The organism is Ruminococcus sp. YE71 (assembly GCF_900119155.1).
GTDB lineage: Bacteria > Bacillota > Clostridia > Oscillospirales > Ruminococcaceae > YE71.
This window is the reverse complement of the sequence record NZ_FPIR01000005.1, coordinates 149,824-206,851: the sequence shown is the minus strand read 5'-3', so window position 1 is coordinate 206,851 and position 57,028 is coordinate 149,824. Positions and strand designations below refer to the sequence as shown.

General features: G+C 54.0%; 53 protein-coding genes and 6 tRNA genes. 18 read left to right on the top strand and 41 right to left on the bottom strand.

Features of this window, described 5'->3' with window-relative positions; translation table 11 throughout:
* Positions 1 to 24: 24 nt before the first annotated feature.
* From BT142_RS06785 to uvrB, 7 genes are all read right to left on the bottom strand, one after another.
* Positions 25 to 996, bottom strand: coding sequence for an RluA family pseudouridine synthase (locus BT142_RS06785; protein ID WP_072417449.1), 972 nt, complete (start codon positions 994 to 996; stop codon positions 25 to 27).
* Positions 997 to 1,032: 36 nt separating this feature from the next.
* Complete coding sequence (locus BT142_RS18650; RefSeq protein ID WP_139182189.1) at positions 1,033 to 1,611, bottom strand: hypothetical protein; 579 nt, start codon at positions 1,609 to 1,611, stop codon at positions 1,033 to 1,035.
* Entirely contained in the window at positions 1,608 to 1,808 is a 201-nt protein-coding gene (locus BT142_RS06775) for a hypothetical protein (protein WP_072417447.1), read from the bottom strand. The genes BT142_RS18650 and BT142_RS06775 overlap by 4 nt, the downstream gene beginning before the upstream one ends.
* On the bottom strand, positions 1,805 to 3,007 hold the full coding sequence (locus BT142_RS06770) for a 2-hydroxyacyl-CoA dehydratase (RefSeq protein WP_175444901.1): 1,203 nt from the start codon (positions 3,005 to 3,007) through the stop codon (positions 1,805 to 1,807). Before BT142_RS06770 ends, BT142_RS06775 begins: the two co-directional genes overlap by 4 nt.
* 210 nt (positions 3,008 to 3,217) lie before the next feature.
* Entirely contained in the window at positions 3,218 to 6,052 is a 2,835-nt protein-coding gene (gene uvrA, locus BT142_RS06765; protein WP_072417445.1) for an excinuclease ABC subunit UvrA, read from the bottom strand.
* A 23-nt stretch (positions 6,053 to 6,075) separates the two neighbouring features.
* The gene (locus BT142_RS06760; protein WP_072417444.1) at positions 6,076 to 6,801 is read right to left on the bottom strand and encodes a hypothetical protein; all 726 of its coding nucleotides are present in this window, start codon (positions 6,799 to 6,801) and stop codon (positions 6,076 to 6,078) included.
* Between the two features lie 4 nt (positions 6,802 to 6,805).
* Positions 6,806 to 8,773 (bottom strand): excinuclease ABC subunit UvrB, encoded by a 1,968-nt coding sequence (uvrB, locus tag BT142_RS06755; RefSeq protein ID WP_072417443.1) that lies wholly within the window; start codon positions 8,771 to 8,773, stop codon positions 6,806 to 6,808.
* A gap of 230 nt (positions 8,774 to 9,003) precedes the next feature.
* On the opposite strand from uvrB, the gene BT142_RS06750 reads away from it, so the two are divergent.
* The gene (locus BT142_RS06750; RefSeq protein ID WP_072417442.1) at positions 9,004 to 10,680 is read left to right on the top strand and encodes a CotH kinase family protein; all 1,677 of its coding nucleotides are present in this window, start codon (positions 9,004 to 9,006) and stop codon (positions 10,678 to 10,680) included.
* Between the two features lie 92 nt (positions 10,681 to 10,772).
* Here the strand turns inward: BT142_RS06750 and BT142_RS06745 are convergent, their stop codons facing one another.
* The 3 genes from BT142_RS06745 to BT142_RS06735 are packed head-to-tail and all read right to left on the bottom strand — an operon-like array spanning position 10,773 to position 14,422.
* Positions 10,773 to 12,431 carry a glycoside hydrolase family 36 protein gene (locus BT142_RS06745; protein WP_084659363.1) on the bottom strand — a complete coding sequence of 553 codons (1,659 nt, stop codon included), beginning with the start codon at positions 12,429 to 12,431 and terminating at the stop codon, positions 10,773 to 10,775.
* Positions 12,428 to 13,804, bottom strand: coding sequence for an MFS transporter (locus tag BT142_RS06740; protein ID WP_072417440.1), 1,377 nt, complete (start codon positions 13,802 to 13,804; stop codon positions 12,428 to 12,430). Before BT142_RS06740 ends, BT142_RS06745 begins: the two co-directional genes overlap by 4 nt.
* 15 nt (positions 13,805 to 13,819) lie before the next feature.
* The gene (locus BT142_RS06735) at positions 13,820 to 14,422 is read right to left on the bottom strand and encodes a TetR/AcrR family transcriptional regulator (protein ID WP_072417439.1); all 603 of its coding nucleotides are present in this window, start codon (positions 14,420 to 14,422) and stop codon (positions 13,820 to 13,822) included.
* A gap of 203 nt (positions 14,423 to 14,625) precedes the next feature.
* Here BT142_RS06735 and BT142_RS06730 point away from each other — a divergent pair, with 203 nt between their 5' ends.
* Complete coding sequence (locus BT142_RS06730) at positions 14,626 to 16,074, top strand: DUF6937 domain-containing protein (RefSeq protein WP_072417438.1); 1,449 nt, start codon at positions 14,626 to 14,628, stop codon at positions 16,072 to 16,074.
* Between the two features lie 47 nt (positions 16,075 to 16,121).
* Here the strand turns inward: BT142_RS06730 and BT142_RS06725 are convergent, their stop codons facing one another.
* From BT142_RS06725 to BT142_RS06665, 14 genes are all read right to left on the bottom strand, one after another.
* Entirely contained in the window at positions 16,122 to 16,409 is a 288-nt protein-coding gene (locus tag BT142_RS06725; protein WP_072417437.1) for a hypothetical protein, read from the bottom strand.
* Entirely contained in the window at positions 16,406 to 16,699 is a 294-nt protein-coding gene (locus tag BT142_RS06720; protein WP_072417436.1) for a hypothetical protein, read from the bottom strand. Before BT142_RS06720 ends, BT142_RS06725 begins: the two co-directional genes overlap by 4 nt.
* Positions 16,700 to 16,715: 16 nt before the next feature.
* Positions 16,716 to 17,156, bottom strand: coding sequence for a hypothetical protein (locus BT142_RS06715; RefSeq protein WP_072417435.1), 441 nt, complete (start codon positions 17,154 to 17,156; stop codon positions 16,716 to 16,718).
* Positions 17,153 to 17,611, bottom strand: a complete 459-nt coding sequence (locus BT142_RS06710; RefSeq protein WP_072417434.1) for a hypothetical protein — start codon at positions 17,609 to 17,611, stop codon at positions 17,153 to 17,155. The genes BT142_RS06715 and BT142_RS06710 overlap by 4 nt, the downstream gene beginning before the upstream one ends.
* 156 nt (positions 17,612 to 17,767) lie before the next feature.
* Positions 17,768 to 18,766 carry an ATP-binding protein gene (locus tag BT142_RS06705; protein WP_072417433.1) on the bottom strand — a complete coding sequence of 333 codons (999 nt, stop codon included), beginning with the start codon at positions 18,764 to 18,766 and terminating at the stop codon, positions 17,768 to 17,770.
* Complete coding sequence (locus BT142_RS06700; RefSeq protein ID WP_072417432.1) at positions 18,763 to 19,803, bottom strand: DnaD domain-containing protein; 1,041 nt, start codon at positions 19,801 to 19,803, stop codon at positions 18,763 to 18,765. The genes BT142_RS06705 and BT142_RS06700 overlap by 4 nt, the downstream gene beginning before the upstream one ends.
* Before the next feature lie 230 nt (positions 19,804 to 20,033).
* A complete protein-coding gene (locus BT142_RS06695; RefSeq protein WP_139182188.1) occupies positions 20,034 to 20,510 on the bottom strand; it encodes a hypothetical protein in 477 nt (158 codons plus the stop codon).
* 122 nt (positions 20,511 to 20,632) lie between these two features.
* Positions 20,633 to 22,111 (bottom strand): glycoside hydrolase family 43 protein, encoded by a 1,479-nt coding sequence (locus BT142_RS06690; RefSeq protein WP_072417430.1) that lies wholly within the window; start codon positions 22,109 to 22,111, stop codon positions 20,633 to 20,635.
* Positions 22,112 to 22,224: 113 nt separating this feature from the next.
* On the bottom strand, positions 22,225 to 22,614 hold the full coding sequence (locus BT142_RS06685; protein WP_072417429.1) for a hypothetical protein: 390 nt from the start codon (positions 22,612 to 22,614) through the stop codon (positions 22,225 to 22,227).
* Positions 22,615 to 22,617: 3 nt separating this feature from the next.
* Positions 22,618 to 23,364, bottom strand: a complete 747-nt coding sequence (locus BT142_RS06680) for a YdcF family protein (RefSeq protein ID WP_072417428.1) — start codon at positions 23,362 to 23,364, stop codon at positions 22,618 to 22,620.
* Positions 23,365 to 24,109: 745 nt separating this feature from the next.
* The gene (glgB, locus tag BT142_RS06675; RefSeq protein WP_072417427.1) at positions 24,110 to 25,921 is read right to left on the bottom strand and encodes a 1,4-alpha-glucan branching protein GlgB; all 1,812 of its coding nucleotides are present in this window, start codon (positions 25,919 to 25,921) and stop codon (positions 24,110 to 24,112) included.
* Between the two features lie 6 nt (positions 25,922 to 25,927).
* Positions 25,928 to 26,365 (bottom strand): MarR family winged helix-turn-helix transcriptional regulator, encoded by a 438-nt coding sequence (locus tag BT142_RS06670; protein WP_072417426.1) that lies wholly within the window; start codon positions 26,363 to 26,365, stop codon positions 25,928 to 25,930.
* Positions 26,366 to 26,480: 115 nt separating this feature from the next.
* Positions 26,481 to 26,630, bottom strand: a complete 150-nt coding sequence (locus BT142_RS19015; protein ID WP_175444899.1) for a hypothetical protein — start codon at positions 26,628 to 26,630, stop codon at positions 26,481 to 26,483.
* Between the two features lie 78 nt (positions 26,631 to 26,708).
* Entirely contained in the window at positions 26,709 to 27,017 is a 309-nt protein-coding gene (locus BT142_RS06665) for a JAB domain-containing protein (protein ID WP_072417425.1), read from the bottom strand.
* Between the two features lie 248 nt (positions 27,018 to 27,265).
* On the opposite strand from BT142_RS06665, the gene BT142_RS06660 reads away from it, so the two are divergent.
* From BT142_RS06660 to BT142_RS06615, 10 genes are all read left to right on the top strand, one after another.
* A complete protein-coding gene (locus tag BT142_RS06660) occupies positions 27,266 to 27,991 on the top strand; it encodes a sporulation initiation factor Spo0A C-terminal domain-containing protein (RefSeq protein WP_072417424.1) in 726 nt (241 codons plus the stop codon).
* Complete coding sequence (locus BT142_RS06655; protein WP_072417423.1) at positions 27,984 to 28,682, top strand: JAB domain-containing protein; 699 nt, start codon at positions 27,984 to 27,986, stop codon at positions 28,680 to 28,682. The genes BT142_RS06660 and BT142_RS06655 overlap by 8 nt, the downstream gene beginning before the upstream one ends.
* A gap of 73 nt (positions 28,683 to 28,755) precedes the next feature.
* Positions 28,756 to 28,828 (top strand) — tRNA-Ala (locus tag BT142_RS06650).
* A gap of 321 nt (positions 28,829 to 29,149) precedes the next feature.
* Positions 29,150 to 29,701: a hypoxanthine phosphoribosyltransferase gene (hpt, locus tag BT142_RS06645; RefSeq protein WP_072417422.1), complete on the top strand. Its 552-nt coding sequence runs from the start codon at positions 29,150 to 29,152 to the stop codon at positions 29,699 to 29,701.
* A 22-nt stretch (positions 29,702 to 29,723) separates the two neighbouring features.
* A complete protein-coding gene (locus tag BT142_RS06640) occupies positions 29,724 to 31,082 on the top strand; it encodes an NCS2 family permease (RefSeq protein ID WP_072417421.1) in 1,359 nt (452 codons plus the stop codon).
* 22 nt (positions 31,083 to 31,104) lie between these two features.
* Entirely contained in the window at positions 31,105 to 31,641 is a 537-nt protein-coding gene (locus BT142_RS06635; RefSeq protein ID WP_072417420.1) for a phosphoribosyltransferase family protein, read from the top strand.
* A 12-nt stretch (positions 31,642 to 31,653) separates the two neighbouring features.
* Positions 31,654 to 33,021 (top strand): uracil-xanthine permease family protein, encoded by a 1,368-nt coding sequence (locus BT142_RS06630; protein WP_072417419.1) that lies wholly within the window; start codon positions 31,654 to 31,656, stop codon positions 33,019 to 33,021.
* A 15-nt stretch (positions 33,022 to 33,036) separates the two neighbouring features.
* Positions 33,037 to 33,666 carry a uracil phosphoribosyltransferase gene (upp, locus tag BT142_RS06625; protein ID WP_072417418.1) on the top strand — a complete coding sequence of 210 codons (630 nt, stop codon included), beginning with the start codon at positions 33,037 to 33,039 and terminating at the stop codon, positions 33,664 to 33,666.
* 3 nt (positions 33,667 to 33,669) lie between these two features.
* Positions 33,670 to 34,275: a pentapeptide repeat-containing protein gene (locus BT142_RS06620; RefSeq protein WP_072417417.1), complete on the top strand. Its 606-nt coding sequence runs from the start codon at positions 33,670 to 33,672 to the stop codon at positions 34,273 to 34,275.
* Positions 34,276 to 34,739: 464 nt separating this feature from the next.
* Positions 34,740 to 36,140 (top strand): MATE family efflux transporter, encoded by a 1,401-nt coding sequence (locus tag BT142_RS06615; protein WP_072417416.1) that lies wholly within the window; start codon positions 34,740 to 34,742, stop codon positions 36,138 to 36,140.
* 317 nt (positions 36,141 to 36,457) lie between these two features.
* On the opposite strand, the gene BT142_RS06610 is transcribed toward BT142_RS06615, so the two are convergent.
* The 8 genes from BT142_RS06610 to BT142_RS06575 form a co-directional block, all read right to left on the bottom strand.
* Positions 36,458 to 37,909: a GGDEF domain-containing protein gene (locus BT142_RS06610; RefSeq protein WP_072417415.1), complete on the bottom strand. Its 1,452-nt coding sequence runs from the start codon at positions 37,907 to 37,909 to the stop codon at positions 36,458 to 36,460.
* 154 nt (positions 37,910 to 38,063) lie between these two features.
* A complete protein-coding gene (locus tag BT142_RS06605) occupies positions 38,064 to 38,939 on the bottom strand; it encodes a hypothetical protein (protein ID WP_072417414.1) in 876 nt (291 codons plus the stop codon).
* A gap of 119 nt (positions 38,940 to 39,058) precedes the next feature.
* Positions 39,059 to 39,646 carry a hypothetical protein gene (locus BT142_RS06600; RefSeq protein ID WP_084659360.1) on the bottom strand — a complete coding sequence of 196 codons (588 nt, stop codon included), beginning with the start codon at positions 39,644 to 39,646 and terminating at the stop codon, positions 39,059 to 39,061.
* 5 nt (positions 39,647 to 39,651) lie between these two features.
* Positions 39,652 to 40,554: a metal ABC transporter permease gene (locus BT142_RS06595; RefSeq protein WP_072417483.1), complete on the bottom strand. Its 903-nt coding sequence runs from the start codon at positions 40,552 to 40,554 to the stop codon at positions 39,652 to 39,654.
* A gap of 4 nt (positions 40,555 to 40,558) precedes the next feature.
* Positions 40,559 to 41,281, bottom strand: a complete 723-nt coding sequence (locus BT142_RS06590; protein WP_072417413.1) for a metal ABC transporter ATP-binding protein — start codon at positions 41,279 to 41,281, stop codon at positions 40,559 to 40,561.
* Positions 41,281 to 42,282 (bottom strand): metal ABC transporter substrate-binding protein, encoded by a 1,002-nt coding sequence (locus BT142_RS06585; RefSeq protein WP_072417412.1) that lies wholly within the window; start codon positions 42,280 to 42,282, stop codon positions 41,281 to 41,283. Before BT142_RS06585 ends, BT142_RS06590 begins: the two co-directional genes overlap by 1 nt.
* Before the next feature lie 13 nt (positions 42,283 to 42,295).
* Complete coding sequence (locus BT142_RS06580) at positions 42,296 to 42,697, bottom strand: Fur family transcriptional regulator (protein ID WP_072417411.1); 402 nt, start codon at positions 42,695 to 42,697, stop codon at positions 42,296 to 42,298.
* Between the two features lie 449 nt (positions 42,698 to 43,146).
* Entirely contained in the window at positions 43,147 to 44,493 is a 1,347-nt protein-coding gene (locus BT142_RS06575) for a citrate/2-methylcitrate synthase (protein ID WP_084659359.1), read from the bottom strand.
* 162 nt (positions 44,494 to 44,655) lie between these two features.
* Here BT142_RS06575 and BT142_RS06570 point away from each other — a divergent pair, with 162 nt between their 5' ends.
* Positions 44,656 to 45,612, top strand: a complete 957-nt coding sequence (locus BT142_RS06570) for a SpoIID/LytB domain-containing protein (protein ID WP_072417410.1) — start codon at positions 44,656 to 44,658, stop codon at positions 45,610 to 45,612.
* Between the two features lie 109 nt (positions 45,613 to 45,721).
* Complete coding sequence (locus tag BT142_RS06565) at positions 45,722 to 46,876, top strand: hypothetical protein (RefSeq protein ID WP_072417409.1); 1,155 nt, start codon at positions 45,722 to 45,724, stop codon at positions 46,874 to 46,876.
* Positions 46,877 to 46,943: 67 nt separating this feature from the next.
* Here the strand turns inward: BT142_RS06565 and BT142_RS06560 are convergent, their stop codons facing one another.
* Genes BT142_RS06560 through BT142_RS06550 form a run of 3 tightly spaced genes read right to left on the bottom strand, consistent with a single transcriptional unit; the run spans position 46,944 to position 48,808 of the window.
* On the bottom strand, positions 46,944 to 47,579 hold the full coding sequence (locus BT142_RS06560; protein ID WP_175444898.1) for an ABC-2 transporter permease: 636 nt from the start codon (positions 47,577 to 47,579) through the stop codon (positions 46,944 to 46,946).
* 2 nt (positions 47,580 to 47,581) lie between these two features.
* Positions 47,582 to 48,424 carry an ABC transporter ATP-binding protein gene (locus tag BT142_RS06555; RefSeq protein WP_072417407.1) on the bottom strand — a complete coding sequence of 281 codons (843 nt, stop codon included), beginning with the start codon at positions 48,422 to 48,424 and terminating at the stop codon, positions 47,582 to 47,584.
* A gap of 15 nt (positions 48,425 to 48,439) precedes the next feature.
* Complete coding sequence (locus BT142_RS06550) at positions 48,440 to 48,808, bottom strand: GntR family transcriptional regulator (RefSeq protein WP_072417406.1); 369 nt, start codon at positions 48,806 to 48,808, stop codon at positions 48,440 to 48,442.
* Positions 48,809 to 49,087: 279 nt separating this feature from the next.
* Here BT142_RS06550 and BT142_RS06545 point away from each other — a divergent pair, with 279 nt between their 5' ends.
* The 4 genes from BT142_RS06545 (at position 49,088) to BT142_RS06530 (ending at position 53,952) form a co-directional block, all read left to right on the top strand.
* Positions 49,088 to 50,380: an adenylosuccinate synthase gene (locus tag BT142_RS06545; RefSeq protein ID WP_072417405.1), complete on the top strand. Its 1,293-nt coding sequence runs from the start codon at positions 49,088 to 49,090 to the stop codon at positions 50,378 to 50,380.
* Positions 50,381 to 50,467: 87 nt separating this feature from the next.
* On the top strand, positions 50,468 to 50,956 hold the full coding sequence (locus BT142_RS06540; RefSeq protein ID WP_072417404.1) for a pyridoxamine 5'-phosphate oxidase family protein: 489 nt from the start codon (positions 50,468 to 50,470) through the stop codon (positions 50,954 to 50,956).
* 18 nt (positions 50,957 to 50,974) lie between these two features.
* The gene (locus BT142_RS06535; protein ID WP_072417403.1) at positions 50,975 to 51,499 is read left to right on the top strand and encodes a nitroreductase; all 525 of its coding nucleotides are present in this window, start codon (positions 50,975 to 50,977) and stop codon (positions 51,497 to 51,499) included.
* 158 nt (positions 51,500 to 51,657) lie between these two features.
* Positions 51,658 to 53,952, top strand: coding sequence for a putative bifunctional diguanylate cyclase/phosphodiesterase (locus tag BT142_RS06530; protein WP_072417402.1), 2,295 nt, complete (start codon positions 51,658 to 51,660; stop codon positions 53,950 to 53,952).
* A gap of 528 nt (positions 53,953 to 54,480) precedes the next feature.
* Here the strand turns inward: BT142_RS06530 and BT142_RS06525 are convergent.
* From BT142_RS06525 to BT142_RS06500, 6 genes are all read right to left on the bottom strand, one after another.
* Complete coding sequence (locus tag BT142_RS06525; RefSeq protein ID WP_072417401.1) at positions 54,481 to 56,355, bottom strand: diguanylate cyclase; 1,875 nt, start codon at positions 56,353 to 56,355, stop codon at positions 54,481 to 54,483.
* A 210-nt stretch (positions 56,356 to 56,565) separates the two neighbouring features.
* Positions 56,566 to 56,636, bottom strand: a tRNA-Cys gene (locus BT142_RS06520).
* Positions 56,637 to 56,645: 9 nt separating this feature from the next.
* Positions 56,646 to 56,718, bottom strand: a tRNA-Gly gene (locus tag BT142_RS06515).
* Between the two features lie 31 nt (positions 56,719 to 56,749).
* A tRNA-Phe gene (locus BT142_RS06510) sits at positions 56,750 to 56,822 on the bottom strand.
* A 54-nt stretch (positions 56,823 to 56,876) separates the two neighbouring features.
* Positions 56,877 to 56,950, bottom strand: a tRNA-Asp gene (locus BT142_RS06505).
* A gap of 3 nt (positions 56,951 to 56,953) precedes the next feature.
* Positions 56,954 to 57,026, bottom strand: a tRNA-Val gene (locus BT142_RS06500).
* Positions 57,027 to 57,028: the final 2 nt, after the last annotated feature.

Below are 57,028 nucleotides of genomic sequence, written 5' to 3'. Positions count from 1 at the left end.
CCTACAAATTTGCTGTGAAATGGCTCACAGACGCTGGTCAGGGAAGAATTTTTTCACGAACCAGACATCTCCGACGGTAAAGTTTTTCCCGTTCAGATACCCCAGCGAACCTGCGTCGGTGGTGAATCCAAAGGTCAGGCTGTGGGAGCACAGCGCCTGTGTCTTAATATTGTATGTGCGGTTGACGCGGTTTATTCCATACTTGCCGTCGCCGAGGAGCGGACAGCCGATGTGTGCCATGTGAGCGCGTATCTGATGGGTGCGACCCGTGATGAGGTCAACTTCCACCAGTGCGAGCCCGTTGTTCCTGTCCTCTGCGAGCACGCGGTATTTTGTCACCATAGTCTTGTAGCCGTCGAGCTTTTTTGCGCTGACGGTCACGGTCTTTGTCCGCTCGTCCTTGAAGCAGTAATCACGCAAAGTGTCCTCTTTTTTGGATGGAATTCCAACGGTGATGCAGAGATATTTTTTGGACAGTTCTCTGTCCTTTATCTTCTGGTTCATGACGCGGAGCGCTTCGGCGGTCTTCGCGCAGATGACGATGCCCTGCGTGTTGCGGTCGATGCGGTTGCAGAGGGCGGGCGTGAAGGAAAGCTCGGCGGCGGGGTCGAATTCGCCCTTGCCGTTGAGATATTTCAGCACGCGGTTTATGAGCGTGTCGGGCGTGCCGCTCTCGTCCTCGTGTACGACCAGTCCCACGGGCTTGTCGAGCAGCAGGATGTTCTCGTCCTCGTACACTATCTCAAGCCTGTCGCCAGCCGCCGCGAAACTCATGGGCGAGTCGGCTTTCGCAAAGAACTCATCGTTTATGTACATGGTGATGACGTCGCCCTCGCAGAGTTTCTGAGCGATGTCCAGCCGTTTTCCGTTGCATTTTATGCTTTTCTTGCGGATGTATTTGTACATCGCGCTTTTCGGGAGTGCGGGGCAGGCTTTTTGCAGGAACTTGTCCGCACGCTGACCCGCGTCGTTTTTACCAACAGTAAATTCTCTCATGCTTTCTCCAGACGGGTAACTACCCTGTTGTTATCTTCAAGGTGATATTCTGCACCGCAGTAGGGGCAGACCTTGACCTTCTCCGCGTCGAAGCTGCCGCCGCATTCGTGACAGCTGACCGCCTTGAACGAAAATGTGAGCTCGGTGGGTCTGCGGATGTTTTTCATCGCGTCCATGCGGAACTTGTCGGACGATTTTGTTATCCTGCCCTCCGAAGAGTGCAGGCAGTCCATGTAAAGGAAGGTCGAGACCGTGCAGATGCCGTTCACGACCGCCGAATTTGTCCGCTCCGCGCAGACCTTTACCCAGCCCCGCGCCGTCAAAGCCGTTCTTTGCGATGTCGATGAGGGTCAGCAGAACTACCCCACGGCACGAAGGCACCATCCCTTTTATCAGCTCAGTCTTTTTCCTGCTGTAGTCACGCATGAAAAAGTAGCTGGTGACCCTCGGGTAGAGGTCGCTCATCAGAAAGCTCGTTCCGCAGTGTACACAGCCGTTTTTCGGAAGCTGCACCATCTCGAAAAGCACCACCTTGTCCCTGTCCGAAAACAGCAGGCTGCCGTCCTTCGAGTACGGCGATGTGCTCTCGTAGCGGTCGTAGACGGTGTAATTCATGAACAGGCTGTCCTGTCGGCCAGCTTCTTTTCGGCAGTTATCCCGAGCGCCGCGAGCCTCTTCATTTGCAGCATCAGATAATGCCGCGTGTCCTGACTCGCGTCATTCGGAAAAGCCCCCGTAGAATAACAGCTGCACAGCTGCCCCGCAAAATTCTGATAAATCCTGCCGAGGGGCAGTTTCTGTTCTTCGCTCATATCCTTTCACTTCCTTTGAAATCGGGCGTGAGCAGCAGTTCCGCACGGTTGTATATGTTCACGTCGGGCAGGGAACTGTCGAAGTCGATGCTTTGCAGACGTATGTTACCGAGCCTGCGCTGTATCGAGCTGTACAGTCCGCGTCCGCAGACGTGGTTCGGCATACACCCGAAGGGCTGCAGGCAGGCACAGCGGCCGACTCCCATCTCGGCGAGTCCGCATATCTCCGCACCGATGAGCCAGCCGTCACCTGTGGGACAGATGCAGGGGATGTGCCGCTCGGCGAGACACTTGAACTCGGGGAACGGCTCGAAACTGCTGAATCCGCGGCTTCGTATCGCACTGACCATCCGCTTTTGCAGCAGCGTAAAATAGCCGCCTGCTATCCTGTAGCCCGTCCGCATGACCGCGCCGAGTTCTGTCTCGGCGGTGAGGTGGCTGTCGATGTAGTACAGGCAGTACCAGGAAAAGCCGTTAATGACCACCTCGGCGCCGCGCCGCTCGTAGAATCCGCGCAGGTCGCGGTTGCCGATGGCGCAGTACTTCATGTACAGCTCCCCCACGAATCCGACCCGTGTGCGTTTTTCACGTCGGCGCTCGATGGCGGCGAAGCTGTCGGCTATCTCGCCAAAGCGGCGGCACATGGTCACGGGGTCGAGCCCCTCGCCGCGGAATATCTCGCGTCTGAAGCGTTTTATCCAGCGGTCATAGAGCGCGTCTGCCGAGCCTTTTTCGACCTCGTAGGGTCTGACCTGACTGCGCAGTATCATGAGGATGTCGCTGTAGAATACCGCCGCCGTGCATTTGAACAGGAACGACGGTGAGAGGCGGAACCGTGCGCCTTCTTCCATATCGAGGAAGTTGAGGGAGAGCACGGGTATGTCAAAGCCTTCATTTTTCAGGGCGCGGCGGATGAGAGGGATGTAGTTTGAGCCGCGGCAGGCGTCCCCTGCCTGAGCGGTAAGGAAGGCGCAGTTTTCGACGTCTATCTTTCCGCTTCGGAGCGCCTTTATCAGCTGACCCGTCATGATAGCGCAGGGAGCGCAGATGTCGTTATGGACGCGTCTGAGCCCTGTGTTAAGAGCGTCGCGGGTGTTGTAGAGTATCAGTACCCTGACGGAGGGCGAAGCGAAGGCGCACTTTAACAGCCCGAAAGTATCATCGAGCATAGCAGGAATAAGAATAGTGAACCGTTTCAAAACAACACCTCCAATAAACACAACAACCGTCCCGTCCATGCCGGGGAATCAAACTTTAGGAGGGGGTCTGGGGGAGACCCTTTTTAAAGGGGACCCCAGCTGCCGGAGGCACGTAGGGAATTCAGCAATATCGCGTAAAGCGCACAAGTAAAGACCAACATAAAAACGGCAAACCCCCAATTTCCCCGAAGGGAAAAATATACCCAAACCTTACTTATTAGTCAGCATCTTTTTCAGATAATGCCCAGTGTAAGACTCAGCACATTCGGCAACTTCCTCGGGCGTACCCGTGCAGATGACAGTACCGCCGCCGCTTCCGCCCTCGGGTCCGAGGTCGATGATGTGGTCGGCAGACTTTATCACGTCGAGATTGTGCTCGATGACAAGCACCGTGTTGCCCGTGTCAGCGAGCTTTTGCAGTACCTCGATGAGCTTGTGTACGTCCGCGGAATGAAGTCCCGTGGTCGGCTCGTCGAGGATGTAGAAGGTGCGTCCCGTAGCACGCTTCGACAGCTCGGTCGCGAGCTTCACGCGCTGTGCCTCGCCGCCCGAAAGGGTCGTCGCAGGCTGACCGATCTTTACGTAGCCCAGACCCACTTCCACAAGCGTGTCCATGCGGCGCTTTATCTTCGGGATGTTCTCGAAGAACTTCGCCCCCTCTTCGACGGTCATTTCGAGCACGTCGTAGATGTTCTTGCCCTTGTAGCGGACTTCAAGGGTCTCGCGGTTGTAGCGCTTGCCGCGGCAGACCTCGCAGGGGACATAAACGTCGGGCAGGAAGTGCATCTCGATCTTGAGGATTCCGTCGCCCTCGCAGGCTTCACAGCGTCCGCCCTTGACGTTGAAGGAGAAACGCCCCGCCCCGTAGCCGTGCGCCTTCGCATCGGACGTGGAGGCGAACAGCTCGCGGATGTCTGCGAATACGCCCGTGTAGGTCGCGGGGTTCGAGCGCGGCGTCCTGCCGATGGGCGACTGGTCGATGTGTATCACCTTGTCGAGATGTTCGATCCCTTCGATGCGGTCGAACTTGCCTGCGCGTGTGCGTGCGCGGTTCAGCTGGGCACTCAGGTGTTTCGAGATTATCTCGTTCACCAGCGAACTTTTTCCCGAACCCGAAACGCCCGTCACACAGGTGAACACCCCGAGCGGTATCTCTACGTCGATGTTCTTCAGGTTGTTCTCGCAAGCCCCGAACACCCGCAGATACTCGCCGTTTCCTTCGCGGCGCTTCTCGGGGACGGGTATCTTCAGCGCACCCGACAGGTAGCGCCCCGTCCACGAACGCTCGCACTTCATTATCTCGTCCACCGTTCCCGTGCAGACTATCTCACCGCCGTGAACGCCTGCTCCGGGGCCTACGTCCACGATGAAGTCCGAAGCGCGCATGGTGTCCTCGTCGTGCTCGACCACGATGAGCGTGTTGCCGAGGTCGCGCAGACGTTTGAGGGTCGCTATCAGCTTGTCATTGTCGCGCTGGTGCAGACCTATCGACGGCTCGTCGAGGATGTAGAGCACGCCCATCAGCGACGAACCTATCTGGGTCGCAAGGCGGATGCGCTGGCTCTCGCCGCCCGACAGCGTTCCGCTCGACCTCGCAAGAGTGAGGTATTCAAGCCCCACACTGTTGAGGAATCCGAGCCTTTCGCGTATCTCCTTGATTATCCTCGCGCCGATGATGCTGTCGCGCTTCGAGAGTTTCAGCCCGTCGAAGAAAGCCAGCGCGTCGGTGACCGAAAGCTCGGTCAGCTCATAGATGTTCAGACCGCCCACCGTGACCGAAAGGCTCTCACGGTTGAGCCTGCGGCCCTTGCAGTCGGGGCAGGGGTGCTCGCTCATGTATGCCTCTATCTCGGACTTGGTGGAGTCGGTGGCGTTCTCTCGGTTGTAGCGGCGTTCGAGGTTGTTGATGACGCCCTCGAACGAGGTGTTGTACAGGTCGCCGAACCAGCCCACGCCCCTCCGGAGCTCCAGCTTCTCCGAGCCCGTTCCGTAAAGGAAGATGTCCAGCTGTTCCTTCGTGAGTTTCTTCACGGGAACGTCCAGCGAGATGCCGTACTTTTCACTGATGGCGTTGAAGTAGCTCATCGCAACGCTGTCCTCACCGAGACTGTTCCAGCCGTTCGCCTTGATAGCGCCCTCACGTATCGAGAGGTTCTTGTCGGGGATGATGATCTCGGGATCGACCTTCTTGAACACGCCGAGACCCGTGCAGGTCGGGCAGGCTCCGAAGGGGTTGTTGAACGAGAACATCCTCGGCTGTAATTCGGGCAGGGAGATGCCGTGTTCGGGGCAGGCGTAGCTGGTGGAGAACACCATCTTCTCGCCCCCCTGCACGTCGATGACCACCATGCCCTCGGTCAGCGAGGTGATGAGCTCTATCGAGTCGGTGAGTCTGCTCTTGATGCCCTCTTTGATGATGAGTCTGTCCACAACTATCTCGATGAGGTGCTTCTTGTTCTTGTCCAGTTTGATGTCGTCGGTGAGCTCATAGTCCTCGCCGTCGATGCGGACGCGCACGAAGCCCTGCTTGCGTGCGTTTTCAAGCTCGCGCTTGTGTTCGCCCTTGCGGCCCTTTACGATAGGCGCGAGGAGCAGTATCTTGGTGCGCTCGGGAAGCTCCATGATGCTGTCAACTATCTGATCGACGCTCTGCTGGTTTATCTCACGTCCGCAGACGGGGCAGTGAGGCACGCCGATGCGTGCGTACAGCAAACGCAGGTAGTCGTATATCTCCGTGACGGTCCCGACGGTCGAGCGCGGGTTTTTCGAGGTGGTCTTCTGGTCGATGGAGATAGCGGGGGAGAGCCCCTCGATGGAGTCAACGTCGGGCTTTTCCATCTGCCCGAGGAACTGCCTTGCGTAGCTCGAAAGCGACTCCATGTATCTTCTCTGACCGTCGGCGAATATCGTGTCGAACGCCAGCGAAGACTTGCCCGACCCCGAAAGTCCCGTCATTACGATGAGCTTGTCACGGGGTATCTCAACGTCCACATTTTTCAGGTTGTGTTCCCTTGCTCCGCGAATGATTATCTTGTTGCTTTGCATTTTCTACTTCCTTTTTTATCATATCAGAAAAAGCCGATAAACGTATAATCCTTTTTGAAATTTTCATCGAGTGTGCTGTAAATCGACTCGGGTGCCATTCGTCCAATCTTGTATCCGTTGTCGATCAGCGCGACGTTTACATCGTCATCGCCGTAAACATATTCCGTGAAATAATAAACCGACGGCGAGCAGTTTATCCTGCGCTCGATCATCTTGTCCATGAACTTTGCGTAATCGCCTTCGATGTCCTTGCTGTCGGTGGTCATTATCATGACAAAGTCTATCTGACCCGATTCGAGATACCCGTCCAGCGAAGTATCTGCGTCAAGGTCGTTGACAAAGCTCTTGTCAATGACCACCTTTATATTCTCATCATCATAGACTTCCTGCGCGAGGGAGCGTATCTCCGACACCGTGTCGTCCTCGTACAGCTTGTTGATATAGTCGCTGCCGAAAGTCTTTCCGTCGGCGCTGTATATCTCGATCACCTTGTCGGGAAGGTCGTCACACTTCACGTTTATATCCAGCTTCTCTGAACGCGAACCGAACACGTTTCCCGACGGTTTGACATGGTCGTCTATGTAGGTGAGATCGATGTCATATCTTTTTTCGATAGCTTTTATGCCTGCCTTGCGGTATCTGCTGCTGTTGTAATAGTCGCCCGTAAGTCTGCACCCCGACAGTATCAGCGCCGCAGGCAGTACGGCAGCGCCCACGAGGAGCGCCATCATTTTCTTTCCGTGCTTCATCCCGTTATTCTCCGTTCCTGAGTTCGTTTATCTTGTCTCTGAGGAAAGCCGCGTGCTCGAATTCGAGCATCTTTGCGGCTTCCTTCATCTGTCTTGTCAGCTTGTCGATAAGCTGCTGAGTCTCCGCCTTTGACAGCTTCGACTTCTGACGAGCGCTGTACTCGACCTCTTCCTTTGTGGAGATCTCGATAACGTCGCGGATGTCCTTGATGATGGTCTCGGGAACGATACCGTGTTCCTCGTTGAACTTCATCTGCAATTCGCGGCGGCGGTTCGTCTCGCGTATAGCGCGTTCCATCGAACCCGTGACCGTGTCAGCGTACATGATGACGTGACCCTCTGCGTTTCTCGCGGCGCGTCCTATCGTCTGTATCAGCGAACTCTCCGAACGCAGGAAGCCTTCCTTGTCCGCGTCGAGTATCGCCACCAGCGAAACTTCGGGTATGTCAAGACCCTCTCTCAGCAGGTTGATGCCTACCAGCACGTCGAACTCGCCGAGTCTCAGATCGCGGATTATCTCCATTCGCTCGATAGTGTCGATGCCGTGGTGCATATAACGCACCTTTATCCCGAAGCCCTTGAGGTAGTTGGTCAGGTCTTCCGCCATCTTCTTTGTCAGGGTGGTGACCAGCACGCGCTGCCCCTTCTCGATGCGTTTGTTTATCTCGCTGAGCAGGTCTTCTATCTGACCTTCGGTGGGACGAACGTCTATCTCGGGGTCGAGAAGTCCCGTCGGGCGTATCAGCTGTTCGACCACCTGCTCGCTCTTTTCCTGCTCGATAGGTCCGGGGGTCGCCGACACGAACACTGCCTGTCCGATATGTTCATAGAACTCATCGAAGGTCAGCGGTCGGTTGTCTCTCGCGCTCGGCAGACGGAAACCGTACTCGATGAGGGTGTCCTTTCGTGCGCGGTCGCCTGCGTACATACCCCTGACCTGGGGCAGGCTGACGTGGCTCTCGTCCACCATCAGCAGGAAATCCTTCGGCAGATGGTCCAGCAGGGTATAGGGCACCGACCCTGCGGGTCTGCGTGCAAGCACTCTCGAATAGTTCTCGATGCCCGAGCAGAAGCCTATCTCCTCCAGCATCTCGATGTCGTAGTTTGTGCGTTCCTTTATGCGCTGAGCCTCGATGAGCATATCTTTGCTCTTGAAGTACTCGACCCGCTCTTCCATCTCGGCGCGGATGTCCTCGATGGCTTCCATCATCTTGTCCCTGCCGACGATGTAGTGAGTGGCAGGGAACACCGCCGCATGGGCAAGCCTTGCGAGCACCTCGCCCGTCACCACGTTTATCTCGCTGATGCGGTCTATCTCGTCCCCGAAGAACTCGACGCGAAGCGCGGTATCGGTGTTGGCGGCAGGGTATATCTCGACAATGTCGCCCCGCACCCTGAACTTGTTTCTCGAAAAGTCGATGTCGTTACGTTCGTACTGGATGCCCACCAGCTTCGCCACCAGCTCCTCACGGCTCAGCTCCATACCGGGGCGGAGCGAGACCACCATCGACTTGTACTCTTCGGGGTCGCCGAGGGAGTAGATACAGCTGACCGAAGCCACGATGATAACGTCGCGGCGTTCAGCGATAGCCGAGGTCGCCGAGTGGCGCATCTTGTCTATCTCGTCGTTTATCGAGCTGTCCTTTTCGATGTAGACGTCCTTGCTCGGGATGTACGCTTCGGGCTGGTAGTAGTCGTAGTAGCTGACGAAGTATTCCACAGCATTGTTGGGGAAGAACTCGCGGAACTCCGAACAGAGCTGTGCCGCGAGTATCTTGTTGTGTGCCAGCACGAGGGTAGGTCGGTTGACACGGGCGATGACGTTCGCCATTGTGAAGGTCTTGCCCGAACCCGTAACGCCCAGCAGAGTCTGTTCCTTCATGCCGCTGTTGATCCCCTCAACGAGCTTGTCGATAGCCTCGGGCTGATCGCCTGCGGGCTTGTAGTCGCTGACCAGCTCAAAATGATCCATATCTGCCCCTCCTTTAAATGAGTATACATACTAATTATACCTCAAAAACCCACTTCAACAAACAGGTCAGATGAGAATAATTTGTGACGCTGATATGAACGATGTGAACATCGCGCAATATCGCCGTTCCGACTGCAATAATAGTGTTGACAACAGCGTGCTCAGGTGGTATAATTGTGTTTGATAATTGCGGAAAAACAACTGCAAAGGAACAACAGAGAGGTGACACTATGAAAATATTTAAGAGAACAGCGGCTTGTCTGCTGGCGTTCTGCCTGCTGACGGGATGCGCTTCGGGACAGCAGAGCACGGCTTCGGAAGGTGCGGATACTGCGGTCTCACAGTCCGAGGGCAAGCCCGAAAAGAAAGACAAGAAGGATAAAAAGGACAAGAAAGACAAAAAAGATAAAAAGGACAAGAAGGATGAGGGCGGTAATACCGTCGTCAAGACTGCCGAGACAAGCGGCACCATGCCCGTTATCGCGGTGCAGACAAAGAGTGACGATGCGAACGCTCTCAACTTCGTGACAAAGCCCGTCGCGAAGCACGTTGCCGAATCCATCGCTTCGTGGACTCCGGGCTATAAGATGCCCCCCGAGCCTTACTACGAGGATTGTCTCGTCACCGTCACCGATACCGACGGTTCGGTACAGCTGGACACCGTTGACGCGAAGGCGAAAGTCCGCGGCAACTGGACGACCTCCTACGACAAGAAGCCCCTCAGGATCAGCTTCGACAAGAAGCAGTCGGTGCTCGGTCTGAACGGCGGCGCGGAGTTCAAGAACTGGGTGCTGCTCGCCGAGTACAAGGACATCTCCATGCTGCGCAACAAGACCGCCTTGCAGATCGCCCGTGAGATACTGGGCGAGGACGGCTACTATTCCTCCGACGCAAAGCTGGTGGAGCTTACCGTCAACGGCGAGTATTTCGGCGTGTACCTGCTTGCCGAGATGCAGCAGATAAAGTCGGGCAGGATAGACATCACCGAAGCCGAGAAGGACTACACGGGCACCGATATCGGCTACTTCCTTGAGTACGACGGCTACTATTACAACGAGGATGACCTCCATCAGTTCTTCGTCAGCTACTGCAAGGACGCGGCTCTGACCCCATACGACGGCAAGGGCGGCAGCGGCAGAACCGCGACTCCGCTCTGCGGCGGCAGGAACAACGTGGGCATCTCCGTCAAGAGCGAGATATACTCAAAGGAACAGCACGACTTCATCGCGTCGTATGTCTCCAACGTCTACAAGATAATGTACGAAGCCGCTTATAACGACAAGGCGTACACCTTCAACAGCGACTATACCGAGATAACCGAGGACAGCTCCCTTACCCCTCAGCAGGCGGTGGAAGCCGTCGTCGATGTGAAGTCTCTCGCCGATTCGTATATCCTCTGTGAGCTTGCCTGCGACGCGGATATCTACTGGTCGAGCTTCTTTATGGATGTGGATTTCGGCGAGGGCGGCAGCAAAAAGCTGACCTTTGAAGCGCCGTGGGATTTCGATTCCGCCCTCGGCAACAAAGACCGCTGTGCCACGGGCGAGGGTTTCTACGCCGCGAACATCGTCAGCGACGTGAACGATCAGTACAAGACCATCAACCCCTGGCTCGCAGTCCTGATGAACGAGGACTGGTACGTGGATACCGTGAAGGAACGCTGGACAAAAGCCTACGACAGCGGCGTTTTCGAGCGTGCGATTCAGTCGGTCGGTGATGATTCGTCAGCGTATGAAAAGGCGTTTGAGATGAACTACGACAAGTGGGACAACATCCGCTTCAACGCCGCCGCGAACGAGTGGTGCAGAGCCTCCGCGGCCTGCAAGACCGAAAAGGAAGCCGCCGACTACTTCAAAAACTGGCTCACCACCCGTGTGGACTTCCTCAACAGCGAATGGCATAACTGACCGATATACAGCAAATGACCCGAATGTTCCTTTACGAGCATTCGGGTCATCTGTTTGGTAGAAGGTATATGAAATCCGTATAGTAGAGTTCTTTAGTAGCGCTTTTTCAGCATTCCCTCGGCGGTCAGGGTCAGTCCCACGGGCTTGCCGCCGAGCCTGATGTCGATGTCAACATCGCCTCCGCACGTATCCACCGAGATGACCTCTGCCTTACGCATGAGTTCGCCCGAGTGGCGTGTGCGTTTCGCTTTTTCGGAGTAGCTGCTCACGTCGTCGGACGTGAACCACACGCTGCCGAAGAGATTGTTCACGACGGTCAGCGCCTGTTTCTGACAGCCTGTGAGTTTCAGACCGTCGTCCCGAAGCAGGAAAACATCGGGGTCGTTCAGGAAGGCTCTGCCGTTGAGCTGTCTGCGGAAAACGCTGTTGAGCATGGAATTTTTGGTGGAGACGCGCTCGCGGTGGGTCATCTGCATAACGGGGTTGTCGTTCCAGTCGAGACCCACGTCGCAGCCGATGCGGCAGTAGTCTGCCCGTCCGAAAGCCGACGCGAGGGGAACTCCGCAGCCGAGTATCAGCTTGTCGCCGACGCACTCCCGCAGGAAATCCATCGCTTCGTTCATGACCTGCCCCCTCGACTTGCCGAGCTGAGGGATGATGCAGACCGCGTACAGGAAATCCAGCTTCACCAGGTCGAAGCCCCACTCGCCCAGCACCGTGCTGAATACGTGTCTGAGATAACGGCGGACTTCCTCGTTGTAGAAGTCGAGGGCGTAGCTTCCAGACCAGTTGCAGCCAGCCCTGACGGGTTCGCCGTCGCTGCCGCGGAGCAGCCAGCCTTTGTGCTCGCGGAATATCTCCGAGTCCTCCTCGCAGACGAAGGGTGCCAGCCACAGACCCGACAGGAGCCCGTTCTCGTGTATCTTTCGGCTCATCTCAGCCATCCCGTCGGGGAACTTCTCGTCGTCAACTGAGAGCCAGTCGCCGACCGCTGTCTGGTAGCCGTCGTCTATCTGGAAAATATCCGTTTCCGCGCCGTCTGCGACTATCGCGTCGAGGTCGTGGGACAGCTTTTCCTGACTGATGTTCTGATAGTGCCTGTACCAGCTTGTGTAGCCGCGCAGGGGCTTTGCGGCAGGGGGTGTGATGCCCATGATGCCGAACCAGCTGTCGAAGACCTCGCTGTCCGTGCCCTGCAAAACGGCGATGTCCACCGCCGTGAACTTTTGAGAGAACACCGCGCCCTCACATTCCCGTGAGAAGCTGACCCGCCTGCCCGAGACCGAAAGCCTTATCAGCGTGAAGCCGATGCTCTCGTCCGCCGAGCCGAACAGCAGATAATCTCCGCCGTCCTTGAGGTAAGCGTAGGTGAAGCCGTGGAATTCGCCCGCCTTGTTCGGGTATCTGACGAACCCGTAGTCGCCGTAGCGGTCGAAGCTGTACTTTTTCACCGCCGCCGCAGGTATGCCGTGAAGTCCGCGCATTTTCTCGTGGGGCTCGAACTCGCGGCTGTCCGTCCAGGACTGATAGCCGTTCATGAAGATGCGCTGTCCGCGCTCGATATTTATATCGGCGCTGACCGTCAGCTCCTCGAAGATCAGCTCTCTGAGCGGCTCGATAACGAGCCTTATCCTGCCCTCGTTGGTGGTGAGCTTAGCTTTGAAACTGTCGCAGGAAAGCTCTCCGCGGAAGCTGTAGGTTATGCCGTTTAGTCTTATCCTTGCGGAATATCCGTCGGGTGTGTTCATCATTCTGCCTCCTTCGTGGAAGTCTCTTTGCTGTTGTTTTCAAGTATCCCGATGATCTTGTTTTCCTTGTAGAGTCCGAGGATGAGTCCGCCGATAAGGCAGAGTACTGCGGCAGCCGCGGCGGTCACTCTGAGACCGAAGCCGTTTTCACCGATGCCCTTTATAGAGGTGAACAGCACCATTGCAAGTGCCTGACCCATCTTCATGGCGAAGGTCCTTGCCGCAAAGAACATACCCTCGCGGCTCTCGCCTGTCTGTATGCCGTCAGCCTGCGCAACGTCCGCGACGATAGCCTGGGGAAGTATGCCGAGCACCGCCATTGGTATCGAAGCGAGCACGGCAATCGCAAGGCCGTTCGCCATCTTGCCCATGCCGAGCTTTCCTGCGAACGCCGTGAACAGGAACACGAAGCTGAAGAATATGAATGCGCCCATAACGAGCTTTTTCTTGCCGAGTTTTTTCGCGAGGATGTTGACGGGGAGATAGAACACAAGGCTCATAGCCGTCATCGTCGCAAAGAGTATGAACACCTTGTCGGATTTCAGTCCGATGAGGGTCACGGTGTAGAAGGAAAGACCCGTCTGGAACATGGTGAGCGCCACCCAGTAGAAGATATCCGAGTAAACGAACTTGCGGAATTCCTTGTTCGAGAAAGTCTTTGCGAGGGATTTGAAAGCGGGGGTCTCGGACGGGGTGGTGTCAACGTAGTCGCTTTCCCTGATGGTGAAAACGGGTACCAGCATACATATCGCCGCTACTGCCGCGAGTATGCCGATGGTCACGCGGAAGGAATTAGCGTAGCCCAGCGAGCTGCGGAAGAAGCCTGCGATATTAGGTACAAGGTAGGATATCGCACTTCCGAAGAAGAAGGTCACCGAGATGTAGGTCGATACGTTGATGCGGTCTTTCGGGTCTTTACCCAGCTCTGGGAGCAGGGCGTTGTAGGGTGTGCAGTAGATGGTCATGAACAGGTAGAAGAGCAGCAGCGTCACGAGGAGTGCAAGGTCGTTCACCTTGGAAGTGCCGCCCACAGGCGACATGAATATCAGCACCGTAACAGCCGCGAAAGGCACGGCGATAGCCCTCATGAAAGGGATGCGTCTGCCGTCCTTGTGGCGGCAGCGGTCGGATTTTGATGCGATGTAGGGGTCGGTCACAGCGTCGAAAAGCCTTCCGATGGCGGTGATTATGCCGATGACCGTCAGTCCCAGCAGCACGCTGCCCTGAGTGATGAAAATCTTCTGACCTGCATCAAGCTCGGTCTTTTCGGGCATATAGAAGAACACGAGCCAGTTTGAAACGATGCCCGACAGCATCGACCAGCCCAGCTGACCCACTGCGAATTGCAGCAGTACCTTGTTGGTTATTTTTTTCATCAGCATACCCTCCTTTTATCTTGCCGAAACGTAGCTTATCGCCATATCTATCATGAGTTCGAGCTCCTTTTCGGAAGTTACGTTCTCGTTTTCAAACACGCTTGGCTGTGAGAATTTCTCGCCCATGAGCATCATCGCGTGGGTCACCGCCAGGTACAGGGTCGGGAAGTCCACATCGTCCCTGACCGTGCCGTCGTTCACGCCCTTCGCGAATGCGCTCTCGAACAGCGGATAGAAGTTCAGCAGGCTTGCCTGATACTCTGTCAGCACGTCGGCAGGCACCTTGTTTTTTATTACGAAGCGGTCGAGGTCGCCCACGAACCGCAGGAAATCCCCGTGGGAAAGGTACAGCACCCGAAAGACCTTCATCAGCTCGTGCAGCTGTTCGATGCCCGTCTTGTCCTCGTAGTAATCGCACTCGAACACGCCGTCGAAAAGCTGTCTTACGTCACGCCAGATAAGGCAGGCAGCCTTCAGCACCATCGCCGATTTCGTCCCGAAATAGCGGTAGAGCGAAGCCACGCCGATATCACATTCATCGGCGACGTCGGTCATTTTTATAGATGCGACCTCTCTTTCGAGCAGCATTTTCGCACAGGCGGCAACTGCTGCGTCCATTCGGTCGTTTTTTACATTTTTTATTAAATTTTGATAATCCACTTGACAAATGCCCCTTTTTGTGATAGACTTAATATCAAGGTGATAGTCAGACTATCACTCTGGTATAAATTATATCACACCCCGTTTATTTTGTCAAGACGTTTTAAAGAAATTTAAAAATTCGGCTCTATTTTTGTTGAAATTGATATGGAGGTATCGGCATGGACAATTCAAAGGTCATTTTCGGAAACAGAGTAAGCCCCCGCGACGCGAAAAAGGCGGAAGAAAAGGCAAAGGGCTTCGTGAAGAAATACGGCGACGACAGGAACGCAGGCTATCATCTGAAAGCAGTCCCCAACGGCACGGTCGGCAGATACCTCGGTATACAGGATCTTGTGCTGTCCGATGAGCCCCTTTCCATCGACACCGAAAACAGCATCATCATCGGCAACATCCGCATGGGCTTCGGTCACTACCGCATCTCGATGGCGATAGCTTCGGCGGCACACTCGATGGGTCTGACCCCGTACTGGTTCGACCTGAACTCCTTCAAAGGCACGACCGCCACTTCTATAATATCCTCTCAGAACGACCTTTATTCACTGGGCTCGCGCATCTCACAGAAGAGCGTTCTGTTCAACAAGCTGGTCTGGGAGCCTGTCAACAGCGAGGGCTTCCGCAAGCTGAGCTACAACTCCGCCGACCAGAAGATGACCGAGCTGATGACGGGTCTGTACGGCGACTTCCCGAAGGACATACCCTTCGCGGCGACCCACGTATGGCCTGCACAGGGCGCGGTACACGCAGGGCTCACCAACGTCGTGAACGTCGTCCCCGACAACTGGCCGATGGCTCTGCACCTTGCCGAGGGTTCGGTACACACGGTGCAGACACAGAGCGCCTACATGGGCTACAAGGTGCTCCGCGGCATGGACAAGAAACGCAGTCTACGTCCCATGCCCGACGAGGCGATAAAGTACACGGGTCACTACATCGACCACGAGCTCGTATCGAACATCGAAGCCGACAACGCCCGCAGGCTCGCAAGGCTTGAGTCGGGCGCTCCGAGACGCTATCTGCTGACCATCGGCGGCGCAGGCGCTCAGCAGGAGATGTTCGCGATGATAATCCGCCAGCTTCTGCCGTCGATCCGCAAGCGCAGGGCGGCGCTCATCGTCAACCTCGGCGACCACCGCGACGCATGGAACGGTATCCGCAAGCTGCTGCCCGACATCAGCTGCATGACCACCGAGCACGCCGACGATTTCTCCGCCACGGCCGCTTTCGCCGAGGAGGCTCTCGACGGTGCGCTCGACGGCATCCATGTTTTCTGCCACAGCGACATTTTCGCGGCGGTGTACTCGACAAACCTGCTGATGCGCGCCTGCGACGTGCTCATCACAAAGCCCAGCGAGCTTGCGTTCTACCCCGTCCCGAAGCTGATGATAAAGCGCGTCGGCGGTCACGAGGCGTGGGGAGCGGTGCGTGCCGCCGAGCTCGGCGACGGCAGTTTCGAGTGCGACACCATGCGCGACATCTCCTCGATGCTGAAGTCTCTCCAGCGCGACCCGACCATGCTCCGCTTCATGTGCGGCAACATCGAAAAGGCTAAGTCGCAGGGCACCTATGACGGCGCTTACAAGGTCGTTGAACTGGCGCTCCGCAGATAATAAAAAAGAGACGACCCCGAAGTGTTTTGACTTCGGGGTCGTTTGCTTTACTTGTTTTTTCTGTTTATGAGTTTGCCGATGCCACAGACTATCAGGTATATCGCCTGATAGATGGGTATGAACAGGAAGCGTTCGGCGGTGAAGATTATGCCGATGGCGATGCCGCTACAGAATGCTTCGATGCCGTAATCCTTCGAGCCGTCGCTCATGGCGGGCATCGCCCAGCCCGAATCCACGCCTGCATGGGAGCAGTAAACGGCGTATCCCAACAGACCGACGTAATACAGCAGCGAAATGAGGAATATAGCTTTCGATACGTTGAACTCTTTTTTCATAATGATCTCTCCTTTTCGGATATTCGTTTTCTGCGGCGGTTTTCCCTGTGATTCTTTACAGCGCTGACCGCCATGTAAACTATGCTTGCGATGCAGAACGGGAACAGGCATAAGATCATCCCTGCCGCCCCGAGCAGAAAGCCTGCAAGTCCGTAGTATGAGTGGAGCGGTGCAAAGGCTATCGAAAAGCCGCACCCTGCCGCCGCACAGTAAAGTCCGTAAAGAAAGGCAGTTATCCACGGCGCACGGGCGGCCATGTCGAATATTTTTTCTCTGTTGATGGTTTTCATAAGCGCTCCTTTCAGTTCATGATGTCAGCACTATCGCCGGTCCTGCCGCCTGTATCATCGCTATGACCGACCACATCAAGACCTTTTTCATATCTGCATGGCTCCCGAAGTCCGTTTCAAGCACCTTTATCCGCAGGAGCATATTCAGCAGGAACATCGTGAGAATGTAGAGGAATTTATACCCGCTGTCCATGCCTTTGACCGTCAGTGCAGATACGGGGGATAAATATGCGTTGTCAGCTATCCCTGCGATAATCAGTGCAGTGCCGCTGAATTTCGTCATCCATATCCTCAAAAAAATGTACGTCAGCATTGTCGGGATGATTATCATCAGGATCACCGAGGCTCCCACACTTGCAAAACCGCCGTGTATCTTCAGGTCGCGGAAAAGCTCGCAGGTGAGTATTGCGAACAGCACAGCCTCGCAGGTCAGTACAAGCGCTTTCTTTACATTCATACTGCCGCACATCCCGATCTTTTTATATGAACGATAAACGCCCATATCAGCCTTACCACTATCGCCGCCGCGAACATCAGCTCGTGAAACAGGGCGACTATGGCAAATTCTATCCCTGCAAGAAAACCGTGCTGTGCGCTCTCGGGGTAGAAGACGTTAAAGATGAGATTCGCTCCGATAAATAAGTTTATCAGTGAGAGCGGCACCGACAGCGTGAAGAACAGCACGCCGAAGCGCAGTCTGTCGTTTCGGTCGGCACTGTCGCCCAGCATCTTGTGTTCGACAAACGGGTAGCCGAGTGCCATCATTATCAATAACGCTATCCAGATGAAAAAGTCCGCATCGCTGTTGAGCGAAAAATCGTAAGCATAGGCAACGAGATATGCCCATGAAGTCAGCGAGCAGACTGCCGAATATGCGAGTGCGGTAAGTGCGGATCTTTTCAGTTCATTCATAATGATCCCTCCCAAAGTGCTTTCGCCGTAAGAGCGGTGCTGTGACCGCCGCTTTCTCTCTTCCTTGCACTAATGATACCACATTTTTCCCCGTAAAACAAGATAACATCCGTCACTTTCGCGGTGACGGATGTCATTGATTTCGTGTGAGATTTGTCACTGATCGGGATTGTTCGCCCCGTTCGGTCTTGCAAACCGCTGACGTGCTATCTGCTGACGGATGTCCCTGCCCATGAACACGATGGGTATGAAGCACCCCATCAGCCGCGAAGCTATTCGCTCATGATAGCGCTGTTCGAGCTGTTTGGTGTCGAGGTTCGTGGAGATGATGGTGGGGCGGCGCAGATTGACGCGGCTGTTGATGATGTTGTAGAGGTAGGTCTCGTAGACCGATTTCTGCTGTTCCGCGCCCAGGTCGTCGATTATCAGCAGTTCTGCATTTATCAGCGAGTCGAGGGTGTCGCCCTCGCTCCTGCCGAACTGTTCGTCCTCGATGCGCCTGAGAAAATCGAACGCCGAGCCGAAAGCCGCCTCGTACCCTCTGTCCGCCAGCGCCTTCGCAACGCATCCCGAGAGGAAGGTCTTTCCGAGCCCCGTTCCGCCCATCATCAGTATCGAGCGCTTGTCCTCGGGGAAATTCAGGCAGTAGTTGCAGAGGAAATCCACCCATCTGCGCATCTTGTTCTGCATATCCGTCCCTTCATAGAACTCGGCGCGGAACTCCGAGAAGTCGTGCAGAGCGATAGCCGAACGGGTGTTCAGCTCCTGCACCGTGAAGTTCTTCATCAGCTCCAGTATGCAGCTGCATCGTTCGCCCTCGATGATGCCCGTGTCCCTGCACTTCGGGCAGGTGTATTGGGGTTCGAGGAAGTTCGGGTCGCCCGTCAGCTGTCCCACCAGCAGTCGGATGTTCTCCTGAGTGCGCAGGTTCTTTTCCTTTATCAGCTCGGCTTTCTTCGCGGCGTCGGGGTCGCGGAAAGCTATCACCCTGATAAGGCTCTGATAGGAATTTGCGACCTGTTCGCGCATCTGCCTGACCTCGGGCAGCTTCTCGAAGATGTATTTCTCGCGCTTTTCCGCCTCTTCGAGAGCGGCGTTCCTGCGCTCCGAGACTATCTCTTCCGCCCTTACGATGGCGTTGTGTGTATATTTCATCGGTTACCCTCCTCAGTGCCGAGCAGTGACGGGTCGAGGGTGAGAGCCATGTCCTCCCAGCCGCTCACGTCATATGAAGTATCGCTGCGGGCGTTGTCGGTACGCTCCTGTTCAAATCTCAGCTCGCTGGCGATGACCGCTTCGACGGACATGAGCTTTTCCTCCTGCCAGCGCTTGAGGATGCCGTTGGTATACCCCAGCTCAAAGCGGTTCTTCTTCTCACGGCAGCGCTGTCCCGCAAGGTCGATGGTCTCGACGTCGAAGCCCCATTCTCTCCACCTCGCGAAGTATTCCAGCTGTTTTTTCGTCAGGCTGCCCTCTATCCCGAGAACGCGTTTGAGCTTCTCGTCGATGCGGTTCGCTTCGGTCTGCCTGATTATCTCGGCCTCGACCGCGCCGTACTCGACTATGCCCCTGCTGTGCCAGTCCTTCGCGACCGACTCGATGTAGGCTATCCTGTCCTTGCCGTGCTCATGCGCAAAGCGTGTCAGTATGAGTATCGACGGCACCGAGAACCCGTAGTACTCGTACAGATTCACGAACCCTGCCGTTTCGGTGGTATTGATAGTCCTGCCGAATATCTTCTGCACCTCTTCGTATAGGGTCGCGAGCTCGGTATTTTCACGGGCTTTCTGCGCTAAGTCTTTCGGCGAATACCTGACCGTTGACTTTGCGGCGGCGGTATTCTTCATCGGGTCGATAGCTTCGGTCAGCACGACGGGCTGTGCCTGCGGAACAGGCTCCGCGGTCTGAACAGGCTGCGGCTCGGCGGTGACCTGCTTTATCGGCTCGCCGTTTTCGGGGGCAGCGGAAATAACTCCATAGGTGCTCCAGAAAATGACCGCGTCCTCGGCTTCGGAAGGGGTCAGACCGCAGCGTGCGGCAAGCTCGTCTGTGTCGGCAATATCTGTGTCGGTACACATCAGCGCTATCAGGACTTTGCAGAACTTCGGGTCTGCGACTTTTATGTAGTTTTCGGCAGCGCACGGAACGGTGAACACCCGCCCGAACGGCATGACCCCTATCTTGTATCTCATGTGCATTCTCTTTCCTTCGTCTGGATTTCACTATGTATTATACCACAAAGCCGAAGCATTTTCAAGCACATAATATTAACTTTCCCGTTTTTCGTGCTTTATCGGGTTTTTCGCAGTATATTCCATTATCACACAGCTCCTAAAAAAATATCTCCGCAGGGAAAAAATCCTGCGGAGTATCAGATCATCAGAGATCACTTTTCGGTCACTTCATATATAAGATCGGGGAATTACTTTTTGCAGATACGGGCGATATAATACGCTGCCGAACCCGAGCCCGAATTACACTTTATGCTTATGCCGTAGCCATCCTTTTCATCTGTCCGTTCCTGATTGTTGTTATCGTCTGTCTTTTTAGCCGCATCTTCAGCCGAACCGCCGACAGAACAATAGCAGTTGTTATCGACATACAGGCTCGAAAGAGGACAATCGAATCCGATATTGAATTCTTTTCCCATGGTGCTGCCCTTGAATGTAAGTACTGCCTGAACGCCGATCAGCGCTTTGTCTCTCTTGCTTCCCGTGCAGAAGCCCGAGGATGCATAGACATGGTTTGAACCATCAGGCTGAGGAACGATAATGCTTTTCGGTATCACTTCCGTATAGCCTGTCAGCTTTCCGTGAGTGAAGCTCGAATCGGTGTAAACAATATTTTCGTCAAGTTCGTTTATAAGCAGTATGCAGCCCATAGCAGGCTTTTCCCCCATAAACAGCTGCGGAAAATGTCATCACGCATCCGTCTGATACGGTCTGCCGTCCTGTCCGCTCCGTTTTCATATAGTTACAGGGCAAAAAAACAAAGCGGCTGCCAGTGCCGCTTTGTGTACGTTTATTTGTACTCTATCGACAGGTCGGTGAACTCGGCGGTGTTGTTGTTCCCGACTGCGAAGAGCCCGAGCATCACGCCAGTAAAGCCGCCGCAGACCTCGCTGGAGAGGAACTTTGTCTGACCGTATCCGAGCCGTTCGGTGCGGCTCTCGTTCTCTGCGAAGAACTCGTATCCGAACTCGTCCGCCCTGACGATTAGCTTCGCGCTCCTGCCGCCGATGCGCACCTTCTTCGTCTCGGAGATGCCGCCGATGTTCAGCCTCAGCTCCGCCTCGCAGTGGTCTGACCACTGTGAGATATACAGGTCGTAGTGCTCGCTCTCGGTGTGGTAGACGGTGATTCCGCCGATGCCGCCGCCGCTTATCCGCACGTTCACCGACATCTCGAACTTAAACTCCTTCTGACGCAGCGCGATGAAGGTCGGCGAGTCGGTGTCGAACAGCGTCACGCCCGTCCCGTGGAGCACGGCGCGGCTGCCGTCAAGCTCGTAGTTCGCGGGGTCGGGCTTTCTGAGGTACGCCCAGTCGATGTTCCGGTCGGTGGAAGCGAAGGTGTATTTTTTCAGGGGTCTCTGAGCGAATTCGCCCCTGATGTCGTATTCCTCGTCGGTGGTGCCGTCAAGACCTGCCGTGAACCAGCCATCGCCGCCGAACCGCACGGGTGTCAGGAACACCTCGCGTCCGAGATGGTGGTAGGGCTGCCACATATGAATCTGCCTGAATCCGAGGGTCAGGATGTGCCACTCGCCGTATCTGTCCTGCACCAGGTCGCCGTGACCGATGCCCTGAATGATGAAGGGCGCTTTGTTTCGGTTGGTGAGGACGGGATTGCGCGGGTCGCCGTCGAAAGGTCCCCACACGTTCTTCGAGCGTGCGCAGGTCACCATGTGTCCGTACTCTGTGCCGCCTTCCGCCGCCATCAGGTAGAACCATTCGCCTATGTGGTACATATGGGGGCTTTCGAGATACCGCCCGCCAGAGCCGTGCCAGATGCACTTGCTCGCCGAGAGTTTTTTGCCCGTGGCGATGTCTATCTCGCACTGCACGACGCCGCTGTCTCCGAAGTCGTCCGAGCCGTTGCTGATGAAGTAGCATTTCCCGTCGCAAAACAGCAGTGACGGGTCGATGCCGCCCTGATCGACGGTGATGGGGTCGCTCCATTCGCCGCGGATGTCGTCGGTGTAGACGTAGAAATTCTCATGAGTGGTGTCGTTGGTCGTGACCATGTAGAACCGCCCCTCGTGGAAGCGTATGGTCGGCGCGAACACACCGCCCGAGCTGTTGATCTTGTCGAGCATGACCTGTTCGGGACGGGTCAGCACATGGCCTGTCTGCGTCCAGTTCACAAGGTCGTCGCTCTCGAACAGCGGCACACCGGGGAAGTACTGGAACGAGCTGCACACGAGGTAGTATTTTCCGTCCGCGAAGCAGACGCTCGGGTCGGGGTAGAATCCCGAAATGACGGGGTTTGAGTATCTCATAGCGGTTCTCCTATATTCATATGATCGTATTATATTCGCACAACATACGGTATTGTGCGGTTTTGCGTCATATCATTATAGCACGTCCGTAAGAAAATGTCAACACAAATATCTCAGTGACCCTCGATATTATCGGGGAAAGGAGCCGAAACTGTCATGCCGACGGTGTAAACGCCGTCCTTTTCGGAGATGCGCAGGGTGGAGTCCTTGAGAAAGCCCTCAAGTGCGCGGTCGAGTTCGTCGTGACCGATCTCCGAAGTGAACTCCACCTCCGAAACGCAGTCAACGTGATTGCCGTTGCCCGTGTTGCCTGTGAAGGAGCGTGCATCGCGTATCTCGGCGTCGGCGACGTTCTCCTCTATGTAGGCTGTAAGGCGTTTGGTCTGCCGTTCGGTGGTGCAGTGGTTTACCGCCATCCCGACTATCTCGAACCCGATGTACAGCATTATCAGCACAAAAGGCGTTATGAATATACCGATCGCGATCTTCGTTAGTTTTCTCATGTTCTACCTCCCGAGCAGGAAAAAGTGTGTGATACCGAGCCATTCGCGCACCCAGTAGGTGGGCAGGAAGCGTTTTTCGGTATCCGCGCTTATGGCGGTGACCGACTCCGCGCCCTCAGCCTTTGCGATAAGTGAAGCGCGGTACTGGTGGTAGCCGTCGGACACGATGGTGATGTCGCGTTCGTCGGTCAGCGCCAGCGAATAGCGCAGGTTTTCGGCAGTCGAAGTGGACTTGTCCTCGGTGATTATGCGGTCGGGGTCAGCGCCCTTTGCCGTGAGATATTTTTTCATGCATTCGGCTTCGGTGATGGCTTCGCCGCTGCCGCGGCCGCCCGAGACTATGACCTGAGCGTCGGGGTATTCCTGCATTATCCCGAAGGCCGCGTCGAGCCGTCTTGCGAGCATCCGCGAGGGTTGTGTGCCCTGCACCTGACAGCCGAGCACGACGATGACTTTGGGGTCTTCGGGGGTGTTGGTCATGGCATTGTACATCAGACCCGAGAGCACTCCTGCGTAGAGAAAACCTGCCGCCGTGAGTGCCATCACTGCCGAGAGCACGGCTTTTCCGACCTTTGTTTTCCAAAGTGCGGCGAAGCCGTCGAAGCAGACAGTGACGAACATCAGCACAATTATGAAGGCTATTGCCGAGATGTTGCCCTCATTGTAGATGGGAGCGGCGGCGTTGAAGATACCGAGGAGAAGGAATTCGGGTATCAGGAGCAATAAGCGAAGATATTTCTTTATTTTCATATGTTTTGTCCTCCGTGTAATATTATAGCACATCACAGCGGACATATCAATCGGGAAAAATCTTTTGGTTTTCTTATTTTTTTCTTAATATGAAAAAATAAGAAAAAACCAAAACACACCCACCCCGTAATCGCGCGTTAGCGAAGTGGGATTCCAAAGGGGGTCTCCCCCTTTGGCGGGGCATGGGGCAGAGCCCCATTAAGATCAAGCCGTGAGCCGCCAAACAAACAGCCGCCACAAAAATTCGAGCGGCTTGTTCTTCCTTTGCGCGAAGTGAGCGGCAGCGAACGAGCATACACATGAGCGTAAACCTCCAAAACCGTCGAAGCGGGCACTCTCTTTCTCATATCTCCCGAAAACGCACACCCGCGGATAAAAAACACTCTCCCGTATATCAGCGTTGACTGCCGATGAGGCATGAGCTTTTGGGGAAGGAGTACGGGTGCTTGGCGAGGGCTTGCCCTCGCTTGGGGTTTGGCTCGAATCGCTTCGCTCTCTCGCCAAAATAAAATCGGCAGATCCTTCGTTCACGTCAGGGTGGATATGGGTTTTCATATCGCGCCTTTTGGGACGTTTTTCGGGATCTGCCGATTTTATGTTTGAATTATTATTTTTGTGTGTTTACGGGGCAGAGCGACCTCTCGGGGGCGGGGACTCTGTCCCCGAGCCCCTGCTGGGGGGACCCTTTGAAAAGGGTCTCCCCCAGACCCCCTCCTAAACTTTTTTATTCCCTGGCGTACACGCTTTATTTGTTTGGGGTCTGATTGGTTACTTCAAACAGCTCTGCCGAGAATTTCGGCAGGGTGAGGTTGAATACCTCGCCGTCAATGTCCTTATGCGTCTCTATCGGTACTATATCTTCATGCTTTACCGTTCCGCTGTACGTCTCTTCATCCGAATGGAGCAGGGGAGTCAGTACCCACGGCTCGGATGCGTTTATCCTTACCGTCTGCTCACTTCCCGAAAAATTGAACGCACATAACACCGTCTGACCCTCCGCACATCTCAGATATACAAAGAAATTCTGGTCGGAATTGTCCGCCATCAGCCATCTGAATGTCCTGCGGTCATACTCGCCGTTATGCAGCGCAGGCAGCGTCCTGTAAAGCTCGCCCAGCTTCTTCATGTAGCGGTCGAAACTCTCGTGGAGCGGATATTTCAGCATGAACCAGTCCTGCTCCTTCGTTTCGTCCCACTCCCTGAACTGTGCGTACTCGCCGCCCATGAAGTTCAGCTTCTTGCCGGGATGGGTGTACATATAGGTGTACATCGCCCTCGCCTGCGGGAATTTGTCCTCGTATTCGCCCCACATCTTCTGCACCACCGTCGCCTTGCCGTGTACGTTCTCGTCGTGGGACAGCTCCAGCAGGTACAGCTCGTTGTAGAAATACGCCATCGAGAAGGTGATGAGGTGATGATTTCCCTTGCGCATGATGGGGGGCGTGCGGAAGTAGTTGAGGGTGTCGTTCATCCAGCCTAAGTCCCACTTGTAGTCGAAGCCGAGACCGCCGTACTCGACGGGTGCGGTTATCTTCGGGAAGGCGGTGGAATCCTCCGCGATGAGCATACAGTCGGGGTGCATATTCTGCAACGCGCCGTTCATCCTCCGCAGAAAATCGACCGAGTTCGGGTTGACGCCGCGTGCGGGGTCGCCCATCCAGTAGATAGCGCGGCTGATAGCATCCATGCGCAGTCCGTCGAAGTGGTACTTTTCGAGCCAGTAGTTCGCACAGGACTGCATGAACACCGCCGAAGCCGCCTTGTTGAACAGGAAATTGCAGGTCCCCCATTCGCTGATAGCCACGTCAGAATCGGGGTATTCGTAGAGGGGCGTGCCGTCGAAATTGCGCAGGGCGTAGTCATCCAGCGCGAAATGCACGGGCACGAAGTCCATTATCGCGCCTATCCCTGCGTTGTGCAGCTTGTCGATGAGCTCCATGAGCTGTGCCGCCGTGCCGTAGCGGCTTGTAGGCGCATAGAAACCCGTGTTCTGATACCCCCACGAAATATCCGCAGGATGCTCGGAGAGCGGCATGAACTCGACATGGGTATACCCGTGCTCTTTCAGGTAGGGTATGAGTATCTCTGCGAGCTCGTCGTAGGTGTACCAGTCGGTCTCGCCCTCGCCTTTTTTCTTCCATGAGCCTGCGTGCATCTCGTAGATGTTCAGCGGCTTGTTGTAATTTTTGTCGCGCTTTGAAAGCCATTCGCCGTCGGTGAACTTGTACTCGTTCAGGTCGCGCACCACCGAAGCCCACTGAGGGCGGAGCTCCATCCCGAAGCCGTAGGGGTCGCTGTGCTGTACCTGTTCGCCGCTGCGCGTGTAAATGACGTACTTGTAGAGGTCGCCGACCTTTGCCCCCTCGACCTCACCCGACCAGAAGCCGTCCTCGCAGAAAAGCTGATGGGGATACCAGTCATTGAAGCTGCCGACCACCGCGACCTTCTGCGCGTTAGGTGCGTAGGTACAGAAATACACACCCTTTTCTGTAGGGTGTGCTCCGAGATATTCATAAGCGTCGAACATACGTCCTTCAAAAAAATAGCTCTTGTCCATTTTACTTTACTCCTTCATATCGGCTTTTCCTGAGGTCTCGGAGAGCTTGCGGATAAGCCTGATGAACTCATCCCTCTCCTCCGTTTCGAGACCCGAGAATATCATATCAAAGAATCCGCATACCTTCGTCCTCTTCGACTCAAGATACTGCCTGCCCTCGTCGGTGATCTCGACGTAGACCTTGCGCTTGTCCTCGGCGGATGTCTCACGGGTGATGTAATTCTTCTTTTCAAGAGTGCGCAGTATCGAGGCGATCCTTGCGGTGCTGACCCCGAGAGTCTTTGCGAGCTCTCCAGGCTGTTTTTTTCTGTCCGGCTCAAAGCTGAGCATCGACAGCAGTCTGCACTCACCCTGCAAATAGTCAGCCGAGCCGTTGACTCTGCTGCTCATATATGTATCCCTTACCGATTCAAGAAAAGCCTCGGTCGTATCTCTGACTTCCATTCTGACCTCCGAATAAACTAATACTGTTAGGTATTATAACACATCTGCCTGAAATTGTCAACATCGCGCAGGCATAAAAAAGGCGCAGACCGAAGTCCGCGCCGATATTGCCGCATCAGATGCCGCACTCTTCGTAATCCTTCCACTTTTCGTAGTGTGCCTTGTCATCGTAGTACTTGTACACGAGGAAAGCGGTGGATGCGATAACGAGCATGAGTGCTCCGAGTAAAGTCCAGAATGATTTCTTCTTGCTGTACGCGCTCATAACGGTAATCTCCTTTCGGCGTCATTTCTTTGTGTAATGATTATACCACATTTTTGAAGAAATGTCAAGTGAAATCCTTCAATCCGCGGCAGGGTACAGGTAGTCCTTCAATGCACCGCAGATGCTGAGGAATGAAGCGGTCTGACTTCCGACGCCCCTGACTCCCATAAGTTCGCCGCTGTCGGCTGCGAGCACTCCGCTGATACTGCCGAATCGGTTTATCAGCTCGTGAGCGGTCTCGTTGGTATTCCCTCTGCGGCTGCAATTGAACAGCAGCACTTCAACGACCTCGTGGTCGGAGAAGGAACCGAGCTGACGGGAGGAACTAATAAACCTCTCACGCATCCTGCGTCTGTGACCTAAGTGTAAATTCTTTATTACTGACATAATAACACCTCTGAATTTAATTTTGTGTAAAGTTAATAAGATTATAAAAGCTAAAATCACACATTGACATAATAAGATAATTTGGTGAATTTGCTGTTAAATTTATATATAAAAGATAATTTTTTAATAATAACAACGAATTGCGCCGAAAGCCATCCATCCTCTTGATTTTTGTGGAAAAAAGTGATATAATATCGCTATATTTTACAGAGGGTAAATGTGTTGTGGAGCAAGAATCAGTTTTTATCATGGTAAGACCCGAGCTTGAAAAGGTGCTGTCCGCCAAGCTCGTTGAAGAAGGGTTATGCCCGTTCGTCTGCACGGGCGCGTACACGGAAGTTTTCAGAGCACTGGTCATGCTCGAACCCGTGATGATAGTCGCCGCGAATCAGCCGTGGCTCGGCAGGCTCACGAAGGACATCAGCCGTCTCGGCATGAGCACCGAGATAGTCATGGTGAGCGATAATGCAGACGCAGGCTCGGCTGCGGGCAAGGTGATGAGCAGTCTCGGCTATATCTTAATGAAGCGCAGACTGCGTTTCACGGAGCTTGACGACTACTGCGGTGAGCTCGCCGCAGCGGCGCTGTCGGAGCTGTGCATCACGCCGAATTACATCGGCTACGGCTATATCAGGGAGATAGTCGTTTCGCTGATGATGTCCGACCTGAACAGTCACGATGCGCTGAGCAAGTCGGTCTATCCGCGTGTTGCAAAGAAGTACTTCGTGTCGGCGGCGTCTGTGGAGAGGAGCATCCGCACTGCGGTCAGAAGCTCGTGGGGACGGGCCGACAGTGAGAACATCTCTAAGTATCTCGGCGCGGCGTTTGCGGGGAGGGAAACACCCCCTACCAACAAGGAATTCCTGTTTGCGGTGGCGAACACCCTTGCAGCCGAGGTCGCGCATTACAAGCGCTCGCTCAGGGAGAAGCTGTTTGTTGACGGTACCTGCGTAAAGGAGGCGTATAATGGATAAGCCCGATAATGGTATAATAAAGGCTCTCGGAGAGCGTTTCGCGGAGAACGGCTCAGTCTTTGATGGTTTCGACGAGCAGGATATCCTTGCAGTGCTGTTCGGCAGTATTATCGGCGGCGACCGTGCCGCGGAGCTTGCGCGTTCCTGTACTGCGCTTTTCGGGAGCGTCGAGGGAACGCTTGGTGCGCTGCCCGAAGAGCTGCTGAGAGCAGGCTTTACCGAGCTTGAAGCCGAGAATCTTATCTTCCTTTCGAGGACGCTCAAACGCGCCGCTCTTGAAAGGTATCCATTACCGATAAACATCTCCGACGGGAAGAAGGTCGAGGGCTTACTCAGAGCGCTCTTCACCTGTGAGCGCCGTGAGGTGCTGTACCTGTTCCCCGTGAAAGGGAAGCTGCTGACCGCCTGCCACAGGATGGCTGAGGGAAGCGAGATAATGGTGCAATTCAATTACGAACGCGCCGTTTCGCTGCTGGAGGGGAGTACGGGCTACATACTCGCTCATAACCACCCGAACAGTTCATGTCAGCCGTCCCGTGCGGACGTCAGCGCCGCGAAATACACCGCGGGAAAGCTGAAACTCCTCGGCTTTGAGCATATCTGTCACTACACAGTCGGAAAGGACGGCGTAGGCATCGTGCTCGGCAAGCCGAATTACATCGAGATACTGATGGACGGCGGCGTGATATAATTGGTTAAAAAATAAAAATATTTGCCGCTGTCTTGACACCGATGATCTGTTATGTTATAATATTATGCGTAATGGGGCATTAGCGCAGTTGGTAGCGCACAACACTGGCAGTGTTGGGGTCAGGGGTTCGAATCCCCTATGCTCCATTTTCGTATTTTTACCCCGCGGTATCATCCGCGGGGTTTTTGTTTTTCTGTCGGAACGTTCACCCGTCAACATTTTATATTATAACACATTTTTTGTTGTAAAGCAATAGCATATTATCACATTTTGGTGACGATATGGTAAATTTGTACAACTGTTAACAAAAATTACGGAAAATCTTTCCTCAAATGGATAGCTTGTAAAAATTCTGAATAAGCCGCGGTGTTATGTTGACATAGCGGTCGAAATATGTTATAATACAGAAAATATTCTATTTATATGTAAATCGCGCTGCGAAAATTCTGTTTAATGAGGTGGAATTTATGTTGATGACAAGCAAAGAAGAGTTCGACAGTCACATCAAAGGAACGCTTATCTCCGAGGAGGAACTGAAGCGTGAGATCCAGAAGGCGGGCGAGATGCTCAGCCGCGAGTATGAGGGTAAACCGCTGCTGCTCGTCAGCGTGCTCAAGGGCGCGTTCATTTTCCTTGCCGATCTCAGCCGCGCCGTTTCGATCCCCTGTGAGATCGACTTCATGTCCGCAAAAAGCTACTTCGAGGGCACAAGCTCCTCGGGCAACGTTGAGATCACCATGGACCTGAAGCACGATATCAGCAAGTACCATGTGGTCATCGTCGAGGACATCATCGATACGGGCAGAACGCTCAAGGAGATCGTGAAGCTGCTCAATGTCAGAGAGCCGCTCTCGCTCAAGCTGCTGACCCTTCTCGACAAGCCCGAAAGACGCGTTGTCGATCTTAAAGCCGACTACTCGCTGTTCACTATCCCCGATAAGTTCGTCATCGGCTACGGACTTGACTGCGGTGAATACTACAGAAATCTTCCCTACATCGCGGAATACGAGATAAAGTGACGGAAAGGCGGTAAAAAAGGATATGGAAAAACTATTCAAGCTTAAAGAACACGGTACGGACGTCCGCACCGAGATAATGGCAGGTATCACCACATTCCTGACGATGGCGTACATACTTGCCGTAAACCCGAACGTGCTCAGCGCTTCGGGCATGGACAGCACTGCTATCCTTCTCGCGACCTGCATCGCATCGTTTATCGGAACTACCTGCATGGCGCTGATGGCGAACCTGCCCTTCGCGCTGTCGGCAGGTATGGGTCTGAACGCTTACTTCTCCTACACTGTCGTGCTCGGCATGGGCTGCACATGGCAGACCGCGCTCCTTGCGGTATTTGTCGAGGGTATCATCTTCATAATCCTCTCGCTCACGAACGTCAGGGAAGCGATATTCAACTGCATCCCGCTCTCGCTGAAAAAGGCGGTATCGGTGGGCATCGGACTTTTCATCGCCTTCATCGGCTTGCAGAACGCAGGTCTTGCAGTGGATTCCGCGACACTCGTTTCGCTGGTCAGCTTCCGTGACAACTTCCACACCTCGGGCATCCGCGCACTTCTCGCGATAATCGGACTGATGCTGATGGCGGTGCTCTACATCAAGAAAGTCCCCGGTTCTATCCTTATAGGTATATTCGGCACATGGGCTCTCGGAATAATCTGCCAGCTCGTCGGTCTCTACCGCGTTGACGCTGAGGCAGGCTACTACTCGCTGCTGCCGTCCTTCAGCATGACCGATTTCTCCAAGCTGGGAGAGACCTTCGGTCAGTGCTTCAACGTTGATTTCAGCAAGCTCCACGTTCTCGATTTCATCGTCATCGTGTTCTCGTTCCTGTTCGTTGACCTGTTCGATACCATCGGTACTCTCATCGGCGTATCCGCAAAGGCTGATATGCTCGACGAAGAGGGCAAGCTCCCCGGCATCAAGCCCGCGCTTCTTGCCGACGCTATCGCGACCTCGGCAGGCGCAGTTCTCGGAACATCCACCACGACTACTTTCGTTGAGTCCGCAGCAGGCGTTGGCGCAGGCGGAAGAACGGGTCTTACCGCTCTTACAACAGGCATCCTGTTCCTGCTCTCAATGCTGCTCGCTCCGCTGTTCATCTCCATCCCTGCCTTTGCTACAGCCCCCGCGCTGATACTCGTAGGCTTCCTGATGTTCAGCACCATCCCCCAGATCAAGTTCTCCGACGACAACTATACCGAAGCTATCCCCGCATACCTTTGTATCATCGCTATGCCGCTGTTCTACAGCATCAGCGAGGGTATCGCTTTCGGCGTTATCTCATATGTAGTTATCAACCTGTTCTGCGGCAAGGCAAAGAAGGTAAATCCGCTGATGTACGTTCTTGCGGTAATGTTCGTGCTCAAATACGTATTCTTATGATAAAAGACAGGAGTAAAAGAAAATGGAAACCTATCAGTTAAACATCGCAGGCCTTGAAAGAGACCTGCGCCTCTGCGAGGTCAACGAACACCTCGATATCGCAGGGTTCATCATGTTCTCGGACGTTGAGCTGACGGTGAAGTGCGCTGAGGCTCTCGCCGAAAGATGCGGCAATTACGACGTTATCCTCACCGCCGAATCGAAGGGCATCCCCATCGCCTATGAACTGTCGAGACAGACGGGCAGAAAGTACATCGTTGCAAGAAAGAGCGTGAAGGTGTATATGCCCGACGTTATCTCGGTCAAGGTCAAGTCGATAACCACCGCTAAGGAGCAGACCCTCTACCTCTCCTCCGACGATGCGGAGCTCATGAGAGATAAGAATGTCCTGCTGCTCGATGACGTTATCAGCACGGGCGAGTCGCTGGCGGCTCTCGAAAAGCTGGCAGAGCAGGCAGGCGGCATCGTTTCGGGCAAGGCGGCAGTGCTCGCCGAGGGAAGCGCAGCCGAGAGACGCGATATTATCTATCTCGAAACGCTGCCCGTTTTCCCGAAGTGATAAGGAGGCTCTATGGAACTGATATATGATGTCGGTGACAAGCCGAAGGGTCTGAGCCTTATCGCCTTTGCGCTACAGCAGATGCTTGCGATACTCGCTGCCACCATCGCCGTGCCTGTCATAATCGGAAACGGACTGACCCCTGCTGCCGCCATGTTCGGCGCAGGTGTGGGTACTATCGTTTATCTGTTGTTCACCCAGCGCAAGAGCCCTGTTTTTCTGGGTTCGTCCTTCGCTTTCATCGGCTCCATGAGCGCGGCTTTTGCAGGCAGCGTATCGATGGCGCAGGGCATGGCAGGCCTCATTCTCGGCGCGATATGCGCGGGTCTCGTGTACGTTCTGCTGGCTGTACTCATCAAGGTAGTGGGCGTTGACTGGATAAACAAGCTGATGCCGCCCGTGGTCATCGGACCTACCGTTGCGATAATCGGTCTGTCCCTCTCCTCCAACGCGATCGGCGACCTGCGTTCCTCCGACGTTGTGGAGCTTCAGGGCACGAACTACGCCGCCATCGTCTGCGGAATCATCACCCTCTTCGTGACGATGATATGCACCGTGTACGGCAAAAAGATGCTCAAGCTGATACCTTTCATCATCGGTATACTCGCAGGCTATGCGGCGGCGGCTGTTATGACCGCCATCGGCAATTCCGCAGGCATCGACGCGCTGAAAATAATCGACTTCTCGGTGTTTGAGAGATATATGTTTGCTGACGGCGTTTCGCTCTCGACCTTTCTGCGTATGCCCGACCTCGTTGTAATAAAGGCGGCAGACGGTCTCGGCGACATCGACAGCAGCTATTTCCTGACCATTCTGGTGGCATATACGCCCGTGGCTTTCGTGGTGTTTGCGGAGCATATCGCCGACCACAAGAACCTCTCCAGCGTTATCGGCCGCGACCTGCTGACCGACCCCGGTCTGTCGCGTACTCTGCTCGGCGACGGCGTCGGCTCGATGTTCGGCGCGGTATTCGGCGGCTGCCCAAACACCACCTACGGCGAGTCGGTGGGCTGCGTGGCTATCACAAGGAACGCTTCGGTCATCACCATCATCACGGCGGCGATAGGATGCATCCTGCTGTCCTTCATCACGCCTTTCGTGGCGTTCATCGACTCGATACCGAGCTGTGTGATGGGCGGCGTGTGCGTTGCACTGTACGGTTTTATCGCCGTATCGGGTCTGAAAATGCTCGGAAAAGTCGATTTTGACAATGACAGAAATCTGTTCACCGCGTCTGTGATACTCATCGCAGGCATCGGCGGACTCAGTCTTAATTTCGGGGCTGTGACCCTGACCGAGATAGCCACCGCGCTTATCCTCGGCATGATCGTGAATCTTTTGCTCTCCGCGAAAAAGGGCGGGAGCGAACCGCAGAAATAAAAGGAGTGGATTAATATGGCAAATGTAGTAATAATGGATCATCCCCTGATAAAACACAAGATCTCGCTGCTGCGCGATGAGAATACGGGTACGAAGGATTTCCGCATCCTCGTTGAGGAGATCGCGATGCTGATGGGTTACGAGGCTCTCCGCGACCTGCCCACCGAGCTCGTCAGCGTGAAAAGCCCCATCACCGAGTCCAAGCAGCCGATGCTTTCGGGCAGAAAGCTGGCGGTCGTGCCGATACTCAGAGCGGGTCTCGGTATGGTGAACGGCATCCTCGCACTCGTTCCCTCGGCTAAGGTCGGACACATCGGTCTTTACCGCGACGAGGTAACTCACGAACCCCACGAGTACTACTGCAAGCTCCCCGAGAATATCGACGAGCGACTCGTTATCCTGCCCGACCCGATGCTCGCCACAGGCGGCTCGGCTATCCAGGCGGTCGATTTCATCAAGGCGAAGGGCTGCCACAACATCAAGTTCATGTGCGTTATCGCCGCTCCCGAGGGTCTTGAAGCGCTGAAAAAGGCTCACCCCGACATCGACATCTACGTCGGAAACCTTGACGAGCGCCTCAATGAGAACGCGTACATCGTGCCGGGTCTCGGCGACGCAGGCGACAGGATCTTCGGTACAAAGTGACCGATGTTTGAGAATGAGATTGCCGAAGCTCGCTCCGAGGACAGCGAGATCCGCGACAGAACATTTGAAGGTCTCACCGTCACCGAAGCCGATTGCAGCGGACTCGACTTTCAGTCGGTGACTTTCGACGGGTGCAGGTTCGTTGAGTGCGGCTTCTCGAAAGCGAGTTTCTACGACTGTAGGTTCGTTCACTGCGACCTCTCGAATTGCAGGCTGACCGACAGCTACTGGAAAGGCTGCACGGTCGAGGGAAGCAAGCTCTACGGCGCAGAACTGACAGGCAGCATCCTGAAACAGACGGAGCTGAGGACGAGCATTCTGGCATACGCGCTGTTCTCCGAGTGCAGCTTTGAGGACACAAAGCTCACCGAATGCGACCTCTCCAACGCCCTATTTTCCCGCGTGAAGCTGAAACGCACCACCTTCGGCAGATGCAGATTCGTCCGAACCGAGCTTTTCGGCACGCCGCTCAAGGGTCTTGACCTCTCCGACTGCGAACTCTCGGGGATACTCGTTTCCGACACCTTCTCCGAACTCCGCGGCGTCTCCGTCTCCTACGACCAGGCGGCAGAGCTGGCAGGTCTCCTCGGAATAAAAATAAAGATCTGAAAAAGAAGAAAGAATAACAATAACGATCACGGCATTTCCAAGATCATTATTACTTATTCTTTCTTCTTTATTATTTTTTATAAGCCGCATAATTTAGAGGTTAGCACCAAATTAGTGAAATAAGTCAGAAAATATCTCATGAAACGGCTACAGCCAAACGCCTCCTTCAACTCAAATTTCCCCCAATATTAAAAGTCTTTGGAATGGGGGCCGCCTTAGCTACGCACGTCCGCCTTAGCTACGCACGTCCGCCTTAGCTACGCACGGCAAGGGGAGAACCTTTCTTCAGAAAGGTTTCCCCCAGAGAAAAAACTTCGGGCAGTACGCCGCATTTTTCGGGGAAAATGTCGATAGGATTCGGCAGATTTCATTATTGACTTATGGGGCGGATTGTTGTATAATATCTTTTATCACCTATCTGCCGTATTCCTATCGGAAAACAGATATAAATGCAGGAGACAAATATGACTCATAAAATAAAGAGCCGTACATCGCTGTTCGGCTCGTGGAATTTCTATAAGGGTGCGCTGTCGCTTGCCGTACCCATCATGCTTCAACAGCTGATACAGAACCTTGTATCGCTTATCGACAACTTCATGGTCTCGGGACTCGGCGACATCTCAATGTCGGGAGTGAACGTGGCTGGTCAGGTGCTTTTCGTGTTCATGGTCTATCTGAACACGATCTGCATGGCAGGCGGCATTTTCATGACCCAGTTTTTCGGGGCGGACGACTCCGAGGGCATGAAGCAGACCTTTCTTTTCAAGCTCATCATGGGGCTGGCGGCATTCGTGCCGTACCTGCTGGTGTGCGTGGTCTTCCCGAGGCAGGTGCTGTCGCTGATGCTCATCGGCAATTCCGACGCGGCGGCGATCCTCGATGAGGGCGTCAAGTACATAAACATCATGTTCTTCATGGGACTGCCGATGACGGTCTCCATGTGCATCGCAAGCTCGCTCCGCGACCTCGGCCGCGTGAAAACTCCGCTGGTCGTCACGATAATCGCGACGCTGACCAACACGGCGTTCAACTGGCTGCTCATCGAAGGCAGGCTCGGCTTCCCGAAAATGGGCGTGCGCGGCGCGGCGACTGCAACGGTAATCGCGAGAATGGTCGAGCTCATCATCTTCACCATCATCTACATCCGCACCAAACCCGCTTTTGCCATCAGCCCCCGAAAGCTGCTGCACCTCGACCGCGGGCTGTTCGCGAAAATACTGCGGAAGGGTTCGCTGGTGCTGTTCTGCGAGATGGTGTGGGTGCTGTCCGAGACTTTCACGACCGCCATCTACAACGGCAGAGGCGGTGCGGACGTCGTCTCGGGAATGGCAGCGGGATTCGCCATCGCGAACCTGTTCTTTATCGCTTTCGGCGGTATCTACTCGGCGACGGGCGTCATCATCGGCAAGACCCTCGGCATGGGCAAGCTCGAAAAAGCGCGTCAGGACAAGACCCGGCTGCTCTCGGGCTCGATGGTGTTCGGCGTGTTCATGATGATGTTCGGATTCGCAACGACGCTGATTATCCCGCTGGTTTTCGGCAAACTCAGCGACAGCGCTATCCACATCTCGCGCCAGCTCGTCATGCTGACGGCGATGTTCATGCCCGTGTGGGTCTACATGAACGCTCAGCAGGCGGTCGCAAGGGCGGGCGGCGACACCGCGATGGGCGCATACGTCGATTCCGCAATAACCATCCTTGTCATGATGCCGATGCTCTTTGCCCTCGGACTCCTCACCAACATCGGCCCCGTGCTGATGTATCTCTTCCTCAAACTCCTCGACGTTGTAAAAGTAGTGATCTTCCACTTCTGGCTAAAAAAAGAACGCTGGCTCAAAAACTTAACCGTGGAGCAGAGCGGGTGAGGTGTTTTTGGGGAAGAACTCTTTGCCAAGAAGATGTTCAAGGGTGATCTACTTGCGGTGGGAGCAAGCACACGCCATACAGAACACGTCTATCTAAGCGGAGAGAGTCAAACGTCCCCTGCACAACTAACTGCCAATATATTAAAAGTCTTTGGAATGGGGGCCGCCTTAGCTACGCACGTCCGCCTTAGCTTCGCACGTCCGCCTTAGCTTCGCACGTCCGCCTTAGCTTCGCACGGCAAGGGGAGAACCTTTCTTCAGAAAGGTTTCCCCCAGTAAAAAAGCACTTTGTCTAAACGTGACAAAGTGCTTTTTTGTTACTTTCTGAGAGCTTTCATTTCTTTTTTACGGTCGTACATATTGCGGTCGGCTCGTTTGAAGACGTCGTGGGTGCAGAGGTCGGAGTCCTTGTCGTAGAGGGCGTAGCCGAAAGCTGCGGAGATCTTTTCCCAGGGTTCGTTGTCGGGGGCGTTCTCGGCTTCGTTGAGCCTGCTGTTGAATTCCTCGGCGAGAGCGTCAATGTTCTCATAATCATTGTTTCGCAGTATCACGGCGAACTCATCGCCGCCGATGCGGAACACGGGGGAATGCACGAACGTCTCGCAGATAATGCGGCTGAGCTGTTTTATCGCCTCGTTTCCGCATTCGTGACCGTAGGTGTCGTTGGTATTTTTCAGGAAGTTCAGGTCTATCATCGCGATACCGAGGTCGGCGGCGCCGTTTTTCAGCTCCTCGTCCACACGCGCTATCTCCTTGTCGTATGCGAGCTTGTTTCGGATGCCCGTCAGAGCGTCCATGTGTGCGAGCTCATGCATATCGTCGGCCTGCTGTCTCGCGCTGGACAGCTGAGCCCTCGTCTGCGAGAGGTTGTCGATATACCTGTCGATGTCCTTCTCCATTTTTATCATCGAATTCAGCAGCACTTCTATCTCGTCGCCCGTGTGTATTTTCAGGTCGCCGAACTCGTGGTGCTGTTTGTTCACCTGTTTCTGACCGTACTGACCTGCGGCTTCGGAGAGCAGGTTGATGGGCTTGACTATCTTCTTCTTCACGTAAAGTATCGCGATGATGCAGATTAAGATGGTCAGCAGAATGAGTATCAGCGACAGCATATACAGGAAGTTCTGCACCTTGCCGAGGATGTCGTTCATGCTCAGGTCTACTGCTGCAAAACAGACGACATCGCCCTCGCTGTTGTGGATAGGCATACATGAAGTCGCGACCCATCCGTACTCTTTCGTGTCGGTGATGAATGCGGGAAAGCCCTGTTCAAGGTCGTTGAGATACTTGTAGCAGGATTTCTCGACGTGGTCGAAGCAGCCGGGTGTGACGATATCCTGATGGGCGGCGTCCACGATGTAGACCGCCTCTTTCTCATCTGGCAGGACGTAGAGGGTATAAACGCAATCGACCTCACTGATGTCCTGTATCGTCCGCAGGGTGTCCCTGATCTCGATGTAATCCTTGTCGCCCATGAGGTAGAGGAACTGATCCTGATATTTTTCAAAGTTCGGGTCGTCGGTATCCTCGTTGCTGATCCTCAGCTCCGAAGCGTTGTAGGCAGCCATGACCTTCTCGGTGATCTTTTCCATTTTGTCGCCGTCCACCATAGCGGCGACGGTACCTGCCATCGAATCGGCCGTGATGATATACTCCTTGTACATAAGTCTGCGGACTACTACACCGCTCACGATTATGCAGGTGATGATAAGCAGCACCGCCACCGATATCACGAGTATAACTATCTTTCTGCCCAGCGACAGCTTCATATCATTTTCACCTCATTCGGTATGATCTCACAACTATGGCTATTATAACATATTTTTAAATAAAATGCAATACTTTTTGTAAAAAAAGTTGTTCCGATAAAAAATACGCGCAAAAAAAGCAAGCTATCCGAAAAATCGGACAGCTTGCGAAAGCTCAGTGTCTTGTTCTTCTTACGAAGAATATTATTGCAGCTACACCCGTGAACAGGTAGCTTGTTCCCATATCCTTATCGTAGACTCTTCTTATCTGATCGGGATTTGGGAAGGTGTCTATTATGTCATTGAAGTGTGTGAATGATGCTTCGATGATGGTAGGGACGTATACGTCCTCAGGTTCCATGTCGTATTGCTGCAATAGTTCCTTGTCGTTCTTGAAATCTTCCTGCGTTTCGATTATCATGTGTCCGTAGAGCAGCCTGATGCCTACGAACACCGACACGATTATGGCGATACCCACAACGAGCGCACCGCCCGAACCGAAACCGCCTGCCAGCAGCTTGTAGCCGAAGAAGCAGGAGACAACGATTGCAAGCGCTCCCCAGCTGGAGATGTAGCCCGTAAGACCGATGCCGTACCATATCGCTGTTCCGATAGCCGCGCCGATTATCGCACCGACGATGCCGAGCCCCATGTTCTCGCCGCTGTTGGATGCGAAGGTCTTTCGTCTGTTGCGGATGGTCTGATAGTCGTTATTCACGCCGCGTGTCGCGTAGTCGTAGTTTGTTGCACGCTCGTAGTCCTCGGCACTGTAGCGCTTAGGCGCAGCGGGGGGCGGAGACGCGCTCTCCATCGGGATGTTCGACTGTTCGCCGCTGTTCATCCCCATCGGCTGAGCCGAACCGAAGTCCGAGTACCCCTGATCGAGTGAGATGGACTCCATCGGTATATCCGACTGCGGACCCTCGTCGTAGTATTCTTCCTGAGCAGCCTGTTCAGCTGCTGCCTCTTCGTAGCTCTCTAATTCGGGCTGAGGCTCGGGCTTTGGCTGTTCGGGCGCCATATTGTTCAGAAATGAACCGTAATCTCTCATTGGATATTCTCCTTATCACAAAATTTACACATTTAATTATAGCATTTATTTGTCTTTTTGTCAACAGTAAATTCGATTTTATGTGTTTTTTGTGAAAAGTGCCTTGTGAGGAGCAGCTGTCAGTCTTCGGCTGGGAGCAGTTTTGCGTTCTTGAGGGTGATGTAGGTGTATCCGCCTTCCTCGTAGGAAGCAAAGTCGCCCCAGACGATTATTTCCGAGTCGATCTCGGGGTAGTCGTCGGGGAATTTGCAGTCTCCCTCAAGCTCGAATTCAAGACCCTGAGCGCAGCAGGCCGTAGCGTCCTTTATCATCACGGCGAAGTAGTCCTTGCCGTTGTCCTCGGCGTGTGCGAACTGTCCTTTAGCGCGTACCTTCTTGTCCTGATACAGGGACGGATTGTACACCATATCGAACACCTGAGCGTAGGTCATCGAAGCGTCGAGTATCGTCAGGTCAACGTCAAAGCCGTCGTTTTCGGCGTGGATGTCGTACATCTCGGCGTAGGACAGTACCGACGAAGTATCATCGTAGATACTGCTGACAGTCTCGCCGCTTTCGGTGGTGTCCGCGCTTTCTGTTTCGGTGGCAGCCGTTTCCTGCGAACTGCTCTCCTGCTGTTCGATCAGCTTATCGACCTTTGAGGTATCTCCGCAGCCCGTGAGCATTACCGCCGCCGCGAGGGATGCCGCTGTTATCTTCATGTTCATACGTATCACTCCCTTTTCAGTATCGCCGAGATTATGCGGAAAATAAAGAACACGACGATGTCCGCAGTCACTATAGTCGAGCCGACGGGGGTGGAGAAGAGTATCGAAAGTATCATCCCGACGCCTGCGCAGATCACCGAAATGACCGCCGAACAGATAATTACCGACAGAAAGCTCTTGAAAAGCCTCATCGCGGACAGTGCGGGGAAAACAATCAGCGCCGAAATGAGCAGCGAGCCCACCAGATTCATCGCCAGCACGATGATGAGGGCGGTGATGACCGCGATGAGCAGGTTGTAGCCGTCGGCTTTCACGCCCGTTGCCTTTGCAAAACTCTCGTCGAAGGTCACCGCGAACAGTTTGTTATAAAACAACACAAACACCCCGATGACAAGCACTGTCATCGCGATGCAGATCACGACTTCTGTATTCGTAAGGGTGAGTATCGACTGTGAACCGAAGAGCGTTCCGCAGACGTCGCCCGAGATGTTCGCCGAGCTTGAAAACATATTCACCAGCATATAACCTACCGCCAGCGACCCCACCGATATCATAGCGACTGCCGCATCGCCCTTGATCTTCGTGTTCTGACCTGTTTTCAGAAGCATTATCGCCGCGGCTAAGGTGATGGGCAGGATGACTATCATGTCGTTCGTTTCGTCCAGCAGTTTCGCGAGCCACATCGGCAGGTCGTTATCGCCGTGTGAAGCGGCTTTGAGCACGGTCGAAGCCACCGTCGCCGCCGACATCGCTCCGAACGCTACGTGCGAAAGTCCGTCGCCGATGAAGGAGAAGCGCTTGAGGACGAGGGTCACTCCCAGCAGGGAAGAGCAGAGCGCGATAAGCATACCCACGATGAAAGCCCTCTGAACAAAGCTGTGGCTGAAATAAAATTGAAGAGTGTTCATCAGTTCACCCAACGTTCTCACCGCCTTCCGATAGAATGAATGACTGCCCGAGCCTGCTTTCGGCGTATTCTTCCTTCGTGCCGAAAAACAGCTGCTTGTGGCTGCCGATATGCAGGATATGTGTCGCGTACCTCACCGACATATGAACGTCGTGGGATACCATTATTACCGTGATGCCCTTTGCGTTGAGCTTCGCGATGCGCTCGTAGAGTTCGAGCTGTGCCTTCGGGTCGAGACCCGTCACGGGTTCGTCCAGAAGCAGCATCTTCTCGGTGGCACAGAGGGCGCGTGCCAGCAGCACCCTCTGCTGCTGACCGCCCGAAAGCTCCCTGTAGCATCTGTCTGCCAGCTCGGTGATGCCGAGTCTGTCCAGCATCTTGTCGCACCGTGCCTTTTCGGCTTTGTTGTAGAAAGGTCTGAGCCCGCACTTCGCAAGGCATCCCGACTGCACTATCTCCCTCACCGAAGCGGGGAAATCCCTCTGGACGGGGGTCTGCTGAGGAAGATACCCTATCTCCCTCGACGAAGCGCCGTTGACCCATTTTATCTCTCCGCTCATGACGTCTTTAAGTCCCAGCAGAGCTTTTATCAGTGTGCTTTTTCCCGAGCCGTTCTCACCGAGGATGCAGAGGTAGTCGCCCTCGCTCACCGTAAAGCTGAGCCCTTCGGCGACTGCGATCCCCTCATATCCCAGTGTGACGTCGCGGCATATCATCTGTTCACTCATTAAGTCAATGCTCCCTTGATAGCCTCGTAGTTCTTTTCCATTAATGTAAGGTAGGTGGTGCCGCCGTTCTTAGCCTGTTCGCTGGTTACCGACTGCACTGAATTTATCTCGATGATCTCGGCATTCTTATTCGCGGTAGCCTCGATCACGGCGTTTGCAATCTTGTGGTCGCTGCCCTCGATGACGAAAACGTGATCCTGACCCAGCTCGTCTATCTTTCCCGCGAGGAAAGTGATGGTCTCGAAGCTGGCTTCCGTCTCAGCCGAGCAGCCGACAAATGCCGCGAAATAATCAATGCCGTAGTCCTCAACGAAGTAACGGAGCGGGAAGCGGTCTGCGACTACCATAGTCTTTGCCTTCTCGTCCGAAATGCCGTCGAACAGGTCGCGGAATCTGGTGCTCAGCTCGCCGAGGCTCTTCGAGTAGGTGTCGTAGTTTGCCTCATAATCGGCTTTGTGGTCGGCGTCGATGGCAGCTAGGTCGTCGGCGATAGCGGCGCAGATAAGGTCGGCATTTGTGAGCGACATCCATACGTGTTCATCGTACTCGACTTCCTCTTCTCCGCCTTCCTCTTCTTCTTCCTCTTCTGCCTGCATACCCTCTTTTTCTTCCTCGACGAACTTGTTGTCGCCGATGACATCCATCATCGAGATGACCTTCATATTCTTGTTCTCGGGCTCTTTAAGGGCGTCATCCACCCATTTCTCGCTCTCGCCGCCCACGCATACGAACAGGTCGCAGCCCGAGATTGCAGCCATATCCGCCGCCGAGGGCTGGAAGCTGTGCAGGTCGGCGCCGCTTCCCAGCAGGTAAGTAACGTTGAACTCGCCTGCATGACCGCCAGCCACCTGCATCACCCAGTCGTAAGCAGGGAAAGTCGTGCATACGATGTTTATCTTGTTCGGGTCGTTGAGAACGGGCGAGCTATCCTTGTTGCCGCAGCCTGCTGCCGTTACTGCCATTACCGCAGCCGCAGCTGCCGAAACTATTTTCTTTAACATACTGGTCTCTCCTTTAATTGCGGCACTTCTCGCACTTTCCGAGCAGTACGGTGCTGCTGTCCACAGCGAAAGCGTCGTTATCGAGGATGCGTGACATTATCTCCTTCGATTCCTCGTCGTTCATGTGGCAGAGCTTGCCGCAGACGGTGCATTTCAGGTGCAGATGGTGAGCGCAGTCCTCGCCCGCGGTTATCTGATACACGAACTGTCTGCTGTTGCCCCTGACGATGCGCTTTACCGTCCCCGATTCCACCAGCTCTTTAATGAGCCTGTACACGGTGCTTTCTCCGGGTGCCTTTACGACCGATTCATCGGCTTTCATGCGCTCGGCTATCTCCGATACGGTGAATGCTTCGCTGCTGTGCTCCGTGAGGAATCTCACCAGCTCCTCACGCTGTACGGTCTTGTAAGCCAAGTACCTCACTCCTTATAGAATTGAGGCAACACCGCACAACCACCGGCTCGCGCCTTTGCACGTCATATGCCGTATCAAGCATAAGCTTGATACACATATTATTCCGTCATATTGCCCAAATTCTCCTTGACTTGCGTCAGCAAGCCTGCGTCGAATTTAGACAATCTGACGAAAAATCTGTGGCACCAGCTTCGCTGGTGCGGCGCATCTGACGCACAATGGTCGTGCGGTATTGCCTTGAATCCAAATTTGAAAGTAATTCCCAAGTTGGTATTATAGCACACCCTGTCCCCGAAGTCAATAGTTACTCTCAATTTTTCACAATTATTTCACATCTGAGAGCTTCTCTCAAATTCGGACACAGAAAAGCCGCAAGGACATCGGTGTGTCCTCACGGCTTAATTCGTCATTATACGCTTTTTCGGTGTGGTATACTGTATACAGAGAGATCAGCGTTCGTTTATCGGAATGTACTCCTTCTCCTTCATTACCGACTTGTAAGCGGGGCGGATTATCCTCTTGCCCGTCACCATCTCCTCGAAGCGGTGAGCGCACCAGCCTGCCATTCTCGACACTGCGAACAGCGGAGTGAACAGGTCACCTGGGATGCCCAGCATACGGTAAACGAGTCCCGAATACATATCCACATTCGCGCACATAGCCTTTACGTCGCCCTTCTTCTCGGCGAACAGCTCGGGAGTAAGTCTCTCGACAGTTTCGAGCAGCTTGAACTCGCGCTCGAATTCCGTGCCCGAAGCGAGCTTGTGAGCGTTTTCTTTCAGTATAACGGCTCTCGGGTCGGACAGGGTGTAAACAGCGTGCCCCATACCGTAAATGAGTCCCGTCCTGTCGAAGGCTTCCTTGTTGAGTATCTTTCTCAGGAAGTCAGCGACTTCGCCCTCGTCGTCCCAGTTCTGCACGTTTTCCTTGATGCACTCGAACATCTCGCCGACCTTGATGTTTGCACCGCCGTGCTTCGGACCTTTGAGTGCGCCGATAGCGCCCGAGTAAGCCGAATAGGGGTCGGTACCCGAAGAGGTCAGCACGCGGCAGGTGAATGTCGAGCAGTTTCCGCCGCCGTGTTCGGCGTGGAGCATCAGCATGATGTCGAGCAGTTTAGCCTCCGCGTCGGTGAACTGTCTGTCGTTTCTCAGTGCGGAGAGTATCATCTCGGCGGTGGACTGACCCTTTATCAGCGGGTGCATTATCATGCTCTCGTTGTCGAAGTAGCGCTTCTTTACCTGATAAGCCGATACCATGATGTTCGGCATCTTGGAGATTATGGAGATAGCGGTAGCCATCTCGAACTCGGGACCGCGGTTCTCGGGGTCGGGGTCGTAGGAGTAGAGCGACAGCAGAGCGCGTCCCATCTTGTTCATGATGTTGCGTGAGGGAGCCTTGAGTATCATATCCTCGAAGAAGTTCTCGGGAAGCTCGCGGTTCTCATCGAGAAGCTCGCGGAAGGTCGCAAGCTCATCGTGATTCGGCAGACTGCCCATCAGCAGAAGGTAAACGATCTCCTCGTAAGCGAATCTGTCCTCTTTGACTGCGTTGGACACAAGGTCATTGATATTGTATCCTCTGAACACGAGTTTGCCGGGGATAGGCGATTTCTCACCCTCATTGATAACGTAGCCGTGAACGTTGCATATATTGGTAAGACCTGCGGTAACGCCCGTTCCGTCGGAGTTTCGCAGACCTCTCTTAACGACATACTTGTCATACAGCTTCGGGTCGATAGCGTTGTTTGCTATGAACTGCCTGTAAAGCATATCCTTTGCGGTCTCATTTGCCATAAAATATCATCTCGCTTTCTCCGCGGTACATCGCGGGAATGTAATATACTATATTATTTTACAACATTTTCAACCCTTTGTCAAGCTAAATTGCTGAATTATTATAACCGGTCTGATTTTTATGGACAAAAATGATGTATTTTTGATGTGGAGGTAGAAAAAATGAAGGATTATATCAGAATAATGTGTGCTGTGCTGGTGGTGCTCATCCTCATCCCACTTGTCAGCTACGCGGACAGGCGGACAGCCCTTCCCGCGAAGTCGGAGAGCGTGACGGTGGGCATCTACTTCACCGAGAGGGATGAAAAGGTCACGGTGAGCCTTCACGACTACATCGTGGGGGCGGTGTTCGCTCAGATGCCTGCCGATTTCGGCGACGAAGCCCTCAGGGCGCAGGCTGTACTCGCCTCGACCTACATTAGGCGGCGCAGGCTCTCCGAGGAGCAGTTGCCCACCGAAGCTCTTCACGGGGCGCTCCTCAGCGACGACAGGACGAAGTACCACGCTTACTTCACCGAAGAGCAGGCGAAGGAGCTTTACGGGAGCGGCTACGAGCAGGCGTTAAAGCGTGTCTCGGCGGCGGCTTCCTACGCCGAGAAGTATATCCTCACCTACGACGGCGAGCCGATAGCCCCCGCCTTTCACGGCATCTCCTACGGGCGGACGGAGAGCGCGGCGGATATGTGGGGCGAGGGGATACCCTACCTTGTTTCGGTGGGGAGCGAGTCGGACGCGGAGCTTCGGGTCTGCAAAAGCGAGGTCAGCTATACCGCGGAGAAGCTGTCGGCGGTGCTTTCGGACAGCTTCGGCATCAAGGCGGAGGGCGAGCCTTCGGGATGGATACGCCCGACCCTTACCACGTCGGGCGGCACGGTGCTGAAAGTATCGGTATGCGGCACCGAGACGGACAGCGAGACTTTCTGCGAAAAGCTCGGGCTCGCGAGCCAGCACTTTTCGGTCGGCTTTTCGGACGGGAAGTTCACCTTTTCGGTCATGGGGTGCGGTCATCTTGTGGGTATGAGCCAGTACGGAGCGAACGAGATGGCAAAGCAGGGGAGCACCGCCGAGCAGATACTCACCCACTATTTCACAGGCACAAAGCTCGAAGCCGCGGAGTGACAAGTATCACAGTCTCACAGCCGAATGTCACTTTTTTCTTTTCCTGCTTGATTTTTCCCGAAAGGTGTTGTATAATGTTTATAACCTGACAGGAAAGTGAGAAATATATATGGATAAGAAAAAACTGATCGTACATATCATAAAGATAGCGGCGGCGGCCGCGGTGCTGGCGCTGATGGTCGTCGGCTGGGCATTCTCGGCATTCATGCTGTCGGAGGGCGGACTGCTGAACAGCCGCCTTACGGCAGGCGGCGTTGTGGGGATGGTGTTCATCTCGATAGCGATGCTCGCGGTCTACACCCTGTTCATGGTGTGGATGTCAAGGCTCGGCAATAATGCGGAGAAAGGGAAGAAGTTCTCGCCGAAGGAGATAATCGCAAAGCCGCTGTTCACCATCGTCCTGCCAGCCATAGCCGTGCTGGTGCTCTTCATCATGAAGGACAGCATCCTGCTGGGCGTTGAGAAGTCGCAGGCGAAAAAGTACGTCAGACAGGCCGACGCTTCCGTCACCTACGATACAGCCGCCATCGGCGACATAATGGGGACGGGGGTCGAGACTTCGTCGGTGTTTGCCGACCTCAGCCGCATGAGGGTGACGTTCATCTATCACATGGATTACGGTCAGATGTACTCGGTCAAGCTGAAGCACGAAAAGAAGTCGCAGGCCAAGGGCCTCGACCTTCAGTACAGATTCGATTTCAGCGAGAAGCGTGCCGAGCTTTCGATCTACAGCGACCCGAAACACAAAGACGGCGCTGACATAAAGTATTCCGACTTCATCGAGCTGAAACTCGCCGACGGCGACCTGTGGTACGCCGAAACAGACCATCGCAACTTAGGTCTCGGGAGCGCTGTCTCGGGTAAGGTAGCCGAAGCCGAGGAGTGGGCAGATGAGATACTCGCATACGGCGAGGCCGAGCTTCCCGCATACTGCGGCGGCTACGACCGTCCCACTGTTTTTGTGAATATGTCCGAGCCTTCCGTGCGCCTGCTTTTCGAGAACAAGGGAATGGGATGCTTCCGCGAACTTCCGATGCACCGCGTCGAAGATACCTCCGAGTTACAGACGGAAGGCATCCAGCAGATGTTCATGCTGTATGACGGCAGCAAGCTCTGCGCCTGCCGCGACACTTCTTTCGATGATGAACGCACGAATCAGCTCGTTTTCATCAACAAGAGCGGCGAATACTACGCGACCGACCCTTCGGATTGGGGCTATTACGGCTTTCTCGTCACCGACGGCGAGCCCGTACTGAACTACTGATAACAGAAAAGCTCATTCCGTGCATCCTGCTGCGGAATGAGCTTTTTTATCGCGTTTTTGTTTTATCTCAGAACTCGCGTCTTTCAAACAGCTTTACCGCTGCGAACCACGAGATGAAGAACAGTACGGGCGGAACAACAAGCATCAGTGTGGTGATGAACCTGATACCGTTCTCGGGGGTGCCTGAGCTTGTTGCAGTTCTCGAAAGACCTGCCACGAATGACATCAGGACACCTGCAAGACAGCCGATTAAAACGAGTACGACCTTGCCCTTTTCGTTACCGAGCCACAGCATCAGCGGCAGACCCAGTGTGGGCATCGCCAGCGAAGTGCCGATGCAGATGGGGAGCATATGCGTGAATATCTCAAAGGATTCGTGGTATATCAGGCAGTAGATGACGAGCAGAAGCGAAGTCGCCGCCGTGCTGATTGCCAGCATTATCAGCGTCATGACGTATTTTGAGCTGACATACTGACCGCGTGTGCAGGGCATTGTCAGCGAGTAGCTTTCCCAGCCGCTCAACTCGTCTCCCGCAAGAGAAGAGTAGGGCAGCATCGCGAGCATGAAGCCCATGTATACGAAAAAGAATGTTGATCTTGTGACGATGCCCAGAATTCCGAACGCCAGTCCGAAGACGAGCAAGTACAGTATTTTTCCTCCGCTCAGCAGAGAATATCTTTCTTTAACCAGTAAACCTTTCATGATCATTTCTCCTCCTTTGCCATGAATATGAACAGCTCTTCGATGGTGACGGGCTGTGTCTCGAAGCTCTGCGGTATCTTGTTTTTATCCACGATAGCTTCAATGGCGAATTTGTGTTCTTTTGTTCCGAGTATTGCCGAAGGCTCAAGGTCTTTGAGCTGTTCGGAAGTGAGCTGGATGAATCCGTACTGTTCCAGCAGTCTGTCCTTTTCCTCGCAGAGCATCAGTCTGCCCTTGTGCAGGAAAGCTATGTAGTCGCATATCTTTTCGAGGTCGCTGACGATGTGTGAGGAAATGAGCACGCTGTGACCCTCATCGAGGGTGTATTCGTTGAGGATGTCGATTATCTCGTCGCGCACCAGCGGGTCGAGACCGCTGGTGGGTTCGTCGAGTATTAGCAGTTCGGCGTTGTGCGAGAGCGCCGCGGCGATACCGAGCCTCATCTTCATGCCCTTCGAGTAATTCTTGAACTTCTTGTTCCTCGGCAGGCTGAACCTGTCGATGTACGAGAAGTACTTTTCGCTGTCCCACTTTGTGTAGGTGCTCTGCATTATCTTGTCGATCTGTGCGGCGTTCAGCTCCTGCGGGAAGCCGATGTTGTCGAGCACCACGCCTATCCTGTCGCGGAGCATCTGCGCTGAACCATCGACCTTTTCGCCGAGTATGGTCATGGTGCCGCTGTCGCACTTTTTAAGACCGAGGAGCATCTTTATGGTGGTGGATTTGCCTGCGCCGTTCTCGCCGATGAGACCCATGATGCATCCCGAGGGAAGTGTGAGGTCGAAAGGCTTCAGCTCGAAGTCCTTGTATACTTTTGTCAGTCCGTTTATCTCTATTGCATTCATTCTGTTGTCCTCCTTTTATTCGTCCCCGAGAGTCAGCATCATGATGATGTCGTTTATCCCGAGACCGCACGAAGCCGCGAGCTGTTTTATCTCCGCGATGTGATCCTCTATTTTTTTCAGGTTCTCTTCGCGAAGAAGCTCTGTGTTCTTTGGCGCTACGAAGCTGCCTTTTGCGGGCAGGGTGTAAATGAAACCCTGCCGTTCGAGTTCATCGTAGGCGCGTTTTGTTGTGACGACGCTGATCCTGAGGTCTTTTGCAAGCCCCCGTATGGACGGCAGACTGTCGTTTTCGGCAAGCTCACCGCTTATTATCAGATTTTTTATCTGTGTATATATCTGATCGTATATGGGTGCGCCGCTTTTGTTGTCTATAAAAATATGCATCCGTTTTGTCTCCTTTCGATAAAAATTGCTGTGTACACATGACTGTTGTTTCCGTTTCAACTGTATATGCTTAGTATACACAGTAAGAACAGTTTTGTCAAGAGGTCTCTGCCGAGTTTACAAATTGTTTACATTTTATTTGCCCCATAGCGCATTTGACCGTGTATTTATTTGTGTTAAACTATTGACAATCAAGGGAAAATGTGCTATCATATTAAAGTATTGGTGTTTGAACCGATAACGGCATTATGCCGTAATTTGAATGGAGGAAGATATAAAATGGTTAGAGCGATCGTAGGCGCAAACTGGGGCGACGAGGGCAAGGGCAAGATCACCGATATGCTTGCTCAGGATTCCGATGTCGTTATACGCTTCCAGGGTGGTGCTAACGCAGGTCACACTATCGTAAATAACTACGGCAAGTTCGCACTTCACACTCTGCCGTCGGGCGTGTTCTCTCAGAACACCGTGAACATCATCGGCAACGGCGTTGCTCTCGACATCGTAAAGCTCTTCAATGAGTACAACTCGGTGGTCGAGAAGGGCGTTCCCGCACCGAAGCTGCTCATCTCCGACAGAGCGCAGATCGTGATGCCTTACCACGTACTGTTCGACCAGTATGAGGAGGAGCGTCTCGGCAAGGCGAGCTTTGGCTCTACCAAGAGCGGTATCGCACCGTTCTATTCGGATAAATATGCAAAGATCGGCTTCCAGGTACAGGAGCTGTTCGATGAGGACTACTTAAAGGAGAAGATCGCGAGAGTATGCACTCAGAAGAACGTTCTGCTCAAGTACCTCTACAACAAGCCCGAGATCGATCAGGAAGAGCTGTTCAATACCCTTGTTGGCTACAGAAAGATGATCGAGCCGTATGTTGCGGACGTTTCGCTGTTCCTGAACAAGGCACTGGCTGAGGGCAAGACCGTCCTGCTGGAGGGTCAGCTGGGTTCGCTCAAGGACTCCGACCACGGTATCTACCCGATGGTAACTTCGTCCTCGACTCTGGCTGCTTACGGCGCTATCGGCGCAGGCATCCCGCCTTATGAGATCAAGCAGATCATCACTGTCTGCAAGGCTTATTCGTCGGCAGTTGGCGCAGGCGCATTCGTTTCCGAGATCTTCGGAGACGAGGCTGATGAGCTCAGAAGACGCGGCGGCGACGGCGGCGAGTACGGCGCTACCACAGGCAGACCGAGACGTATGGGCTGGTTCGACTGCGTGGCTTCCAAGTACGGCTGCCGTATGCAGGGCGCTACCGATGTTGCCTTCACCGTTCTTGACGCGCTGGGCTACCTCGACAAGATCCCCGTATGCGTAGGCTACGAGCTGGACGGCAAGGTCATCACCGATTTCCCGACCACCCGTGAACTTGAGCGCTGCAAGCCCGTTCTCGAAGTTCTCGACGGCTGGAAGTGCGACATCAGAGGCATCCGCAACTACGAGGAACTGCCCGAGAACTGCCGCAAGTACATCGAGTTCATCGAGGAGAAGATCGGCTACCCGATCACGATGGTATCCAACGGTCCTAAGCGTGAGGACATCATCTACAGAAACTTCGAGCTGAAGAAGTAATTATTTCGCTCCCTGTGTCCGCACGGGGAGCGTTTTTTGTTTGACAAATGCACTTCGCTGTGTTATACTGTTGTAAGGAGGTGGGATATGAGACGCAAAGACAGGGAAGTCACCGACTATGATGCGATAGTCGGCATCATAGAACAGTGCGATATTCTGCGTATCGGACTTGCCGACGGCGAGTACCCCTACATAGTGCCGCTGAATTTCGCCTACACCGTGTCGGGAACGCATATCGACCTGTACGTTCACGGCGCAAAGGCAGGCAGAAAATACGACCTCATGCGCAAAAACGGCAGGTGTTCCTTTGAGATGGACATTCCGCTCCGTATGGAATGCATCACTGACAAAAAGGACGTGACCATGCACTACAAGTGCGTGATGGGCACGGCGGACATCACCTTCCTTGAGGGTGAGGAAAAACAGTCGGCTATCGACGGCATCCTCATGGCTCGGTACGAACAGACACGGGATTTCGACTACAACAGGAGCATCGTCGCGGCGACTGCGGTCGCGAGGCTTTCTGTGACGAGTATCACCGCTATGGTCAACAGTGAAAGCGGCGGTGCCGAATAAATTTACGGAGGGAAAATCATGAACACTATCGAAGCTATCAAAACCAGAAGAAGCTGCCGCGCTTTCAAGCCCGATATGCCCCCGAAGGAGCTTATCGAGCAGGTCTGCGAGGCGGGAACATACGCCCCCACAGGCATGAACAGACAGTCGCCTATCATCATCGCGGTGACGAACAGGGAGCTGAGAGACAAACTCTCCGCAGCGAACGCAAAGATAATGGGCAAGGACGAGAGTTTCGACCCGTTCTACGGTGCGCCTGCGGTGCTCATCGTGCTGGCGGACAAGGATATCCGCACCGAAGTTTATGACGGCTCGCTGGTGATGGGCACGCTGATGCTGGCGGCTCACGAGCTGGGTCTCGGCAGCTGCTGGATACACCGCGCGAAAGAGGAGTTCGAGACTGAGGAGTACAAGACCGTTCTCCGCACCCTCGGCATCAGCGGCGAATATGAGGGCATCGGTCACGTTGCGCTCGGTTATCCTGCCGTCACACCGCCCCCTGCATCAGACAGAAAACAGAGCTACGTCACTTTCGTGGAATAAACCTCAAAGCCTTTGCCTTCGGACAGAGGCTTTTTTCTGTCGTTGAGTGGCGTTTACTGGGGAAAATGTTAATAAGCTCTTGCAAAATGGAAATAATTATGGTATAATATATACAGAATGTTTTAATAAATCACTTTGTGGGAAGTGAGGTGAGGCTTTTGGATCAGAGATTATTTTACACTTCTATCCTGCTGGCGCTGGTGCTGCTGCTTTTGCTGTGCGCTTCGGTGGCTATGCGTTCGCGGAAGGAGATACGAAAATATGTGGCTCTGCTCGACCTGTCGCTCATACCGCCTATGGTCGGCAACATGATAATCGTCGGTTCGAGCATCAGAGCGAGGTCGCTGATCGGCTGTTACAGCTACTTCATCGGGATGGATCTGGTGATGTTTGCCCTTGTGTTGTTCACAAATGCCTATTGCAGGGGCGTAAACTCTGGCAGCGGCAAGCAGCATAAACCGACATTGGTGTACCTTCTGCTGCTTGCAGACGCCGTCCAGCTGTGTCTCAACCCCATATTCGGGCACGCATTCTCGGTCGAATCGGTCGAGGTGCAGGGCAGACCCTACTACAGGCTTGTGCCGGGCGTCGGGCAGATAATACACCGCGTTGTGGACTATCTGGTCGCATTTGCGGTCATTCTGATATTCATACTCGCCGTCATCAAGACCACGAGGATAAACCGCGAACGGTATATGGTGATACTCGTCTCGATAATCGTTGTGGCAGTCTGGGAGACCTTCTATATCTTCTCACGCACTCCCATCGACCGTTCGATGATCGGTTTCGGTCTTATCGGCATATCCTCATTCTACTTCTCGATAATCTACCGTCCGCTGAGACTGCTGGACAGGATGCTGTCGGACATCGCCTCAGACCTGTCGCAGGCGCTGTTCGTGTTCGACCCCGAGGGTAAGTGCATATGGGCGAATCAGCCGGGTCTCAGGCTTGCAAAGGTGGATGCGGACAGGCTCGACGGCGTGAACGAGAGCCTTGAACGCACTTTCGGTTCCCTTGACCGTGAGGAGAAGGACTGGGTGCAGAGCATAGTCATCGGTTTCGGTGACGACGCTTCATATTTCTTACTGCAAAGGCGCTCTATCAGCGACGACAGGAACCGCATGGCGGGTTCTTTCCTTTCGGTGCTGGACAATACCGAGGAACAGCAGCGCATCAAGCGTGAGCTGTACAACTCCACCCACGACAGCCTGACAGGTATGTACACCAAGCAGCACTTCTTTGAGAAGGTGCGTCAGAAGATAGACGCTGGCGACGGCAGAAAGTATCTGGCAGTATTCGTTGACGTGAAGAACTTCAAGATAGTCAACGACATCTTCGGTTCGGACTTCGGCGACAAGGCTTTGCAGCAGCTTGCCGACCATATCCGCAGCTTCATGACCTACAGGTGCGTCTACGGCAGGCTTGCGGGCGATACCTTCGGCGTGTTCGTGCCCGCGGACGAGTTCGACTCTGCGGCTATCGAGAGCTCGCTGGCGGCTTTCTCGGTCACGGACGGCGTGCTGGAGCACCATATCCTCGTCAACCTCGGTGTTTATGAGGTCACGGAACCGAGTCTGGACGTTTCGGTGATGTTCGACAGGGCGCACCTTGCCCTTTCGGTGGTGGGGGACGAATACAAGACCCACATCGCTTACTACGACAGCAAGCTCCGCGAGATGGTCATGTGGGATCAGCAGATAAGCGCGAGCCTTCACGGCGCCATCGAGTCAATGCAGATCATGCCCTACCTTCAGCCCATCGCCGACAGTCAGGGCAGGGTAGTGGGCGCGGAAGCCCTCGCGAGATGGATACATCCCGAGCATGGTTTCCTGCCGCCCTACAAGTTCATCCCCGTGTTCGAGAAAAACGGCATGATTCTCGATGTTGACAGGCATATGTGGAGATGCGCCTGCAAGATACTCTCGCAGTGGCAGGGAAGTCATGATGATATGTTCATCTCGGTGAACATTTCGCCGAAGGACTTCTACTTCACCGACGTTGTGGAAGAGATAACGGGACTCGTTCGCGAGTACGGCATCCGTCCCGAGGTGCTCCGCGTGGAGATTACCGAAACGGTGTTCATGTCCGACGCGGTCGAGAAAATGAACATCCTCGCCCGACTCAGGGAAGCGGGTTTCGTCGTCGAGATGGATGACTTCGGAAGCGGCTACTCGTCGCTGAGCCTGCTGAAGGATATGCCCGTTGACGTGCTGAAGATAGACATGAGGTTCCTCTCGTACACAAACGACGGCGGCCGCGCCGCGACCATCGTCAAGCATATCATACAGCTCTCCGACGACCTTGGCATCGACTCGCTCACGGAAGGCGTGGAGACAGGCACTCAGTACGAAAAGCTCGCCGAAATGGGCTGCAAGCTCTTCCAGGGCTACTACTTCGCCAAACCCATGCCCGTCAGCGAATTTGAAGGCTTTGCTTTCGGCACGGACGGCTGATGGGGATGCACCTGCTCGGCGGCACAAGATCCGAATAGACGTATCAAAACGGCAGGGAGAGATGTTCTCCCTGCCGTTTTTGCTTTGAAAGACCGTTCATGAAATGTTTACAGATATTATGAAACGTTTCAAAGTGAGGTCATCATATGGAGGATAAGGAACTGTTGTAATTGCTGAGGCGTGACCCTCAGCGCGTTCTTGAACAGGTCGTGCGGCAGTAGCCTCACACGGCAAAAGAAAGGTACACCCTCAAAGACTTTAGTTTGTTGTGGAGGATACGGTAGGCTATCGTCATTTCACGAGAGACCATCTGACAAATTCCGCAAATAATGTGTTGACCGCCATTGAACGTCTTTTTGGCAAAGGTCAGAACAATGAAAACCAGAATCACTGTCTTTCAAACCGATTCTATCTACAGAAGAACCACCCAAAAGCCAAAAAGTATCAAAAGTTTTAGGAAAGGGGTTTGGGGGATAACCCTTTTTCAAAAGGGTTTCCCCCAAGAAAAAACCGCCGTCGAGCCTCATTCTAAATGTTTGTGAATTTCATCTTACGGCTGCGTTTGTTGCGGTACATTCGTTCGTCGGCTTTTTTGAGTGCGCTGCTGAGGTCGAAGCGCTTGCCGAGGGTGGTGGTGAAAGCACCGCAGCTGAGGGAAGTTTTGCATTCGCAGGGCTGACGGGCGTTCGCTTCGTCGAGGGCGCGTTCGATCGAACCTATGATGCTTTCGGGGTCGCAGGCGCCTATAATGACCGCGAACATCTCATCGCCGCCGAACCTCACGCACAGCGAACCCTCGGGGCAGCTGTTTTTCAGGGCGTCGGCAGCGCGTTTGATGGCGTTGTCGCCAGCCTCGTGTCCGTAGGTGTCGTTGATGAATTTCAGACCGTCAAGGTCGGCCATCAGCACGGTGACGGGTCGATGGCCGAAGGACTCGTCTTCGAGCAGCTTTTCAAACTCGGCATTGAAACCGCTGCGGTTGAAAAGCCCTGTCAGCGAGTCGGTGCTATACATCTCCTCGACCTTGTCCAGCAGATACCGCTGGTAGCGGCTGATGATGAAACCGCCGAGACCCATCGAAACGGTGTTGGTGATGCTGGCGGTCTTGGCGTAGTTGACGATGTCGTAGTTTGCGAATCTGTGGCAGATAAAGCCCATGGGCTTGCCGAGGTAATCGAGGGCGTTGACTATCATGGGGTAGCCCGGGCGCACGAGAGCGGCGAGCCTGCTGCCCAGCTCGTCCTCGCCGAAGTCGGGTGAGGGGAACGGGCTGTCGGGGTCATAGAAGGCGCGGAACTTGCTCTTCTCGCTGGTCATGATGGGCGACGAGAAATAGTCGCGCTCGATCTCGAGACACGAGCTGTAGGTGAAGCAGTGGGTGTCCGCCATCATTGTGTGAGTAAGGCAGTCGGCCGCCTTCTGCGGATCGCTGCTCATCTGGACAGCAGTGGTTATCTCGTACATGATGCGTATATCGTCCTGATAGCGGTAGAAGCTGTTGTTGAAGCGGCTGAGTATCGAGAGGGGCTGTTCTATGGACGTACAGCAGCCGCAGGATTCGTTGGGCATGAGCTGCGGCAGAACTGGCACCTCGTCATGAATGATGCCTTTTAGGCAGTTGCTGACGCAGTTGTAGACGGTGTCAGCGAGCAGGTCGCTGCCGCAGCTGGCGGTGGATATCCTTGGGGAGCAGAAGCTCGCCTCGTCGATGCCGTCGAATCCCGAAACGCGGACATCCTCGGGAACGCGGAAGCCGTTTTTTATCAGCACGTCGCAGATGTTTATCGCCATGATGTCGTTGGCGCAGATAACGGCGTCGGGACGGATGCCGCGGTCGAGGGCATCCTGCATGGCGGCGCGGGCAGGCGCAGCCCAGAAATCGCCGTAGCATATCATATCTTCGCTGAAGGGTATACCGTTCTCGGCGATGACCTTTTTAAAGACCGCGATGCGCTGTTCGGAGAACACATTTCCGCGGAAGCCCGCCATAAAGAGCGGATTTTTCACGCCGTGATCGACGATCATATGCCGCACGATATTCTCGAACCCTTTTTCGTAGTCGAAGCGGATGCGGCAGGTATTTTCGTACTCGCCGTCAACGACTATCACGGGGGTGTCGTTTTCCCGCGCCTTCGAGATGAGCTCCTCGGAAACGTTTTTCGACTTGATCTTCTCGTCCATAATGATGAGAACGTCGGTGATGTCGAAGGGTACGAACTCGAAAACGGCGGCTTCGGGGAAATACTTTTCCTCCTCCCAGTAGAGGTCGGTATTTGTGCAGAATATCATCACGAGGGCGCTCTCAGCCGACAGTTTTCGGCTGAGAAGTTTCAGGAAGATATGCTGCTGAGCGTCAAAAATTCTCGAAGTGCATATCGATATGACTTTTTTGCCGTCCTTCATTTCATCACCCTTTCCTCATTGGTGCAAATTAACATTTTCGTATTAATTATAGCACATTATCAGAACGATTTCAAGACGGCATTTTCCTAAAACGTGAAAAATCCCGAAAAACCGAAAAAAATCTGAAATTTCTGTCATTCTTATTACATCTATGATATGCGTTTTCAGACAAAATAAAAAGGAGACGTGAATTTCTTCACATCTCCTCAGAGGCGTCACCCAGATTTGAACTGGGGATCAGGGAGTTGCAGTCCCACGCCTTACCACTTGGCTATGACGCCGAATCTAAGAGCGGATTACGAGGCTCGAACTCGCTACCTCCACCTTGGCAAGGTGGCGCTCTACCAAATGAGCTAAATCCGCAAATTATGCAGTCAAAAGTTATCTGACCAAGTGCCTCCGGACGGAATCGAACCATCGACACGGGGATTTTCAGTCCCCTGCTCTACCTACTGAGCTACAGAGGCATTACCTCGAAAGCAGTAAGCAAAGAGGTTACCAAAATACACACAATGTGTGAGCGACCGGAATGGGGCTCGAACCCACGACCTCCAGCGTGACAGGCTGGCGTTCTAACCAACTGAACTACCCGGCCGTATGGAAACTATAGGGCTCGAACCTATGACCCTCTGCTTGTAAGGCAGATGCTCTCCCAGCTGAGCTAAGCTTCCAT

Bases quoted from the DNA above. Each gene is read 5' to 3' on its own strand.
- BT142_RS06785 (WP_072417449.1), bottom strand. From the start codon at position 996: ATGAGAGAATTTACTGTTGGTAAAAACGACGCGGGTCAGCGTGCGGAC.
- BT142_RS18650 (WP_139182189.1), bottom strand. From the start codon at position 1,611: ATGAATTACACCGTCTACGACCGCTACGAGAGCACATCGCCGTACTCG.
- BT142_RS06775 (WP_072417447.1), bottom strand. From the start codon at position 1,808: ATGAGCGAAGAACAGAAACTGCCCCTCGGCAGGATTTATCAGAATTTT.
- uvrA (WP_072417445.1), bottom strand. From the start codon at position 6,052: ATGCAAAGCAACAAGATAATCATTCGCGGAGCAAGGGAACACAACCTG.
- BT142_RS06760 (WP_072417444.1), bottom strand. From the start codon at position 6,801: ATGAAGCACGGAAAGAAAATGATGGCGCTCCTCGTGGGCGCTGCCGTA.
- uvrB (WP_072417443.1), bottom strand. From the start codon at position 8,773: ATGGATCATTTTGAGCTGGTCAGCGACTACAAGCCCGCAGGCGATCAG.
- BT142_RS06750 (WP_072417442.1), top strand. From the start codon at position 9,004: ATGAAAATATTTAAGAGAACAGCGGCTTGTCTGCTGGCGTTCTGCCTG.
- BT142_RS06745 (WP_084659363.1), bottom strand. From the start codon at position 12,431: ATGATGAACACACCCGACGGATATTCCGCAAGGATAAGACTAAACGGC.
- BT142_RS06740 (WP_072417440.1), bottom strand. From the start codon at position 13,804: ATGAAAAAAATAACCAACAAGGTACTGCTGCAATTCGCAGTGGGTCAG.
- BT142_RS06735 (WP_072417439.1), bottom strand. From the start codon at position 14,422: ATGGACGCAGCAGTTGCCGCCTGTGCGAAAATGCTGCTCGAAAGAGAG.
- BT142_RS06730 (WP_072417438.1), top strand. From the start codon at position 14,626: ATGGACAATTCAAAGGTCATTTTCGGAAACAGAGTAAGCCCCCGCGAC.
- BT142_RS06725 (WP_072417437.1), bottom strand. From the start codon at position 16,409: ATGAAAAAAGAGTTCAACGTATCGAAAGCTATATTCCTCATTTCGCTG.
- BT142_RS06720 (WP_072417436.1), bottom strand. From the start codon at position 16,699: ATGAAAACCATCAACAGAGAAAAAATATTCGACATGGCCGCCCGTGCG.
- BT142_RS06715 (WP_072417435.1), bottom strand. From the start codon at position 17,156: ATGAATGTAAAGAAAGCGCTTGTACTGACCTGCGAGGCTGTGCTGTTC.
- BT142_RS06710 (WP_072417434.1), bottom strand. From the start codon at position 17,611: ATGAATGAACTGAAAAGATCCGCACTTACCGCACTCGCATATTCGGCA.
- BT142_RS06705 (WP_072417433.1), bottom strand. From the start codon at position 18,766: ATGAAATATACACACAACGCCATCGTAAGGGCGGAAGAGATAGTCTCG.
- BT142_RS06700 (WP_072417432.1), bottom strand. From the start codon at position 19,803: ATGAGATACAAGATAGGGGTCATGCCGTTCGGGCGGGTGTTCACCGTT.
- BT142_RS06695 (WP_139182188.1), bottom strand. From the start codon at position 20,510: ATGGGGGAAAAGCCTGCTATGGGCTGCATACTGCTTATAAACGAACTT.
- BT142_RS06690 (WP_072417430.1), bottom strand. From the start codon at position 22,111: ATGAGATACTCAAACCCCGTCATTTCGGGATTCTACCCCGACCCGAGC.
- BT142_RS06685 (WP_072417429.1), bottom strand. From the start codon at position 22,614: ATGAGAAAACTAACGAAGATCGCGATCGGTATATTCATAACGCCTTTT.
- BT142_RS06680 (WP_072417428.1), bottom strand. From the start codon at position 23,364: ATGAAAATAAAGAAATATCTTCGCTTATTGCTCCTGATACCCGAATTC.
- glgB (WP_072417427.1), bottom strand. From the start codon at position 25,921: ATGGACAAGAGCTATTTTTTTGAAGGACGTATGTTCGACGCTTATGAA.
- BT142_RS06670 (WP_072417426.1), bottom strand. From the start codon at position 26,365: ATGGAAGTCAGAGATACGACCGAGGCTTTTCTTGAATCGGTAAGGGAT.
- BT142_RS19015 (WP_175444899.1), bottom strand. From the start codon at position 26,630: ATGAGCGCGTACAGCAAGAAGAAATCATTCTGGACTTTACTCGGAGCA.
- BT142_RS06665 (WP_072417425.1), bottom strand. From the start codon at position 27,017: ATGTCAGTAATAAAGAATTTACACTTAGGTCACAGACGCAGGATGCGT.
- BT142_RS06660 (WP_072417424.1), top strand. From the start codon at position 27,266: ATGGTAAGACCCGAGCTTGAAAAGGTGCTGTCCGCCAAGCTCGTTGAA.
- BT142_RS06655 (WP_072417423.1), top strand. From the start codon at position 27,984: ATGGATAAGCCCGATAATGGTATAATAAAGGCTCTCGGAGAGCGTTTC.
- hpt (WP_072417422.1), top strand. From the start codon at position 29,150: ATGTTGATGACAAGCAAAGAAGAGTTCGACAGTCACATCAAAGGAACG.
- BT142_RS06640 (WP_072417421.1), top strand. From the start codon at position 29,724: ATGGAAAAACTATTCAAGCTTAAAGAACACGGTACGGACGTCCGCACC.
- BT142_RS06635 (WP_072417420.1), top strand. From the start codon at position 31,105: ATGGAAACCTATCAGTTAAACATCGCAGGCCTTGAAAGAGACCTGCGC.
- BT142_RS06630 (WP_072417419.1), top strand. From the start codon at position 31,654: ATGGAACTGATATATGATGTCGGTGACAAGCCGAAGGGTCTGAGCCTT.
- upp (WP_072417418.1), top strand. From the start codon at position 33,037: ATGGCAAATGTAGTAATAATGGATCATCCCCTGATAAAACACAAGATC.
- BT142_RS06620 (WP_072417417.1), top strand. From the start codon at position 33,670: ATGTTTGAGAATGAGATTGCCGAAGCTCGCTCCGAGGACAGCGAGATC.
- BT142_RS06615 (WP_072417416.1), top strand. From the start codon at position 34,740: ATGACTCATAAAATAAAGAGCCGTACATCGCTGTTCGGCTCGTGGAAT.
- BT142_RS06610 (WP_072417415.1), bottom strand. From the start codon at position 37,909: ATGAAGCTGTCGCTGGGCAGAAAGATAGTTATACTCGTGATATCGGTG.
- BT142_RS06605 (WP_072417414.1), bottom strand. From the start codon at position 38,939: ATGAGAGATTACGGTTCATTTCTGAACAATATGGCGCCCGAACAGCCA.
- BT142_RS06600 (WP_084659360.1), bottom strand. From the start codon at position 39,646: ATGAACATGAAGATAACAGCGGCATCCCTCGCGGCGGCGGTAATGCTC.
- BT142_RS06595 (WP_072417483.1), bottom strand. From the start codon at position 40,554: ATGAACACTCTTCAATTTTATTTCAGCCACAGCTTTGTTCAGAGGGCT.
- BT142_RS06590 (WP_072417413.1), bottom strand. From the start codon at position 41,281: ATGAGTGAACAGATGATATGCCGCGACGTCACACTGGGATATGAGGGG.
- BT142_RS06585 (WP_072417412.1), bottom strand. From the start codon at position 42,282: ATGTTAAAGAAAATAGTTTCGGCAGCTGCGGCTGCGGTAATGGCAGTA.
- BT142_RS06575 (WP_084659359.1), bottom strand. From the start codon at position 44,493: ATGGCAAATGAGACCGCAAAGGATATGCTTTACAGGCAGTTCATAGCA.
- BT142_RS06570 (WP_072417410.1), top strand. From the start codon at position 44,656: ATGAAGGATTATATCAGAATAATGTGTGCTGTGCTGGTGGTGCTCATC.
- BT142_RS06565 (WP_072417409.1), top strand. From the start codon at position 45,722: ATGGATAAGAAAAAACTGATCGTACATATCATAAAGATAGCGGCGGCG.
- BT142_RS06560 (WP_175444898.1), bottom strand. From the start codon at position 47,579: ATGAAAGGTTTACTGGTTAAAGAAAGATATTCTCTGCTGAGCGGAGGA.
- BT142_RS06555 (WP_072417407.1), bottom strand. From the start codon at position 48,424: ATGAATGCAATAGAGATAAACGGACTGACAAAAGTATACAAGGACTTC.
- BT142_RS06550 (WP_072417406.1), bottom strand. From the start codon at position 48,808: ATGCATATTTTTATAGACAACAAAAGCGGCGCACCCATATACGATCAG.
- BT142_RS06545 (WP_072417405.1), top strand. From the start codon at position 49,088: ATGGTTAGAGCGATCGTAGGCGCAAACTGGGGCGACGAGGGCAAGGGC.
- BT142_RS06540 (WP_072417404.1), top strand. From the start codon at position 50,468: ATGAGACGCAAAGACAGGGAAGTCACCGACTATGATGCGATAGTCGGC.
- BT142_RS06535 (WP_072417403.1), top strand. From the start codon at position 50,975: ATGAACACTATCGAAGCTATCAAAACCAGAAGAAGCTGCCGCGCTTTC.
- BT142_RS06525 (WP_072417401.1), bottom strand. From the start codon at position 56,355: ATGAAGGACGGCAAAAAAGTCATATCGATATGCACTTCGAGAATTTTT.